We start from the raw sequence: 57,671 nt of genomic DNA, 5'->3' as shown, positions 1-57,671 counted from the left end.
AGTTCCTCGTGCACCCTGGCCAGCCGCACATCACGCAGGTGTGCCATCGGGGTCAGCCCCAGGTGCGTGCGGAAGCCTTCCTGCAGCGAGCGGGTGCTGACCGCGACGGCCCCCGCCACGTCGGCGGTGTTGATCGGCAGGTGGGCATGCTCCTCGATGAACCCCATCGCCCGCCGCACCACCTTCGGCACGGCCGGCCGCCGCGGCGCGGCCAGCTGCGGCCAGTAGTTGGACGGCTGCATGGTGAGCAGGCTGGACAGGAGCGCGTTCTCCAGGTGGGCGAGGGCCAGCGACTGCGCGGCCAGCCCGCCGCCGTCCTCGGCCGCATGGACGATCAGGTCGGCCATCGCCCGCCAGCTCCGCGCCCAGCCGCTGGTCATGTCCACGCCCAGGTCGAAGACGAGCGGCCGGTCGAGCCGCTCACCGAGCATCTGCTCCAGGGTCTGCTCGACGGTCACGCGGTCGAACTTGACGATCAGCTGCGGGCACCGCGCAGCCCAGCGCATGTCGAGATGCTCCGTGGGCGACGGCAGCGAGGCCAGCGACGGGGTGGAGACGATCTCCTGCCCGCCGCAGCGGATCAGGCTCTGCCCGGCCAGGGGCACCTGCACCAGGAAGAACGACTCCAGTTCCCCCGGCTCGATGCGGACGTCGGTGCCGTAGTCGAGGTAGCTCACCCGTACTGAGCCGAGCTGCGCGGAGTTGAACCGCGCCGCCAGCAGGGCGGGATCGCCGGTCAGGTCCAGCCGGTGCGCGCAGAACACCCGCCCCACCTGCTCGCGGACCTCGTCCGGATCCGAGCTGGCGAACAGCGGCGTATTGTCCAGCAAAACCCTGTGCCCCATCGAGCGCCCCGCCTTCGCACGTATCCGGGTGACACATGATCATCGTCGAAGCGGGCGGCGGCGTTCCAGGTAGAAGTGCACACAACCACAGTTCAGTCGGCGCCGCTCTACGGGAACGACCGGTCAAAGGGCGAACGCCGCCCGGGTCCACGTGTACTGGGCGTCCAGCACCTCCCCCAGCAGTTCGAACAGCATCCCCTCCGGCCGGACCCCGATACGCGAGGGCACGTCGTGACGACCTGACGGGTCCCGATCGACGATCAACGCGACCTGGCCGCCTGCCCGATCGACGCCCAGCGCCACCGCGGCCTCCCGGGCATCCACGCATGCCTCCGCATCGCCCTCCCGGTAGTAGCCCTCGGCCAGGTTCGCCAGCAGCGCCCTGGCGGCCTGGCTGTGCTCCGGCGTCATGGCACGGGCCGCGATGACGAGCACCACCGCGTCCACCCGCATGGTGGCCGCCAGCCGCTGACGCGCCTGATCGAACGACCCCTTGGACGGCACCGGGCTCGCCCTGATCGAGTCGGCGAGCATGCGGAGCAGCGTGGCCGGATCGAGGGCCGCCGCTCCCGGGCCACATTCGTACGGCAGGAAGCCCACCATCGGGAACGGTGGATCGGGCAGCGTGTTGTAACCGAGGTAGAGCCCCGATCCTTCACACATGCTGAGAGGAGAGGAGGTCAGCGCACCGTGGGCCACCTGTCCCAGTCCCCCGCACCCGTGGTCGGGAAGGCCATCGGCCGGCTTGAGCATCGACATGCACGCATTGTGACAGAGAAATTACTCATGGCTCATGGATCAATACACCAACCCAACCCTCCACCCTCCCCATTAGCACCAGAGGATCAGTGGGATCCACCTCCGTGCCGTAAGGACTGCCGTCACAAATGCGACGGATGAACCGGTAAGCGTACGTGCCTGCCGGCTTCCCGCATCTGGTGAAGCAGCTTGAATCCCTCGTCACGAGCACAACATCCATCCTGGACGCCTTCAGAAACGATTTCGGCCGTGTCCCGGGTGGTGATGCCGCGAGCACGCGCGTACTCGGCGGCGTCGCGATCGTCAGTGATCCAGTAGGAGCGGGCGAACTGCGGCCAATTGAGCATCACGTAGCAGGTCTGCGCCTCGCCCAGGTGTTTCAGCGGCTCCCGGAGGGTGCCACCGAAAGCGGCTCTGCGGATGGCGTCAATCTCTCGGATAGCTTTCGGATCGTCCACTTCGATCGGCTCGCCAAGCCACTGGTCGCGTGCGATCGAGGACAACTCGGGGTAGACGCGCGAAGACCGCTCCGCTTCGTACGCGATCGCTTCGACCCATCGCCCACGGCCGCGGAGGATCTTCTCCAGGAGAGGCAACTCAGAAACCGCCGCAAAGTTACACAGCACCGTGTTGTCGGGGAACCAGTAGTAGGTCATGGCGTGAGAGGAAAGTCCTCTCTCGGTTCGCTGATGGCCTGGCGAAGAGTGGCGGTGTCAACGCCAAGGAGGTTGGCGAAAGGCCGCAACGTCGCCTTGCCGTCGGCGTACGCCTGGTACGTGGTGCGTACGAGCGAGGTCGGGACGCGCGGCCGGGAGGCGGAGGCGATCCACTCCGCGAACACACTCATCGCCCCGGCCAGCCGAGCAGCGGACGCCGCGGTCATCCGCCCCAGAACGTCGAACTGCCGGCGATCGATCAACTCAAGCCCCAGCAGCCGCCAAGCTAGGTTGACCGGCGTCACCCACAGGCGGCACGCCAGGCGGGCGAACGACTCTTCGGACCAGGTGAGCCGGGCGGCTTCCGCTCGCAACAGGGCTTCGGGCAGGAGAAACTCCGCCGCGAAGGCATTGGCTCGCATCTCCGTGGGTCTCTTCCGGTGGCCGGCGTCGTGCAGGTTGGCATCCAGGTGGAGGCCCTGATCGTCTCCGGCCAGCAGGTGGCCCAACTCGTGAGCGATCGTGAAGCGCTGGCGAGCGGGAACCCTGGAGGTGTTCACCACCATGAGCCGGCAATGCTCATCCGCCCAGCCGAGCCCGTCGAACCCGTCTGGGAGGCGCACAATGCGGACATCCACCCCGAAGGCTTCCTCCAGCGGATCCGCCAGATCCCGTTTCTCCCAGGGATCGAAACCCGATCGCTGAGCATGATCACGCGCCTTCTCCGCGAGCCTGCGCCCTTGCTCAACGCAGAGGCCCGACGTTGGCACCGGCCCGAGCGCTACGACCTGGCGAGAGTAACCGAGGTAGGACAAGTCAGCCCGTAGCTGAGCGAGCGTCTCCGCCTCCCGTACCGCCTCCTCGGTCGGACTCGACGACACAGCCGAGGACCGGGCGGCTACAGACGGCATGCCCGTGGCCGTTCCGAGAAGCCAGTCGACGGACGCTCCACCGACGTCCGCGATGCGCGCCAGGTCCAACGACGTGAAACGACGCTTCCCCGCCAAGGACTTGGACATCTTCGAAGGATCGAGCCCCGTCTTGGCAGCGAACTCAGCTTGAGTGAGCCCACTCCGCGCGATCAGCTCCCGTACACGCTCCGCTATGTCCCCGGCCATAGGCTGACGATACTGCCGACTTGCGAAAATCGCAACACAGCTCACCACCAGGACACCTCAGCCGCCTGACCAATCGATGAGGTCCCCGGTGAAAGCACGAGATCCCAGATTGATCACGAAAGTGCGCCAGGTCGGAGACTCCTTCCCAGCGCGTAGCGGGGTTGATAACACTGGCGGACCGACCAATCGAACCTCAGTTGCGAAGGTGCGCGCCATGTATTCACCACCGACACCGGCGTTACGCCAGGTACGCGGCCTGGCCCACCTGGCACTCGTCGCGCTGGCGCTCGACTGCCTCGTGGGCCTCGCCGCCGCCGTGATCGACATGCAGGAAATAGCGATCATCAACCGGATGATCGACGCCCCCGACTCCGTCAGCGACGCGGAGATCGAGACGAGCGACGCCATCTATGCCGCGTCGGCCATCGTGGTGGCGGCGGTCTTCGTCGTGGCCGCCGTAATGTTCCTGATCTGGCTCTTCCGGGTCAGGGCGAACGCCGAGGTGCTCGCGCCCGGTGAGCACCGGTACGGCAGGCCCTGGGTGGTCTTCGGGTGGATGGTGCCGATCATCTCCTTCTGGTATCCCAAGCAGATCGTCGACGACATCTGGGGCGCCTCCCATCGAGCCGGCACCGGTCCGTCGCCCCGCTCCGGACTGGTCACCGTCTGGTGGGCGAGCTTGATGATCGCGTCCTTGGTGTCCAACGTAGCCGGCCGCATGTTCAGGGCCGACGACCTGGAAGGCATGGCCCTCGCCGCCAAGTACGACATCGTGAGCATCGCGCTGTGGCTCGTCGCGGCGGCACCGGCGGCCCTGGTGATCTCGCGCATCACCGGCGCGCAGGAAGCACGGCGGCTGGCTCCTTCCGTCGCACCCGCCTACTGACCTCGCGAGCGGGCATGAGACCGGATGCTCGTAGACCACCCGGTTGCCCGCGTGCTCTCGACGAGCACGCTGCCGAACCAGGTGACAAACATCGGCTGCCGCAGGCGCACCGCACGCGATCACATAGAGAACCCAGCGTTCTTCTACAGCGCCCGTATGGCGTGATCCTGTTACTGGGTTGCGACGCTTGGGGACCACTCCTGGGCGAAGGTCTCCATCTGGTTCAGGACCAGTTCCGTCGCAGTAGGTTCCATATCCGGCGGATAACCATGCTTGGCAAGGAGGCGCTTGATCGTCGAGCGCAGCTTGGCACGGACGTCGTCACGGGAGACCCAGTCAGTCGTGATGTCACGCTTCATCGCCTTCACCAGATCGCGGGCGATGTCGGCCAGCACGCCGTCACCCAGAACATCGACTGCCGCGTCATTCTGTGCGACCGCGTCGTAGAAAGCCAGTTCGTCGGTGTCGAGTGCCGGAGTGAACCGCTTGCCACGGTCCGCGTCGGCGGAGACCTCGCGCGCCATGGCAACCAGTTCGGCGATGATCTGGGCAGTGGTGAGGTGCTGATTCGTATATTTCGTCATCAGCGCGATGAGCCGGTCGGAGAAACTTCGCTGCCGGACGACGTTGTGCTTGGTGACCTTGCGCATCTCCTGCTCGATCAGCCGGCGCAGCGCCTCGATCGCGAGCTGTGGGTGCTTGGCCTGCTGCATTCTCGATAGGAACGCCTCGTCCAGATGCGCCAGGTTGGGGCGAGGCATTCCGGCCGCCTCGAACAGGTCGGTCACGCCTCCGGCCTCTACGGCCCCTGCGGTGAGCTGCCGCAGGTACAGCTCCACGTCGGCGGGGACCGGCTGCCCGTTGGCCTGCCGCTCGGCTGCGTCGTACTTGGCCATCCAGACCCGCACCTCGGCGAAGAATGCGATGTCGTCGCGGAACTTGTTAAGCTCCCCACTGCTGGAACACAACGCCCAGAAACGGGCGAGACGCGAGGACTCCCGACGGAAGCGTTCCTTGAGCGTTGGCTCCTCAGGATCGTGGACCTGATTGCCGGGAGTGAGCGCGCTGCGGAGGTAGTTGACCGCGCCCAGCACCGTATCCCGGTACGCGCTCGGGGACCGAGAGGCCAGACCTGCCCGCCAAGCGAACCCGGCGAGGATGGTGCCGCCGATGACCTCGACAAGGTCGCGGACCTTGGCGATCGCATCCTCCAGGTCCCGGCCGAGCGGCTTGGTCTCGATGTCGCGCGTGGTGTACTCCTGTAGCGCCGCATACAGATTGTCAGTGATCGGCGCGTACCCGACGAGCAGCCCGTCCTGCTTGGCCTGGAAGGTGCGATTGACTCGGGCGAGGGTCTGCATGAGCAGCGCGCCCTTCATCGGCCGGTCCAGGTAGAGGGTGTGCAAGGGTGGGGCGTCGAACCCGGTGAGCAACATGTCCTTGACGATGATCAGCTCAAGAGCATCGTCCTCGTCCTTCATCCGGCTCTTGATGGCCTTCTGTACCGAGGGTTTGCGGACGTGCCTCTTGATGAACTCGTTCTTCTCACCGGGCTCACCACTGTAAACGACCTTGATCTTGCCCTGGTCAGACTGGTCCGAGTGCCAGTCCGGCTTTAGGGCGATAATTTGCTCGTACAGCTTCGCGCAGATCTCCCGTGTGGCGCACACGATCATCCCCTTGCCGGGGCCGTCGATGAACGGGCGCATCTCCGCCGAGCGCGCCGCCCAATGGTCGACGATGTCGTGGGCAAGCTTCTTCAGCCGATCGGGCGCGCCGTACATCGCGTTCATCGCCGCGACGGCCTGCTGGATCCGCTCCCGCTCGGCCTCGTCCAGACCAGTGGTGATCTTGTCTGCCTCTTCGTCGAGCTCCTCCTGGTCAACACCCTCGGCAAGGGTGAGCGGGATGTGGCGGCTCTGGTAGTAGACCGGGACGGTAGCTCCATCGTCCACGGCCCTCGTCAGGTCGTAGATGTCGATGTAGTCGCCGAACACCTTGCGGGTATCACGGTCGGCCTCGGAGATCGGCGTGCCAGTGAAGGCGATCATCGTCGCGTACGGCAGCGCGTCGCGTAGATGCCGGGCGTACCCATTGAGGCTGTCGTAGTGGCTGCGGTGCGCCTCATCCACGATCACGATGATGTTACGCCGCTCAGAGAGGGTGGGATGGTTGTCCCCTCGAGCCCTCTCCTCCTTCGTCAGGCCGAACTTCTGCAGCGTGGTGAAGTAGATCCCGCCGGTCGTGCGGTTGGACAGTTCGGTCCGGAGTTCTTCTCGGCTGGTGACCTGTCTGGGCCTCTCCGGCAGCAGTTCACTGACCTTGAAACCGTCGAAGAGTTGGTCGTCCAGCTCTGTCCTGTCCGTGAGCACCACGATCGTCGGGTTGCCGAGACTTGCGTGGCGCAGGACCTGTGCGGTGTAGAGCTCCATCTCCAGGGACTTGCCCGAGCCCTGGGTGTGCCAGACCACCCCGGCCAGCCCGTGGCTGCGTACTGCCTCAACCGTCTTCTCCACCGCCTTCGACACCGCGAAGTATTGGTGAGGCTTGGCCACCCGCTTGAGCAACCCCTCGTCGGTCTGCGCGAAGGCCACGAAACCGTCGAGCAATTCAATGAGCCGCCGCTGCTCGAACAGTCCGTGCAGAGTCAGGTTGAACTCGGAGTCGCCCCAGTCGGCGGCCGGCTGCGGCACCGGCACCCCTGACTCATCCACATTCCATGGAGCGAAGTGGTTGAAGGAGGTGAACGCGGTGCCGTACTTGGTTTCAAGACCGTCCGTGATCACACACATCACGTTGCACCGAAACGCCCACGGCAGCTCGTTCACGTAGGTCATGAGCTGGGCATGGGCGATCTCCGGGGTGGCGTGCGGATCACCGGCCTTCTTTAACTCGATGACGGCCACGGGGAGCCCGTTGAGATACGTCACCACGTCAAATCGACGGCTGGCGTCTCCATCGACCACGCGTACCTGTCGCACCGCGAGAAAGTCATTGCTGTACGGCTGACGCCGATCGATCAAGTGGATGGTCGGGTTCTGCTCGGCTCCGAACGCATCGGTGAAGACGACGCTGCGCACACCCTGGGTCAGATACTCGTGAACCCGAAGGTTCTCGCTCTTGGCATCGAGCGACTTCGGAGTCATGACCAGGTCCACGACCTCGTCCAAGGCCGCCGGAGGGAGCTGCGGATTGATCCGCTTGATCGCCTCTCGCAGTCGCCCCGGGATGATCAGCTCGGCCCAGGACTCCCGCGCGCCCGTCTCGAAGACCTCCGATCCCGGAGCGATCTTCGCGCCGTCGGTGGTCTCCCAAGCCAGCTCCCCCAGGGTTTCCAGCGCGAACGTCTCCCACTGCTCCTCGGAAAGCTTGCTGCCCATGAGGTCCTTCAATCGTCCTGTGTACGACGGTGCCGCTGATCGATGTCGTTCTCGGCTCGTTCGAGCTCGTCGAGCACGTCGGCGTCATCCCCGGCCAGGAGTTCGCGTAGCTCCCGCTCGGCCTCCTCGTCAGCGCGGGCCGTCTCCAGAGCCAGCCGCTGGGCGTCAAAGTCGTTGAACCGCTCTTGCGCGGTGGCGGTGGCGTCGTCGCTCGGCACGCGTCCCGCACCGGAAAGCACGCCCATGTCGTTCATGGCAATGAACCGGTCCGTGGCCTCCACCCACTCGGCCATGGTGATCTGCTGCCTGCGCCGGGCTCGCAGTTCGGCGAAGTCCAGGAATTGGGTGGTCAGCATGTTCAAGGTGGTGACCTCGTCGGAGGACAGGTAGTTCTTGGAAACCGTGATGTCGCCCTTGCGGACGTGGCTACCTTTCCAGGACGTGAGGCCCATGTTGGGCTTGGCCGGATCGGCCCGCTTGACGATCAGCTCGGCAGCGGTATGGCCGGTTACGGCGTAGACGAGCTTGTTCTGGATGCTGGCGAAGAACGTTCTGGCCAGGGCGGAAGCCTTGTCGTAGTCGGCACTGGTCTCCGCGAACAGGTCTCTGATTTTCTGGTAGAACCGCTTCTCCGAGGCGCGGATCTCACGGATCCGCTCCAGCAATTCGTCGAAGTAGTCGAACCCGCCGGGCTCCTTGAGCCGCTCGTCATTGAGGACGAACCCCTTGACGAGGTATTCCCGTAGGGTCGTGCTGGCCCACTGCCGGAACTGGATCCCTCGCGGGGACCGGACGCGGTAACCGACCGCGAGAACCATGTCCAGGTTGTAGACGAGCACCTCCCGCCGTACCTGCCGTGAGCCTTCCAATCGAACTATTTCCTCTTGGGAAATAGTTGCCTCTGTCAGCTCTCCGTCCTCCAGGATCTGGGTGATCCGCTTGTTGATGTTCGCCACACCGGTGTCGAACAGCTCGGCCATCTGCGCCTGCGTCAACCAGACCGTTCCACTGGCCGCTCGCATTTGGATCTGTGACCGCCCGTCCTCAGTCCGATAGAGAATCAGCTCTCCACCGTCACTCGTCATGTGGCGTTCTCCACGAGTTTCTCCGCATCCCGGACCTTGATCTCTCCAGACATCAGCTTCGGCAGCAGCGTATCCCGCAATATGCTGAGCGATCTCGACTCACGCTGCCGATGCGCCGACATTTTCTCAAGTGCACCTAGTTTGCTGATAAGTGCCAGCGACTCTCGTGAATCCGGAATCTCAATTGACAGCGACCGAATATCGGCCAGGTTTAGATAATCCGCCATGTCTGTCTGACTTTTGAGAGAGCCGGCCTGAGACCAGAACGATCCACTCCTGAACCAGAAGAACAGATATGCAGAAGTAAGGGGACTAGCTTCGGGGGCTCGGAAGTAACACACCTGCGGACTGTAGACGAACTCAGGATCATGCGCCTGAATGACGGCAACCCTTCCCACTGTCCCTTTGGTCGTCAGAATCACATCTCCTGCCTGAGATATCTTCCCTCCCATTGCACTGCGATATTGACTCCTTACACAATCTTGCAATGAAGGTTCAATTCTTCCATTGAGAACTTCCGCCACTCGCAGAATCGGAATCCCAGGCTTCCCAAGCTCCGGACGCTTGGTCCGATATCCATCCCCAAAAACTAGTTCACTCCGGGCAACCAAGTCGCCGATTCGGCGCATAGATGACATGGAGTTGCGAAGAGCGCGAAAGAGTGTATCCCCGAGGATATAACACGTATCGATGATGCGATCGTTGACAGCGATCTTCTCGTCAATCGCCCCTATCAGCGTCGTTATTGCCTCTCGATCTTTCTTTGGAGGCATGATTATAGGAATGCGGCGTACATCGCGTAGATTGAGCGTGGCCTGCACGGTGGTCGTCTGCCACATCCGTATATAGCCTTGAGCCAAATCCGAAGATAGACAGATATGTACCCAATTATTTGATACGTTATGGGCGACTCGCAAAACAGCGATTGCTCGGGCAACATTCCACCCCGCTAGAGACGGTGGGGCTATCGAGCTTTCACCTACTGTTCCAACCAAGGTGAGCAGGACTTCGCCACCTCTCAGGCGCGTGCGTTGATATTTATCCTCGATCTCGCGCGACACACGAAGAACATCATCCACAGCAACCTTCCTGTTGCGAATATTCTTAACTCGGAGAATTGGAACACCGAGAGGATCTTCGATTCCCGGCTGAACTATGCCATAGGAAATACCATTATTCTCGAGCAAGCTTTCCAGATCACGGTACGCCCAGCCATCAGGAAGGGACGGAAGGTCCAGTATTTCCGACTTAGACATCGATACGCTCCAACTGCCGACGGACGGCCTGTTCTAGCCGAGCGGACTCCTCGAAGTATGCAAGGAGTTCCTTGGTGAGGCGCTCGATCTTCTCAGCGACAGGTTCGTCGTCGGAATTATCGACCTTTGCTGCACCGACGTACCGACCTGGGGTAAGAACGTGGTCGTGCTTGCGGATCTGGTCGAGGTCAGCTGAATAGCAGAAGCCCGGCTCATCCTCGTAGAGGATGCCTGATTCGCGGGCAGAACCCCTACCTCTCCAGGCATGATAGGCACCTGCGATCTTGGCAATGTCCTCATCAGTTAGGACGCGCTCAGTTCGGTCGAGCATCGTCCCCATGGTGCGCGCGTCAATGAAGAGAACCTGGCCGGACCGGTCGGTCTGACCACCTCGGGCGGACTTGTCCTTAGTAAAGAACCACAGGCAGGCCGGGATCTGCGTCGTACGGAAAAGCTGCGGAGGTAGGGCGATCACGCATGCGACCAGGTCGCCCTCGATAAGTGCGGCACGGATCTCGCCCTCTCCGGACTGCTTGGACGACATCGACCCGTTGGCCATGACCACACCCGCGCTGCCCCGAACACCGAGCTTGGAGATGATGTGCTGCATCCAGGCGAAGTTCGCGTTGCTCGCCGGCGGCACGCCGTACCGCCAGCGCGCGTCGTCGACCTTGCGGTGCCAGTCCGACATGTTGAACGGCGGGTTGGCCAGGATGAAATCGGCCTTCAGGTCTGGGTGCTTGTCCTCGTAGAAGGTGTCGGCCCATCTCGTCGACAGATCGCCGGCGATGCCATGGATGGCGAGGTTCATCTTGGCCAGCCGCCAAGTACGCTCATTGGCTTCCTGACCATAGGCGGCAATGTCGTCGCGACGCCCCCGGTGGGCGAGGACGAACTTCTCGGCCTGAACGAACATGCCACCGGAACCACAGCAGGGGTCATAGACCCGGCCCTTATAGGGCTCCAGCACCTCGACCAGGACCTTGACGACGCTGGCGGGCGTGTAGAACTCGCCACCACGCTTACCTTCGGCTCTGGCGAACTTCTCCAGGAAGTACTCGTAGACCTCGCCGAGCACATCACGTGCGCTCTTGCCATCGTGCCCAGTGAAGCGGGCGTCGCTGATCAGGTCGACCAGTTCGCCAAGGCGGCGCTGGTCCACGTTGTCCCGGTTGAAGATCTTGGGTAGAACACCGGTGAGCTCGCTGTTCGCCTTCATGATGACGTCCATCGCCTGGTCGATCAGCTCGCCAATGTTCCCGGACTTGGCCTGGGCCGCGAGGCTTCCCCAGCGAGCGGTGTCGGGCACCCAGAAGATCTCTTCGCGCTTGTACTCGTCCCGGTCTTCGAGGAACGCCTCCAACCGCGATTCCGGCACCCCGTCGGCCAGAGCCTCCTTGCGAATCTGCTCGCGGCGCTCAGCGAAGGCGTCCGAGACATACTTCAAGAACACCAGGCCGAGCACGAAGTCCTTGTACTGCGCGGCGTCCATGGAGCCACGGAGCTTGTCGGCGGACTTCCACAGGATCTCGTGCAGCTCGGCCATGGTCTGCGCGCCGGGCATGCCGGGCAACCCCATCTGGCCGTTGCTGCGCTTACGCGGAGGCATCGATCTCCTTGTCAATCGTCGATGAGGAAATGTCGGAGTTCAGAGTGAGTGTTCCGGATCCGAGGCCGGTGACGGCGAGTCCGGCCAATTCGTCCAGCATGGCGAGCTCCTCGCGCACGGCACGGCGGCGTTCGTCGAGAGTGGCCAGCAGCACATCAAGCCCGGCGACGAGGTCGGGCTGGAGCTGGGGCACTCGGTACTCCTCAAGCCGTCGGGCGGGTCGCGGGCTGCCGGCCACTCGGGGGCTCGCGTTGTCAGCGAGGAGTGCGGCAAGAACGCGCGGGGTGAACTGCTCGCGTCCAGTATCGGAGATGCGCAGGATCCGCGCGGGAATCTCCACCAACGAACGTCCTTCGTAGTCGACCATCACCCCGAATTCGGGCACGGTCATCACGATGACATCGCCTGGCTGGGTGAGCTGTGCCCGAGGGTAGTGCTCGGTCAGCGTCAGGATGTCGATCATCCGCGTGCCAATCTTTCCGCGACCGAGAATCTCGAGTGCGCCGATCACCGGATAGTTGCCGGTCGGGCCAAGGTGCTCCGACCTCAACCGGCTGCCCTGCCGCAGGCGCACGTATCCAGTCCTGACCAACTTGGCGAGCGTGGCGATGTCGACACGACGTCCGGTGCTCTCCGCTAGCCCACTTCTGATCGGCGAGCCGCCAAGATAGGCGCGTACGCCGGACCAGTAGAGCTCACGCTCCAACTCGTTAGTGCGAGCAATCGTGACGGCAGGTGCCGGCGTCGCCCCCTGGGTGGCGTTCGCCGACCCGGCGATCAGCGCTTTGGGAGCGACGGTCAGATCCTCGATGCTTACTTGGACCGCGAAGCGCCGCGCGTGCTCCTGCGGCGTGAAACCGGACCGCCGCCACGTCACGACATCCTCGATCAACGCATCAACGATGTCCGCCGAGAGTGCCTTTTCGGAGACATCAGCCAGCAGCACACGACGCTGCCAACGCGGATCAGGTTCTGGCGTGAGCACCCAGATCGCCGTCTGGTAGCCCGGCCTGTACGGCACCAGCCCGCCGGGCAACCGGATCACGGCTTCCACCATGCCGGTCTTCAGCAAGTCGGCACGTCTACGTTCCCCGCGCGAGAACGGCTTCAACTCGTCGGTCAATACTCCAGCGGGGCCCAGAATCACCGCAGTTCTTCCCTTATCCAGCCGTAGCGAGATGTCGTCCATCCACCCCAAGACTTCAAGGGCGGAACGCTGCTCGGCCGGCATGTAAGGAACTTGGGTGAGGACGACGTCGGGATCACCGGTCTCGTCCGGAAGCTGGTCACCTATGCGGATGTCCACGTCCATCGCCGGGATCTCATGGACGGCCAGCCGTCGGCGCGTTAGCCGTACCAAATAGGGATCGCTCTCGGCAGCGGTGAACATGGGCGAGTCGTCCCGCAACAGCCGTGCCGCAGCAGCAAGGAAATCACCTGGTCCCGCTGCGAGATCGGTCACCAGCACTGAGCCACCGGTGTCCCTGGCCTTCTCACGAACGCCACTCACTCCCGCGATCAACCGGGCGAGCTCCGGGACGACCGCGGAGGCGTACAACTCGGTGGCGTCGAACCTGTGGCGCTTGGCGAGCAACCGTTCAAAGGCGTTCGCACCGCTGTATGCCGCTTCGACGAGGTCGTCAACAGCCCCAGCCAGCCAGCCGCAGCTCGCCGGGATCGCGTTGATCTCCGAGTGGAGGAGCTCGTCCTTGCGATCCGCCCGAGCCGCGCGGTCTCGCAAACCAGCCAGAGGATCATCGGTCCCGTCAGCCAGCGGCTCGTCGTCGAGGAAGCGCAGGCAGATCAGGGCTGTGACGGCGGCGACCAATTCCTTACCGGGTAATGCCCGCCCAAGCCGAGCCAGCGTGTAGAGGCTGAGGTCCTCCTCCGCCTCATGCGGCTCGACTCGCCCGGTCATGGCCAACCACTCGGCGATCTCGCGAGCGTCGAAGAACGGCTGACCGACATCGTCGCTGACCGGGCGGGGGAAATCAGGGTGTCTGCGGCGCCAGTTGGTGACCACCGGGCGCTTCACGTCGGCCATCTCCGCGATCTCCGTCATCGACATCAGCGGGGCCGCGACACCCACTCGGTCACCTCCTGCTCTCTTCTCCTGCGAAACCTACTCCAAGACCGACCAAACCGCATTCAGCTTGCGCTGGTAACCCCTGTTACCAATGACAGAACTTCTATTTTGCCCTTCTCGATCGTTATCACGCCGCACCGTTGTTCACAGCACTCCCTGATGCCCCGCCTCCAACGGCAGGCATCTCCCGCGAGAAGGAGCCCATCAATGACCAGCACCACTGCCAAGCGCACCCTGTACCGGCTCAAGGGCATCGCCCCGACCATCGAGGCGATGTGCGACGCCCTTGACATGGCGCAACTGATCTCAATCAGCGCCGACCTCGAGATCCTCACCGACGAGTTCGGCGTGCCGGCGATCCTGATCGATGGCGTGTTCGCCAAGACCGAGGCAAGCTGGTACGCCGACCTGCGCCGCACCAGCCGCCGCCAGGTCTCCCGGCCCTGCGTCAACCCTGCCTCGCTGCTCATGTTCGCCCTGGACGATGAGGTGTACGCCATCGGTTATGGGCTCGGTCACCACCTCATCGCCGACCGTCTGAAGGACAAACGCTTCGGGCTGCGCTTCGCCATCCGGCAGGTCAACCCCGCCGAGGTCAACGACCTCGTCCGGCAGACGCCGGGCAGTGGGAAGACCGACATCACTCTGGTTCCCGGCGGAGCATCCGTGAGGACCTTCGGCATCGAGGAGCACGCGCAGATCGTCCGTACGATCGGCGGTCGGCTCGATGGCGTGAAGCTCACCGTCTCCAGCCGGACGCGGGCGCGGGTCTCCAGCGCTCACGGCGGGGTCGGCCTCCGGCTGCATCTCGGAGTGGAGGGCTCGGATCTCCTTTCCGACGCTCGGGAGATCTCCCGGATCTGCCGCGAAGAGCGCCCGCATCCGGACCTTGAATTCGTCGAGCACATCACCGAGGTCGTGGATGCGGCCCTCATCGCCCGGCTGGCGGAGGCATTGGACGACCTACTGGGCCAGCCCGACGAGGGCCGGGTGGCGGGAGCCGTGCCTCAGGGCAAATGGGATCATTACCTGGCCACCCGTGCCTTCCGTATCCGGATCAACAGCCGGCAGGGGCAGGTGGGCGACACCTTCAACCTCCCCTACCTGCTCGACCGGCTGCGCGTCCAGCGAGCGGGCACGAGAGTCACGGCCCTGAGCCAGGGCAAGGTCGTTCTCTACGACGACAGCCGCACGCGCAGCGACGACGTGATCTGGTTCTCCAGCGCCCTGCGGTGGGTTGAGGCCGATGTGGCGCTGGACGACCGGCGGTTCTTCCTTCTCGACGAGGACTGGTACGAGATCGGACCCGCGTACCTCGCCACGGTGCGCGACCGGGTGCAGAAGCTGATCGTCTCCTCTGCCACGGATGACCTGCCTGCCTGGGACCTGGCGCATGACGAGCACCGCTTCTGCGAGGACATCGAGAACTTCGGCCGCGGCTACCTCTGCATGGACAAGAAGCTCGTGAAGACCCGCCTGCACCGGGGCAACGGGGTTGAGATCTGCGACGTGCTCTTCCCCGACGGGACCCTGATGATGGCTAAACGCGCCCATCGGGCGGGGGCGCTCAGCCATCTCTTCAAGCAGGTGCTGGTGGCCGTTCAGGCGCTGCAGCACGACCCTGAGGCGGTGGCGGGGTTCCGGGAGAGGGTTGCGCAGGCCCCTGGGGGGTGGAGTCTGCCGGAGGGCTTCCAGCCCAAGAGGGTCGTGCTGGCGATCCTCCTGAAAGATGGCACCGAGCTCACCGCCGATACCCTCTTCCCTTTCGCGCAGGTGGCCCTGCTGCATACCGCCACTGTTCTCCGGGCCTGGGGAGTCACGATCGAAGTCGTCGGAGTCCGTAGCCGTCCGTGCGCCTGCGGCGTGCAGAGCTAAGGAGTCGAACTTCCCGTTGAGGTAGGTGCTATCCCGCGTCGGCACCTACCTCAACAGATTCCTGACCATCCGTAGGTGCCTAGCGCCCTCTTCGCCACAGGCCACGGGCACGCAGGGTCTCGTCCAGCTGCCGTACGTAGGTGTTGCCCGCCCACGGCTCCAGTGCGGCCCGCGCTTTCGTGAGTTGATCGGTCAGACGGGCCGAGCTGTGCTGCGAGGCGATGTCGGTGGCTTCCGTCAGCTTGGCCGCGGCTTCGGGTATCTCTCTGGCCAGGATCAGGGCGTCGGCATACCAGACGAGCGCGAACCCGCGATCCCTTTTGAACCCTGGCCTGAGGCCGACAATGGACCGTTGGGCCGCTGCCAGCGCAGGCCCACGTTGTTTCAGCTGGACCAGAGACGTGGTCGCCTTGCGCTCCACCATCGAAGGCGAGATCCAATACAAGAACGCCGGTTCGGTGTCCTTCGGTGTGTTGGCCAGGGCCACCGCGTTGTCATGCGCCCGAGTGCTCGCCGAGACGTCACCAGCGGCGGCGTGAGCGGTCGACAGCAGCGAGTCGTTCATCGCGCGCAACAGTCTGCTTGGAGACCGGGCAACCCAGCTCCGAGCCGCGAAGGCATGATCCAAAGCCGTGGTCGACCGGTTCTGGTAAGCGGCCACATTGCCCAGCCAGCAGTGCAGGTAGCCGATCAATGTCGGGTCGCCGAGGTCGAGTGCCGCCCGCAACCCGCCGTGCAACGCCTGCTCGGCCGCCGCGTAGTCGAGCAGGTCGTAGGCCAGGTAGCCCGACAACTGCGACAGCTGCGCGTACGCGCCGAGCAGCCGATCATGCAGCCCTGGCGGCATCGACTCGCGGGCGAGGAGCCGCGCGAGCGCCGCGCGGTGCCCGTTCACGACGGGCAACAGCGTCTCGGGTCCGTACATGTCGTCGGCCTGACGCGCGTGCATCGTCAGCTTCTCGAACGTACGCACCGTCGCCTCGTCCACCCGCCAGGTGGCGCGCAGCACCCCGGCCAGGCGTTCCTCTTCGCCAGGGGTGAGGACGCGCAGCAGGTCCAGAGCCCGCGCGCCACCCAGCATGAGTGCCAGTTCGAAGAGCAGCTCGCGTCGCTTCACGTCGGCCTCCTCGACGCCGGTGGCGCGCAGCAACCGCAGGCACGCCGACGCGTCCAAGGTCGTCTTGTCGACGGGTCTGACTTCTGCGACCTCCTCCATGCTGACACGGTGTTCGCGATCCGGGGATGGCGGCCGGTTGACATCCATGGCCCGAAAGTCCGCGCCATCGATCAGATCACGGTCGGCACCGCGGTACGACGCCAGATCGTCACCGCTGACCAGGCTCCGCGCGGTGGTCTGGTAGATCCGGGCCAAGGCGACGAGGAGACGTGCGGGCGGTCGGCGTCCCGCTCCCGGCCAGGCCTCGAAGTCGTACAGCCGCGCCTCGCGCAGGGACGCCGTGCCCGCCGGATCGGCGTCGTTGACCATGGCGACCACGTCCCTGGCGGTGCGGCCGTGCGCCAGCCGGTAGAGCCGCAAGGGGCTGACCTCGTGAACGAGGGCGAGCACGTCGGCGACCTGATCCCAGGTGAAGCCCTTCGCACGGAGGCGCTCGCTCCACGAGCGAGCCTGCAACAGGACTCTGTAGCCCTCGCCGGACATCGAGCACCCCCTCTGGCCTGGGATTGCGCACACAGAGTATAGGGATCGTCACGTTCTGGTCGAGTCGGTGGGATGGCGGCACCAGGTCGCGGGAGATGTCGATCGCGGGCCCAGGCAGATCCGCGCAGGTCAGGGCCTGCAGCGGGTGGATGATCGACTGACGCGAGACCGGGGGTCCATGCGCCGCGCCTCCCGGGCCACCCTACGGACGACGGATCACCGCGCCCCGATCCGCCGGGCGGAACGCCTTATCCATCCACGAGTTCCACGGAGAAGTCCACCATGACCGAGCTCGCAGAGATATCCACGCCTCTGTTCATCCCTGAACAAGGCACCCCCACCCACCCGATCCGGCCCGAGCACGTCAACGCGATGATCGACCTGCACCCCGGCGGCCTGACCTGGCGACGCACCTTCCCCGGCACCCATGACCAGATCCCCCGCGCCCGCCACTTCACCCGCTACCTCCTGGCCGACTCCCCTCGCCAGGACGACGCCGAACTCATCGTCGCCGAACTCGCCACCAACGCCCTCCAGCACACCAGCAGCAACCGTCCCCACGGCACGTTCATCGTCGAGATCACCCGCACCACCACGGCGATCACCCTCGCCGTCTACGACTGCGGATGGGGCGCCACCCCGCGCTTCGCCAACCCCTGCCGCACCACCGCCGAACACGGACGAGGCCTGGCCATCGTCGCCGCCCTCGCGGACCGGACAGGCCACGAGGGCGACGACGAGATCGGCCACAGAGTCTGGGCGAGAATCCACACTCCCTGAGATCAGCCCGTACCGGTCAGGTGTGGACGGCCGGACCCGGTGATCGCCTGGTCACTGCCAGGGGAAGCCGAGGCGGTGGGCGTACTCTGGCGAGCCGCCGACGACCTTGGCATAGGTCTTGGGGTCGGTGCGGTGGAGGCGGTCGGCCAGCTGAGCGACCTGAGCGTCGAGGTCGGTGTCGTCGACCGGGATGACCCACTGGAACTGAAGCCACGGATCGTCGCCATCCCGCGACGAAGGACGGCCCGGATACCAGAAGGTCATCCTGACCGTGTCCTGCTCCGCGGTCCGCGCGAACACGCCACCGACATCACACTGCCAGGTCGCGAGCGCCTCCGGCTCGTCACGCAGCCGCCGGTCGAGCCGGCGCGCCAGGCTGCGGGCCGGCCACTCCCACCCGTGGTCGCGTACGGCCTGGGCGATCGTCTCGGCGTACTGCGCCGCCTGGAAGCGGAACGGCGGCAGCGTGACCGTTCCGTCGGGATCGCGCCAGCTTCGCCAGATCACGGTGTCGCCGTCGCGCACGATGGTGACGTAGAGGGCTCCGCAGCAGCCCTCGGTGCAGTACGCCTCGGCCATTCGTGCCTCGTGCGGCCGGTCGGTGGCCTGCAGAGCGCCGAGCAGCTGCTCTGGCTCGTACGGCGGGCCCTTGCGGAACGCTGCCGCGATCACCGGTCGGCGGTTCACCAGCAGCCGGGTCTCGACCCGGCCGGACCGTACGGGATCAGGGACGGCGACCCGGATGGCCAGCCGGTCATGCGCGTCGTCCGGCGACGCCAGGTCGGGGGACGGCCTGGAGATGGCACGGGCCGCCCAGCCCGCCCGCCAGCGGGTCATCCGATCGGCGGAACGCCGCGCTTCCGCCAGGACCGGCACCCAGCGCGGCGAGGCGATCAGACGGTCCAGCCGGGTGAGTGTGGCGGCGAGTTCTCCGGTCGGCCAGGGAAGGAGGGCGACAGTACCAGAGCGCAGTTCCTCGGCGAGAGTGATGAGTGCGGCCAGCAGGTCCAGCTCCGGCCTTGCCTCGGCGGCGTGTACCGCGAAGGCCGCGATCGCCCGGCAAGCGTCGTGATACTCATCCGGCCGGGCCGGATAGCCGTCGGCGGAGCACAGTCCCTGAAGAAGCCGGGCGGCGGTGAGGACGATCTCGTTGTCGATCGTGGTGCCCTCCGCCAGGACGTCCGCCAAGGACACCGCTTCGGCGATCCGTACGGTGTCGCTCCCCGTCGGATAATGGCCGTCGGCGGCGTGGCGGAGCAGCCAGCCGATGGCGGTCAGGTCCCCGATGCGGCACATCGCCGCTATGGCCCGGGTGCGAGTGAGGGGCGATGCCCGATCGGCCAGCCAGATCAGGTCGGCCGTCACTTCGGGGATCGTCTCCAGGACGTTCACCGCCGTTGGGCCGAGGCAGGACAGCAGGCCGATGGTCCGGATGAGCTCGGCGTCCTGCGAGGTGGCTCTGCCGGCCAGTAGGTGGAGGCCCACACGGGTGGGGAGGTGGTGGGTGCCGTGGCGCACCAGCCAGATGCCCGTCTCGTGCGCGAGATCACCGGAAAGCCAGGACAGCTCGTCCGGTTTCAGCTGGTCGAGCACCCACAGGGGAGCTCGCAGGTCACGGATGTCGTCGTGGAGCGAGGCGAGGGAGCGGTCCGGATCGGTGGCGAACGCTTCCAGCCTGGCGAGGAGCCTCCTGAGCGAGGAGGACGTGGAGGCGGGCCCCCACTCGACAGGCTCGTCGTCCTGGTCCGGACAGCGGCAGCCGCCGTCGGGAAGCGGCAGGTCGGGCGCCGACTCATGGAGCCGGGAGGCGTGATCGAACAGGGCAGGTGGGTGGTCGAGCGCCCAGCGCTCGTCGGCCACGTTCACCGCTGGAAGGAGATCTCGATTCTCTTGGTCATGGGCGGCACCATCCCACTACGGATGACCGGCGCACAAGCGGCCACGCGCGTCCGCTCCGCCGGCCCCCGCCGAAGAGGCCTGGCCGTCGTCGCCGCCCTCGCGGACCGAACAGGCCACGAAGGCGACGACGAGATCGGGCCCGTACCGGTCAGGTGCGGACGAGTTCCTTGGCGGGCGGCGCGGGGGCCGGATCGTCGTCGTGGCCCTCGACTGACAGGTTGGGCAGCAGGCGGTCCAGCCAGGCCGGGCACCACCAGTTGAGCCGGCCGAGCAGCACCATGGTGGCGGGCACCAGGAAACCGCGGATGATCGTGGCGTCCACCGCGACGGCCACCGCCAGGCCCACGCCGAACGTCTTGACCAGCGGGTCCGGGTAGGCGATGAAGGCCACGAAGACGGCCACCATGATGAGCGCGGCAGAGGTGATGACCCGGCCGGTCGTGCCAAGGCCCTCCGCCACGGCGCGGGAGTTGTCGCCGTGCCGCTGGTACGCCTGGCGCACGGCGGTCAGCAGGAACACCTCGTAGTCCATGGACAGCCCGAACAGCACCGCGAACAAGATGAGCGGCGTGTAGCTCTCGATCGGCACCGTGAAGAAGAGCGTCTCCAGGTAGGAGGCGCTGGCCGGCGCGTCCATGCCGACGAGCCCGCTGCCCAGCCCCACCGAGAACACCAGGGCCAGCGCCCCGAAGGCGGCCCCCAGTGAGATGAGGTTCATCAGCGCCGCCTTGACGGCGATGACCGGCGCGCGGAAGGCCAGCAGCAACAGCAGGGCGCTGAGCAGCACGACGACCGCGATGACCAGCGGGGTCCGTTCGGCCATCCGGTCGGAGGCGTCGGCCAGGGCGGCGACCTCCCCGCCGACGTGCAGCGTGACGCCGGGCACGGAGATCGCGCGGACGTCCCGCACCACCTCGGCGGCCCGGGCGTCGCTGGGGGCGTACTCGGGGATGACCTGGACCAGCACGGACCGGCCCGATTCGTTGACCTGCGCGGGCGCCACGTGCGCGACACCGTCGACGGCCTCGATCGCACGGGTGATCCGCTCGACGATCGGGGCGGGCTTGTCGGTGTCCGCGACCCGCGACGGCAGCTCGGCGACGACGACGAGCGGCCCGTTGAAGCCGGGCCCGAAGCCGACCTCCATCAGCTCGTACGAGCGCCGGGCGTCCGACCCCTTCGTGCCGTAGCCGTCGTCGAGCGGCCCGAGCTTCAGCGCCAGCGCGGGCGCGGCCAGCGCGGCGAGCACGAGCACGCTGCCGAGGAGCACCCGCCACGGCCGGCGGGCGACCCAGGCGCCGAGCCCGGCCCAGCCGGACGACTCGCCGCGACGCCCGAGGAAGGGCACCTTGAGCGCGTTGATCCGGTGCCCGAGCAACCCGAGCAGCGCGGGCACCAGCGTGATCGAGGTGAGCACGGCGGTCACCACGGAGATGCCGGTGATCCAGCCGAGCGTCCGCAGCAGCGGGAAGCCACCGAGCATGAGCGCGCTCAGCGCGATGATGACCGTGCCGCCCGCGAACACCACGGCCCCGCCCGAGCCGGCCACGGTCCGGCGCACCGACTCGCCGACGGAGACGCCGGAGGCGAGCAGCCGCCGGTGCCGCGACAGCAGGAACAGCGCGTAGTCGATGCCCACGCCGAGGCCGATCATCGTGGCCATGATGCCGGCCTGCTTGGGCACGTCCACGACGTGTCCGAGCAGCCCGATGACGCCCAGCCCGGTGGCGACGCTGACCAGCGCGGCGAAGATCGGCACCAGCGCCGCCGCGAGCGTCCCGAACGCGAACACCAGCACCACCAGCGCGCACGTCACCCCGATGATCTCGCTGGGACCGGTCTTGATCTCCTTGTCCGCCGGCGTCGAGCTGTCGGCGGGCACGACCTCCAGCCCGGCGGCACGCGCGGGGTCGGCCGCCTTCGACAGGGCCTGCGTGGTCTCGGCGAGCTTGGCGTGGTCGTGTCCCTCCATGCGCACGGTGATGACGCCGATGCGCAGGTTGGACGCGATCCCGCCCATCCGGTACGGCGTCTCCACCTTCACGACGTGCGGCATGGCGCCGAGGCGGTCGATGGTCCGTTCGACGGCCTCCTTGCGGTGCTCGTCGGTCAGCGGTCCCTGCTCGGAGTAGAGCACGAGCTGGACGGTGCCGCCGGGCGCGTAGCCGGGGCCGAACCCGGAGCGCATCAGGTCGTGGGCGCGCTGCGCGCTGGTGCCGGGGATCGTCATGTCGGTGCTGACCGGGCTGCCGAGCACCAGGCTGCCGCCCAGCAGCCCCGCCGCCGCGATCACCCATAACGCCAGAACGATCCGCCCGTGTCGTGCGCACCAGCCGCCCAGCCGTCCCAGAAAACGCGTCATCGCAGAATCCCCCTCGACGGCCGTCCTGTACGGTCGTACAGGACTACGGTAGAACGCCAATTATCCGGTACGCCGGTACATGTGCGGAAATGAGACGATGACCACAGCCGACGACACTCGCAGCCGGATCCTGGCGGCCGCCCAGGAGTTGTTCGCCGAGCGCGGCTACGCCAACACGTCGCTGGCCGACATCGCGGCGGCCGTCGGCCTCACCAAGACGGCCGTCGCCTACCACTTCCACCCCAAGGACCGGCTGGCCGCCGAACTGCTCGCCCCCGCCGCCGATGACATGCTCGCGCTGCTGGGCACCGACTTCGACGGACGGCGGATGTTCGTCGACGCGCTGGTCCACTTCATGGTGCGGCACCGGGCGGTGATCCGGCTGGTCATGGAGGACCTCAGCGGCGCCGACGACGCCCCGCCGGGTTCACCGGGCGAGGCCCTCAGAACGTTCCGTGACGAGATCTTGACCCGCCTGACGGGCCCCGAGCCGAGCGCCGAGAGCAGGCTGCGCGGCTGGGCGGTGCTCGGCGCGCTGCAGTGGGGCGTCGTACAGACCATGGACCTGCCCGCGGAGCAGGTGGAGAAGGTGCTCACCCGAGCGGCCCAGGCGATCTAGGCCGGACACGCCGCCCCGGCCGTCGCCGAGCGGGCGGCACCACGCGCGTGACCGCCGCCGGCAGGGACACGATGCACGGCCCGTCTGCGCCGTCTTCCGGTGTGACACCCGATGTCCGTCTGCCGGGGGTGGACCGCTACCGGCATGTCGGGAACGGTCCATATGCGGGCGCTGCTGAAGCGGCCTAGCATCAGCGGGTCTCAACGCCGCCGCCGCGAAACCATGGCCACGGACGCGACGGCGGCATGTCGCCTCAAGCAAACAGAGGAGCAACGTGACGATTCTAGTGACGGGCGCGACCGGCAACATCGGCCGTCGCGTCGTCGACGGGTTGGTCGGCGCCGGCCAGCGGGTACGCGTCATGGTCCGCGACCCGCGGACGGCCCGCCTCCCGCAGGGAGTGGAGTCAGTCCACGGGGACTTCACGCGACCGGATACCTGGCCGGCCGCGCTGAAGGGAGCCGAGCGGGTCTATGTGTTCCCGTACGCGTATTACGCACCGGAGTCCGCTGGGCTCGGATTCGTGGAGCAGGCGGCCACGGCGGGCGTACGCCGCTTCGTGGTGCATTCGGCCGCGGCCGCCGGGTTCACCCCGTCGAACGACCAGAGCGCGCTGGGCCGCCACCTGGAGGAAGAACGACAGGCCCATCGCGGGCTGGAGCTCATGGTGGAAGCCACCGGCCGGGAGTGGACGCACGTACGCCCGGGACTACTCGCCGTCAACGCGCTCGGGTGGGCGGAGCAGATCCGTGCCGAGCGTAGGGTCCGCGCGCCATATGGCCGGTCCGGCTATCCCTTGGTCCATGAGGCTGACGTGGCCGATGTGGCGGTCGAGGCGCTAATCACCGACAAGCATCTCGGCGCGGCGTACACGATCACCGGCCCCGCCAAGGTCACCCAGATCGAGCAAGCGGCGGCGATCGGTGCCGCCATCGCGACGGAGGTGCGGTTCGAGGAACTGACCCCCGCGCAGGCCCGCGCCCAGTGGCTCTCCGAGGGCTACCCGCCGGAGATCGCCGACTGGATGATCGAGTTGTCGGCCGACGCGGTGGACGGCCCGGGCGTGCTGCCGCCGACCGGCACCTACGAGGAGATCATCGGCCGCCCACCACGCACGTTCGTCCAGTGGGCGGCCGACCACGCGGGAGACTTCCTCGGGGAGGCGGCATGACCATCCTGGTGACCGGAGCGACCGGGACCGTGGGCCGACGGGTCGTCGCCGAACTGCTGCAGGCGGAACGGCACGTACGTGCCCTGACCCGCAACCCCGCCAGTGCCGCCTTGCCCGGTCAGGTCGAGGTGTGCAAGGGCGATCTGGAAAACCCGGAGTCGCTGCGGGCGGCACTGGTAGGTGTGGAGCGGCTGTACCTGTTCCCGGTCGCGCAGACGGCCGCCGAGGTCGTCGCGATGGCGGTGGAGTCGGGGGTACGGCGCATCGTGGACCTGTCAGGGGCCGGGGCCGATGACGAGACGTTCGAGGACGGCTACCACGTCAGCGAGCGGGCCGTGGAGGCGTCGGGCCTGGACTGGACCCACGTCCGGCCCGGCGAGTTCGCGGGGAACTGGCTGGACTGGGCGCCGTCGATCCGGGCCGAGCGGGTGGTGCGGCGTCCGTACGGCGGGGCGCTGACCCAGCCCACGCACGAGGCCGACGTCGCCGCCGTCGCCGCCGCGGTCCTGCTCCAGGACGGGCACGAGGGACACACGTACACCTTCGCCGGGCCGGAGGCGCTGACCATCGCCCAGCAGGCCGAAGCGATCGGGACAGCGCTCGGCGAGCGGGTGCGCCTGGAGGAACAGGATCCGGTGACGGCACGGGACCAGTGGATCGCCGACGGGTATCCCTCGGAGGTGGTTGATTGGTTGTTCGGTATGTGGGCGGAGTCGGCCCGCGACCACGACCCGTTCAACGAGGGGTGGGCTGCCGTGATCCCCCGTCTCACGGGACGCCGGGGACGGACGTTCGCCGAATGGGCGGTGGAGAACGTGGCGGCGTTCAGGTAATCGCGAAGGGGTCGCTCGGCTCCAAGGTGATCGAGCCACGGAACGAGCCCATGGCCCGGCCTGGTCGGCAATCCGGCCAGGCCGGGCTCTCCTTAGGCGGGTGGCTCCGGAGGCGGGCTGGACGGCGGGTCCGAGGGTTCGGTGGGATCGGGGTCGGTCTGCGCCGCGACACCGACGGTGATGGCCACCACGCTGCCTGCGCCGGCGCACCCGCCGGCCGCGACGCTCTGCGCCAGCACGGTGCCCACCTGTGTCTGGTCGGTCACCTGCCGGTTCTGCCGCCGCACCGCGAACCCGGCGGCGCGCAGCTCGGCCCGCGCGGCGGCGGGCGCCTGGCCGGTGACCGTGGGGACGGTCACGCCCTGGCGGGACACGACCAGCGACACCCGGGCGCCCCCCGCGGCACGGCTGCCCGCCGCCGGCTTGCTCGACAGCACCTGACCGTCCGGCTGCGTGGAGCAGGAGGTGGTGACCTGGCCCACCGTGAGCCCGGCGCCGGTCAGAGCGGCCTCGGCGGGCTCACGCTGGAGCCCGGCGACCGTGGGCACCGGCAGGCCGGCCGACACGCGCAGCCCGACCGTGCTCCCCTTGGACACCAGGGCTCCCGCCCCGGGCTGGGTGCTCAGCACCCGCCCGATCGCGCGGGCGGAGTCGGTCCGCGTGACGGCCCCGGCGACCAGCCCGGCCCGCTTGAGCGCCCTGATCGCGGCGGCCCGGTCCAGCCCCGCCAGCGCGGGCACCCGCACCCCCACGGGCACCCTGGCCGGTGCTTCGGACGACGACCCGCGCGGCTCCGGCGTCGGTGTGCCCGTCTTCGCGGTCCTGCCAGGAGAGGACGACGTGACAGCCGGGGCGGTCGTAATGGCCGTGGGCCGCCCGGCGGCCTGCGGCGGGCCGTCCGGCCGGAACGCCGGCACCACCACGGTGACCAGCACGGCCGCGCTGACCAGCAGCGCGGCGGACACCGCCAGGCCCGCCCGGTTGAACGCCTGACCGGTCCGCCGCGTCTCCGCATCGGCGAACCCCGGCCCGGTCCCCTGCGCTGCCCCATGCGCCGGACCCTCGGCGGATCCGGGAGCCGAATGGCGGCCCTCGACGGATCCCGGAGCCGAATGGCCGGCGGCCCTGGCCGGGCCGGCCAGGCGATAGCCGCCGGGCGTGCCGGTCACCTCCGGCTGGGCGACCGGTCCTGAGTCCCGCCCGGAGTCCGGCCCGGAGTCCGGCCCGGAGTCCGGCCCGGAGTCCGGTGGCGCGAAGGCGTTCATCGGAGGCACCCGCAGGATGTGCGGCGGCGGCGAGCGCAGCACCTCCGGCGGGGCGGCTTCCGGGTCGCCCAGCAGGTCGAGCAGCAGCTCGCGGCTGGCGGGCCGGTTACGCGGATCCTTGTCCAGGCACGCCTCGACGATCTCCCGTAATCGGCCGTCCAGCCGGCCGAGCTCGGGCTCGGCGGTCAGAATGCGGTGCAGCACCGGCGCCACGGAGTCCTGCCCGAACGGCGCCGACGCGTTGGCCGCGAAGCACATCGTGGCGCCCCAGGAGAACACGTCGGCGGCCCCGGTGACGACCGACGCGGTGATCTGTTCCGGCGCCATGTAGGCGGGCGTGCCCACTCCCCTGCCGCTCACCGTCGCCGCCGCGTCCAGCGCCCGCGCCAGCCCGAAGTCGATCACCCGAGGGCCGTCCGCGCCGAGCAGCACGTTCTGCGGCTTGAAGTCGCGGTGCACGATGCCCGCCCGGTGGATAGCCGCGAGCGCCGTCGCGGTGCCGACCGCGATCCGCTCCAGCGCGGCGCCGGCCGGCGGCCCGGTGAGCGCGACGTGCCGCTGCAGCGACGGCCCGTCGACGTACTCGCTCACGATGTACGGCCGGCCGTCGTCGAACCCCGCCTCGATCACCTGGGCGGTGCAGAACCGGGCGACGTGCTTGGCCAGCTCCACCTCCCGCAGGAACGCCGCCCGCTCGTCCCCCACGGGTCCGTGCAGGAGTTTGACCGCGTAGCGCTCCTCGCCCCTCGTCCCGAGGTACACCACGCCCTGACCGCCCTCGCCCAGGCGCCCGGACAACTCGTACGCCCCGAGCCGTCGCGGGTCCCCCGTTCTGAGCGGCTGTGCCATAGGCACGGCCTCTCCCCTCGCCGCCTTCTTCCCTTCCCACTGAAGGCAACCGGCGGCCGGGAGTCAACGGTGACCACGACAATCGCCACCCGAACGAGACAAAAACGGTCAAGAAGGGCGAGAGAGATGACCCGAATACGTCACATCCTCGTCACCCTGGCGCGTCACCTTGATGACCAGCCGGTCGAGGTCCTGGCCGGGGAACATCCGCAACGTGCCCGAGACGCACCGGTCGCCCTCGACCCGATCCAGCGTGAACACGAACCCGCTGCCGGTGCGGCCGAGCCGTCCGGAACAGCGCAGCCCGGCCTCCCACCGCATGGTCGCCTCGGCCCCGGCCAGCCGGATCTCCACCGGAAACACCCGCCCGGCGCCCGGCCGACCGGCCGACCCGGTCCAGGTGCCCTCCAGCCCCGGCCCCTGCGCGCCGCGCAGCCAGAACCCGAAGCCGGCGGCCGCCATCGCCACCCCGGCCGCCGCCACCCCGGCCTGCCACGGCCGTACCCGCCGCCGCTCGCGCACGCTCACACCGGCGGCGCTCAGATGAGCCGGGCGTACTCGTCCAGCTTGGCCAGCACCTCACCGGACGACGCGCTGGGCAGAGCCGCCACGACCTCCTCGACGCCCAGCCCCGCGTAGTAGTCGAGCTTCTCCCTGGTCAGCAGCGTGCCGAACGGGATCACCTTGGCCATCGGCCGGCCGGCCTTCTCACACGCCTCGCGCAGGGCGGGCAGCGCGGCCTTGATGCCCTTGCCACCGATCGGCATCCAGCCGTCGGCGTACTCGGCGACGTGCGCGAACAGCTTGGGCCCCGCGGCGCCCCCCACGTAGACGGGCGGCGCGGAGATCGGCTTCGGCCAAGACCAGGATGCCTCGAACCCGTCGAAGGAGGCGACCTCGTCACGCCACAACGCCCGCATCGCCAGCATGTGGTCACGTGTGACCGCGCGCCGCGAACCGTACGGCACGCCGTGATTCTCGATCTCCTCCACGTTCCAGCCGAAGCCGATCCCGACCACCGCGCGCCCGCCCGACAGGCGGTCGAGCGTGGCGATGGCCTTGGCGGTGACGATGGGGTCGCGCTGGGCGACGAGCAGGATGCCGGTGCCGACCAGCAGTCGCTCGGTCACCGCGGCGGCGAACGAGAGCGCGACCAGCGGATCGAGGGTGCGTTTGTACTCCTCGGGAAGCTCGGCCTGCCCGGCCGGAGGCGGGGTGCGCCGCGAGATCGGGATGTGGGTGTGCTCGGGCACGTACAACGAGACGAAGCCGCGATCTTCGGCCGCCCTGGCGAGATCGGAGATCGGCATGGCCAGATCCGTGGTGAACATCGTGACGCCGATCCTCATGCCGCACCGTCCTTGAGCGTCAAACAAGCGATTGTTAGGCACAGTACCTTGCCGCGGAGCGGCGTTCCATGGAAGAGGTCTTCGGTGAAGTCTTCCATCTTCCCCTGTCCGCGGAACCGCGGCCCAGGTGTGACCGTGGCGACCGGAACCAGTGGATGAACGCCCCGGCCGGGCACGGGCCCGCGGCGCGATAGCCTCGGGGCGTGCTGGAAAGGATCGCGGCGACCCGTTACGTGACGCCGTTGCGGGAGGGCGGCTCGCTGCCGGGGGTGGTCGAAGCCGATGACCTCGGCACCTATGTCGTGAAATTTCGCGAAGCCGGGCAGGGCCGTCGCGTCCTCGTCGCTGAGATCATCTGCGCCGAGCTCGCCCGGCGGCTCGACCTGCGCACCCCCGACCTGAGGCTGATCGACCTCGATCCCCAGCTCGGCGTCCGCGAGCCCGACGAGGAGGTCCAGGACCTGCTCAAGGCCAGCACCGGCGTCAACCTGGCGATCGACTTCCTGCCCGGCGCCCTGGGCTTCGAGCCGCTCATCTGGACACCCGACCCCGCGTTCGCCTCCCGGCTGCTCTGGTTCGACGCGCTGATCCACAACATCGACCGCAGCTGGCGCAACCCCAACCTGCTCGTCTGGCACCAGGACGTCTGGCTGATCGACCACGGCGCCGCGCTCTGGTTCCACCACAACTGGCGGACGGCCGACCCTCAGCGCCCGTTCGACGCGGGCGACCACGTGCTGGCCCCGTTCGCGACCGACGTCGACGCCGCCGCCGAGGAGCTCTCCGCGCGGATCACACCGGAGCTGCTGACGAAGGTGACCGCCCTGGTGCCCGACGCCTGGCTCGACGGCGAGCCGGGGTTCGACTCGGCCCAGGAGGTCCGTGACGCCTACGTCGACCACCTGCTGCGGCGCGCCCACGGGCCGCGCGCGTGGCTCACCCGCGGTGAGCCGAAGACCTCCCGGCCGGGGCCGGGGTCCGTCGGCGAGTTCTGGCGCGGAGTCCGCCGATGAGCAGGGACGTGTACGAGTACGCGGTGATCCGCGTGGTGCCCCGGATCGAGCGCGGCGAGCAGATCAACGCCGGCGTGCTCCTCTACTGCCAGCCCCGCGGCTACCTCTGCGCGCGGGTCGAGCTCGACGCCGTGCGGCTGCGCGCCCTCGACCCCGACACAGACGCCGAGGGCGTCCGCCGGGCCCTCTGCGCCTACGAGCTGGCCTGTGGCGAGGAGGCCGGCCCGCTGACCGGCGAGTCGCTGGGCGCCAGGTTCCGCTGGCTGACCGCGCCGCGCAGCACGATCGTCCAGACCAGCCCGGTCCACGCCGGCCTCACCGCCGATCCCGGCGCCGAGCTGACCCGGCTCTTCGACGTTCTCGTGCGCCTGTGACCTCGAAACCTGAGACGTAGAACGCCTGTGACCCGGAAACGCCTGAGACCTAGAACGCCTGAGACCTAGAAGAGGACCGACATGAAGGTGTCGACCTCGTGGAAGCCCACCTTGCGGTAGACGGCCCGCGCCGAGGTGTTGAAGTCGTTGACGTACAACGTGACCACCGGGGCGAAGCAGGCGAGGGCCGCTTCCACGACGGCCGCCATGCCCGCCACCGCGTGTCCCCGGCCGCGCAGCTCGGGATCGACCCAGACGCCCTGGATCTGGCTGGCGGACGGCGTGACCGCGCCGATCTCCGCCTTGAACACCACCCGCCCATCGTCGATGCGGGCGTAGGACCTGCCGATGCGGATCAGCTCGGCGACCCGGGTGCGGTAGAGGGCGCCGCCGTCGCCGAGGTTGGGCGAGACGCCCACCTCCTCGGTGAACATCGCCACGCAGGCGGGCAGCAGGATGTCGAACTCCTCCGGCCGGACCCGCCGCACCAGCGGGTCGGCCGCGACGAGCGGCTTGCGCGAGATCGCCATGACCGGCTGCGCCCACCTGATCGCGCGGGCCCTGCCCCAGTAGGGCTCCAGCCGCTCCCACATCACCGAGACCGCCTCGACCGGCCCCACGATCGACGAGCAGCGACGCCCCTGCCTGCGGGCCCGCTCGGAGAACGCGTGCGCGGCCTCCGGACCGGCGCCGACCGGCACCAGATTGGCTCCGGCGTAGCAGAGCGAGACGAGACCGCCGCGCGGCCCGAACCCCCACATCTGCCCGCCCAGCCGCGCCGGATTGAGTCCGACGGTCCGCACCCGGGAGGCGACGAAGACGTTGGCGACCGGGTCGTTGTCGAGCAAGGCGAGTGCCTCGTCCCGATCGCTGTCGTCGAGCACACGCGACGCCGATGTACGCAGCATCACATGGTCAGACTACGCGAACGACTACGGAATGGCTTATCTGGACAGCACGTCGGTGAGCCGATCGTGACCCAAACCCCCGCCGGCCGCCAGGCGCACCACCGGCCGGGGCTCCGGGAGGGCGGCGCAGGCGGTGGTGCGCGCCGGGATCGTGCCATCCGTCAGGTACGCGGCCAGGTGCCGGTCGACGCACCGGTTGCCGGCCAGCGACACGCCGTGGTTGCCGCCCTCCTCCACGACCATCCGCGCGGTCGGGAAGTGCCGGAGCATGCGCAGCGCTCCCTGGTACGGGGTGGCGGCGTCACCGCGCGACTGAAGCATGAGGATGGGCGGCAGCTTCGGCGACCCGTGGACGTCGACCGGCTTGCCCCCGCCGACCGGCCAGAACGCGCACGGCGCGTTGAACCAGGCGTTTTGCCAGGCCATGAACGGCGCGCGGCGGTGCATGCGGGCCATGTCCTGCCGCCACGTGTCCCACGAACGCGGCCAGGCGGCGTCACGGCACTGCACGCTCAGGTAGACGGCGTAGCCGTTCTCGTCCTCGGCGTCCTGGCTGCCGAACCGGTTGTACGTCTCGAGCAGCCCCTTGACGTCGCCCTCGCGCACGTACGCCGCCCAGACCCGGGCCAGCTCCGGCCAGATGCGGTCGGTGTAGCCGCCGAGGGTGAACAGGTCGTCGAGCTCGCTCGGGCCGACGACGCCGCCGGCCGGCCGGTCGCGCAACCGGGAGCGCATGGCGTACCAGGCGAACCCGGTCTCCTTGGCGGTGCCGCCCAGCTTGTAGACCGAATTGTGCCGCGCGGTCCAGTCGAGGAAGGCGCGGTGCCTGCGGTCGAAGGCGGGATCCTGGTCCAGGTTGGACTGGTACCAGACGTCGTCGGGGCTGACCGAGCTGTCCATGACGAGCCGCTTGACCCGGTCGGGGAAGAGCGTGGCGTAGACCCCGCCGATGTAGGTGCCGTAGGAGTAGCCGAGGTAGCTGATCTGCCGCTCGCCCAGGGCGGCCCGGATCGTGTCGACGTCCCTGGCGACGTTCTCGGTGGTCATGTGGGGCAGCAGCCAGGCCCACAGGTTGCCGCAGCGGGCGGCGTAGTCGCCGGCCCGGTCGAGCAGGGCCCGTTCGTCGCGCCTGGTGCGCGGCACCGCGTCGAGCCGCGGCGGCGCGTAGTAGGACGAGGCGTCGGCGCACCGCATCGCGGGCCGGCTGCTTCCGACCCCGCGCGGGTCGAAGCCGACCACGTCGTAGCGCGCGGCCACCTCGGCGGGCAGCGTGGCGGCCACGAACTCGGCCAGCCGGAGCCCGGACGCGCCCGGACCGCCCGGGTTGACGAGCAGCGTGCCCAGGTGGTTGGCATCGCGCGAGACCTTGCCCCGGATCCGGTTGACGGCCAGCGTGATCGACTGGCCCCACGGCTCCCGGTGGTCGAGTGGCACGCGCACCGTCGCGCACTCCACACCCGGCGTGCCGCCCGGCGGGGTGTCCTTGGTCTGCGGGCACGCCCCCCACACGATCGCGTCGACCGGCCGGCTTCGCGCGGCGGCGCTCCCCTGGACGCCCACCACCCCGCCGACCAGCATCCCCAAGGCCGCGACCACTCGTACGAACCGCTTCACCTGACCGCTCCCCCATCTCATAAGGAGAGATGCTCGCGGGGTGACGGATCGGTCACGCAGGGTATGGAGAAAAGCTTGCCAACGTGTAATCAGACGATTGCACGCCGTAACGGAAGGGTGGGGAGGGTCAGCCCACGGTCACCTGCGGGCCCGGGGAGTCGTCGCCGAGGTCGACCTCCACGCCCATCTCCTCGGCGATGCGCAGGGCCTCCTCGATCAGCGTCTCCACGATCTGCGACTCGGGCACCGTCTTGATGACCTCGCCCTTGACGAAGATCTGCCCCTTGCCGTTGCCGGAGGCGACCCCGAGGTCGGCCTCGCGCGCCTCTCCCGGCCCGTTGACGACGCAGCCCATGACGGCGACCCGCAGCGGCACCGTCAGGCCCTCAAGCCCCGCCTGCACCTGCTCGGCCAGCGTGTAGACGTCGACCTGGGCGCGGCCACACGACGGGCAGGACACGATCTCCAGGCCGCGCTCGCGCAGCCCGAGCGACTCGAGGATCTGGGCGCCGACCTTGACCTCCTCCACGGGAGGCGCCGAGAGCGACACCCTGATCGTGTCGCCGATGCCCTCGGCGAGCAGCGCGCCGAAGGCCACGGCCGACTTGATCGTGCCCTGGAAGGCCGGGCCGGCCTCGGTGACGCCCAGGTGCAGGGGGTAGTCGCACCTGGCGGCCAGCAGCCGGTAGGCGTTGATCATGACGACCGGGTCGTTGTGCTTGACCGAGATCTTGATGTCACGGAAGCCGTGCTCCTCGAACAGGGAGCACTCCCACAGGGCCGACTCGACCAGCGCCTCGGGCGTGGCCTTGCCGTACTTCTGCAGCAGGCGCGGGTCGAGCGAGCCGGCGTTGACGCCGATGCGGATGGGCACGCCGTGGTCGGCCGCCGCCCTGGCGATCTCGCCCACCTTGTCGTCGAACTTCTTGATGTTGCCGGGGTTGACCCGCACAGCCGCGCAGCCCGCCTCGATCGCGGCGAAGACGTACTTGGGCTGGAAGTGGATGTCGGCGATCACCGGGATCTGCGACTTCCTGGCGATCGTCGGCAGCGCCTCGGCGTCGTCCTGGGACGGCACGGCCACGCGGACGATCTGGCAGCCCGAGGCGGTGAGCTCGGCGATCTGCTGCAGGGTGGCGTTGACGTCGGCGGTGACCGTGGTGGTCATCGACTGCACGGAGACCGGCGCGTCGCCCCCCACGGGGACGTCACCGACCATGATCTGACGGGAGTGTCGGCGTTCGGCGAGCGGCTTCGTGCGGACCGTCGGGATGCCGAGTGCTACAGAAGACATTTCTCCCTCTTGGGTGTCGACGACGTTGTCCAGTCTAGGTAGCTATCGGGACTGCCCGGCCGTGAGCTCCGCCGCCCGGGCGCGGGCCCAGGCGTCGGCGGCGAGCACCTCCTCGACCGTGTCGGCCCGGGTGACCTGGTGCTCGGCGACGACCTTGGCCACGGTGTCGACGATCGCCGGGAACGGCAGCTCGCCGCGCATGAACGCGTCGACGCTCGTCTCGTTGGCCGCGTTGTAGACGGCGGGCGCGGTGCCGCCCTCGGCGCCGACGTGCCTGGCCAGCGCGACGGCGGGGAACGCCTCGTCGTCGAGCGGCTCGAAGGTCCAGGTGTGCGCGGTGGTCCAGTCGACGGGCCGGGACGCGCCCGCCAGGCGGGCCGGGTGGCCGAGTGCCAGCGCGATCGGCAGCCGCATGTCGGGCGGGCTGGCCTGCGCGATGGTGGAGCCGTCGATGTACTCGACCATGGAGTGGATGATCGACTGCGGGTGCACCACCACCGCGATCCGGTCGAAGCCGATGTCGAAGAGCAGGTGTGCCTCGATCACCTCCAGCCCCTTGTTGACCAGGGTGGCGGAGTTGACGGTGATCACCGGGCCCATGGACCAGGTGGGGTGGGCCAGCGCCATCTCGGGCGTCACTTCGGCCATCTCGGCCCGCTTCATGCCCCTGAACGGCCCGCCGCTCGCCGTGATCACGAGCCGTCTGACGGCGTCGGGGTCGTGGCCGCCGGGCCCGGAGGCCCACAGGCACTGCTGGACGGCCGAGTGCTCGGAGTCGACGGGAAGGATCTGGCCCGGCTTGGCCAGCCGCTTGACCAGGGGCCCGCCGATGATCAGCGACTCCTTGTTGGCCAGCGCGAGGGTGCGGCCCGCCTCCAGGGCGACCAGTGTGGAGGTCAGGCCGAGCGCGCCGGTGATGCCGTTGAGCACCACGTCGGCCTGCCAGGCGGCGACCTCCGCGACGCCTTCGGGCCCGGCGAGCACTGCCGGATCGGCGCCGAGCGCGGCCAGCGCCTCGCGCAGCGCGGGGACCGCCGCGGAATCGGCGACCGCCACGGCCTCGGCCCGGAACTCGGCCGCCTGCCTGGCCAGCAGCTCGACCTTGCCACCACCGGCCGCGAGCGCCGCGACGCGGAACCCGCCCGGATTGGCGGCGATGACGTCGAGCGCCTGGGTGCCGATAGAGCCGGTGGAGCCGAGGACGACCACGGAGCGGTGGGTGTCTGCATGCACGCGTCCATTGTCCCCGCTCCGCGCGGCGCCCAGACACGGGGTTCGCCGGCGCCCGGAAACCGGCGACTTATGTGACGGCAGATATCTGAGCCGATTAATGCCGGAATATCGCCATATCCGTATGCGCAAATATCGAGAAATACGAATATTTCTCCCGCTACCTTCCAACCTCAGATTCCGGTTCCGGGAGGTACGTAATGCACCGCAGAGTCGCTCTGCTCTCCGTCGTCACCCTCGCCCTCGGGGGTGCCCTGCTTCCGGTGGGAGCGGCCCAGGCACAGGCGGCGTCCCCACAGCGCGCCCCCAAGCCCGCCGCCAAGGCCGCCGCCGACTCCCCCGCAGAGCAGAAGACCGTCCTGCGGTACTGGACTCCGCAGAAGATGGAGGCGGCGCAGCCGCTCGCCGCCCCGACGCCCAGGCAGGGCGCAAGGACGGACGTCGCCGACGAGCCCACCGCGGGGGTCCCGTCGACCACCCAGGGCACCGGGCCCACCTCCGCGCGGGCGCAGGCCGCCAACAGCCCCGGCGCCCCGTGGACCGGCGGCGGCACGGTCACGCGCACCACCGGGCGGGTCTTCTTCACCTACCAGGGACGCAACTCCTCCTGCTCCGGCTCCGCTGTGTCCAGCGCGAACAAGAGCGTGGTGATGACCGCGGGGCACTGCGTGAAGCTCGGCGGCGCGTTCCACACGAACTGGGTGTTCGTGCCGGGCTACGCCAACGGCAACCGGCCCCACGGCACGTGGGTGGCCGGCAGGCTGCTGACCACCCCCCAGTGGAACGCGAGCGAGGACATCGACTTCGACATCGCCGCCGCCGTGGTGGCGCCACTGGAGGGCAGGACGCTGGTCGACGCGGTGGGCGGCCAGGGCGTGGCGTTCAACCAGGCCAGGCGGCAGCAGATGTACGCGTTCGGCTACCCGGCGGCGGCGCCGTACGACGGATCGAAGCTGATCTACTGCGCCGGGCGCGCGTTCGACGACTTCCTGATGTCCCGGGATCACGGCCTGACCTGCAACATGACCGGTGGCTCCAGTGGCGGCCCGTGGTTCAGGAATTTCGACGAGTCCACCGGGATCGGCACGCTGAACTCCGTGAACAGCTTTAAATACAACTTCGCGCCGAACTGGATGTTCGGACCATATTTCGGAAATGAAGCACAAGCCGTCTACCAGGCCGCGCAGAGCGCCGGCACCCTCTGACGCTCTTTACCGAAAGTAGCGACGACGGCACATCGTGTAGTGCACACTCGGGTGCCATGACCTTGAGCACCCCCATGCTTGCAGCCGTTCCGCTCGTCGCGGGACTGATGGGCCCGGCTCTCGTGGGCGCCACTCCCACACACCAGCGGGAGCGGCAGCCAGACCGTCCCGCCGCCGTCACGCACCCGCGCGCGGCGCGATCCGAGGTCGTCGAGCACGTGGCCGCGCGCGGTTCCGCCGATCACCGGCGCGTGCTCGACTACTGGACTCCTCAGCGGATGGCCGCGGCTCTGCCGATCGACATGCTCGACATCGTCACCAAGGGCGGCGGCCTGGTGAGCGGGCTGACCGGCACGGCGGGGCTGGGCGTCGCACCGGACCTCTCGGGCGCGACCACGAAGGTCGCCCCCTCCCGCCGGCACCAGTCGTCCCGGCCCCAGCAGCAGACCGCCGGCTCCCGCTGGGTGACCGGCGGCGCGGTGACCAGGACCACCGGGCGGGTGTTCCTCACCGTCGCCAGGACCGACTTCGTCTGCTCCGCGAGCACGGTCCGCAGCGCCAACCGCGACGTGGTGGTCACCGCCGGCCACTGCGTCAAGGACGGCACCGGCCAGTGGGCCGACAACTGGACGTTCGTGCCCGGCTACCGTGAGGGCGGCGGCCAGCCCTACGGCCAGTTTCCGGCCCGCCGCATGTTCGTCGCCGCACCGTGGTCGCGAGCCGCCGACGACAGCTACGACGTGGGCATGGTGGCGCTGGCCACCTCCGAAGGCAGGCACGTGGCCGAGGTGGTGGGCGCCCAGGAGATCTCCTTCGACGCCCCGCGCGGCGGCCGGGCCTTCGGCTTCGGCTATCCCGCCGACCCGCCCTACAACGGCGAGCACCTGGTCTACTGCGCCGGCCCGCTGCGCGACGACCCCCACGGCGAGACCCACGACCAGGGCCTCGGCTGCGACATGACGGCCGGCTCCAGCGGCGGCCCGTGGCTGTCCGGCTTCGACCTCGGCACCGGCCGGGGCACGGTCACCTCGGTGAGCAGCTTCAAGTACAGCGACGACCGCCGCACGATGTACGGCCCCTACTTCAGCAGCTCGGCCAAGGCCCTGTTCACCGCGGCCGAGCGCGCCTGACCCCTGACGGGGCTGATCAGAGCATCAGCCCCGTCAGCACCATGACCTTCTCGTACGTGTAGTCGCGCATGGCCGACTGCACGCCCTCGCGGCCCACGCCCGAGTCCTTGACCCCGCCGTACGGCATCTGGTCGGCCCGGTAGGAGGGCACGTCGCCGATGATCACGCCGCCCACCTCCAGCTCCCGGTTGGCCCGGAAGGCGGCGTCCAGCGACCGGGTGAACACCCCGGCCTGCAGCCCGTACTTCGAGTCGTTGACCATCGCATACGCCTCGTCGATCGACGCCGCCCGCTGGAGGATCATGACGGGGCCGAAGACCTCCTCGCAGGAGAGCGTGGCGTCGGCCGGCACGTCGGTGAGGACGGTGGGGGCGACCGTGGCGCCCTCGCGGGTGCCTCCGGCGAGCAGGCGGCCGCCGGCGGCGACCGCCTCCTTGATCCACCGCTCGACCCGCTCGGCCGCGTCGACCGACACCAGCGGGCCCACCTGGGTCTTCTCGTCGGCCGGGTCACCGGTGACGAGCGCGTCGACGGCGGGCAGCAGGCGCTCGACGAACGCGTCGTAGACCGGCTGCTCGACGATCACCCGCTGGACGGCGATGCAGCTCTGGCCGGCCTGATAGTTGGAGAACAGCGCGACGCGGGCCGCGGCCCAGTCGAGGTCGGCGTCGGCCAGGACGACGGCCGCGGCGTTGCCGCCGAGTTCCAGGGTCACGTGCTTGCGCGGCACCCGGTCGCTGATGGCGTAGCCGACGGGCGCGGAGCCGGTGAAGGAGACGATGGGCAGCCGGGGGTCCTCGACCAGCCCGGCGGCGCGCTCGTTCTCGACCGGCAGCACCGAGAACATCCCGGCGGGCAGGTCGGTCTCGGCCAGGATCTCGCCGAGGACGAGCGCGGAGAGCGGCGTGGCCGGGGCGGGCTTGACGATGATGGGCGCGCCGACGGCGATGGCGGGGGCGACCTTGTGGGCGACCAGGTTGAGCGGGAAGTTGAACGGCGTGATCGCCAGCACCGGCCCGTGGGGCACGCGCGAGACGTAGGCCAGGCGGCCGGCCGCGGCGGGCTCGGTGTCGAGCCGCTGCACGTCGCCCGACCAGCGACGGGTCTCCTCGGCGGCGAAGCGGAAGGTGGCGACGGCACGGCCGACCTCGCCCCGCGCCCAGAAGATCGGCTTGCCGTTCTCGGCGGAGATCAGCCGGCCGATCTCGTCGGCCCGCTCCGCCAGGCGGCGCGCGACGTGGGCGAGCGCCTCGGCTCGCACGTGCACGGGCAGCGCGGCGGCCTGCCGGACGACCCCGTGGGCGGCCGCGACGGCCTCCTCGACCTGGACCTCGGTCGGCACGGAGTAGCGGCCGACCTCGCGACCGTCGTGGGGGTTGGTCACGGTGAGCTCGGTGTCCCCGGTGGCGGGGTGTCCTGCAAGCCAGAAGGTGCGCACGTCCATGCAATGACGTTATGCGACGGCGCGGAGCGGGGACTTACACCACGTTGCACAAGTGCCTCGACAACGCTCACCAATAAGTACAAGCCCTCTGGTATACCCGCTATGTAACAGAAGTAGACCTAATTCAGGATGTTTACCATGCGGAGCGGTTTGAAGAATCTCCGCCATGGCTAAGTCTCGGGTGCGGGTTCCCCAGTGCGGTGGGCCCACGAGCAGAAAGGCGTGGGCCCATGACCTCCTCGGCGCCGCTAGGTCTCCAAGGCGCCTACCTGTCGGGCGAACGGGCCAGCCATGACGAGCTGCGTTCCCGGCTGCTCGACGTCGCGGTGAATCTCCTGGTCACCGACGGACCCGAAAGCCTGACCATGCGCCGGATCGCCACCGAGGCCGGCTGCACCACGACCGTCATCTACACGATGTTCGGCAACCGCGAGGGCCTCGCCGAGGCTCTTTACCTGGAAGGGTTCGAGCGGTTCCGGCGCTTCCTGGAGGCCGTGCCACACCGCGGCGACCCTTTCGACTACCTCACCGCGCTCGGCCCCGCCTACCGGCACGCCTGCCTGGCCGAGCCCGGCTACTACAGCCTGATGTTCGAACGGGCGATCCCCGGCTTCGAACCGAGCGAGCGGGCCCGGACCCTCGCCCGCGCGGCGCTCAACCTCCTCGACCGGGCCATCGCCGACTGCATCTCGGCCGGCTACCTCGTCGCGACCCAGCCCCGCAAGGTCGCCGACGCGCTGTGGGCCGCGGCACAGGGGGCGATCAGTCTGGAGCGCGGCGGCCACCTGCCCGACGGCCGCACCTACGAGGCGGTCACGACGGCGACGATCTGCTGCTATCTCGTGCAGAAGTAGCGGAAGGCGCAGAAGCGGTCGCCGCCAGCGCGATCCACAGCTCCGCCCGCACACCGGGATCGTCGAGATCGCGCCCCAGCAGCTCGGCCACCCGCCTCATCCGGTAACGCAGGGTGTGGCGGTGGATGCCGAGCCGCTGGGCCGCGGCGTCCCAGTGGCCGTTGCTGTCGAGGTAGGACCGGAGTGAGTCGACCAGGTCGGCGCGCGAGCCGTAACGCACGAGCGGGGCGAGCAGCGCGGAGGCGAACGCCTGCGCCGCGTCCGGGTCGAGCAGCTTCAGCACTCCCTGCCCGGCCAGCTCGGCGAACCGCACGACTCCGCCGCGACCGGCCCGCAGCGCGCGTCGCGCCTGGTCGAGCCCCGCCCGCAGATCGGTGTAGGCGCACGGCGCGCTCATCCCCACGGACCCTCCGGTCTGCACGGCCACCTTCTCGGCCGTCTCCTCGCCCACCAGCGCGACGGCCAGGCCCTCCTCGCCGAGGCGGGCGGCGAACCCGAGCGGCTCCAGCACGTCGAGCGCCTCGCCGCCGGCCGCCAGCACGACCAGCGGCTCGTCGGGCGGCCGTACGCCGAGTGGGCCCAGCACCTCGCGGGCCCGCTCGATCCCGCCGCCGAGCAGCAACTCCAGCACGGCGGAACGGAGCCGGCGTTCGCCTTCGCGCTGGGCGCCGCCCTGCTCCAGCGCCAGCGTGAGGAGCGAGCCCGCGGCGTTGATCACCGTGTGGCTGACGGGCGAGAAGGCGTGCGCCGCCCCGACGGCGAAGAACCCCCTCGGCCGCGCCCCGCCGCCGAGCGGCTGCACGACGATGTGCCCCTCGGGCCCGGAGATCGCCAGACTGGCGGGCAGCCTTCCCGCGGACACCTGGCCGCCCCTGCCGGTATCGGCCGGAGCCCGGCTCCCGCCGCGCACGCCCTCCCGCTCCACGGCGCCGGGTTCGCCTGCGGTGTGGCCGCCGCGCAGGCGGGTCAGCTCGGCGGTGACCGCGGTGACGCGGGCTCCGGAGGTGGAGTGACGCTCCTCCCCCGCCTCGTCGAGCAGCGCCGCCCAGCCGCCGACCTCCTTGGCCAGCCGGTCGATGACCGCGTGCGTGCCCTCGGGCCGCAGCGCCGCCCGGGTCAGCCGGCCCTGCGCCGCGAAGGCCCGCGCGATCTCGTCGTACTGCTCGGCGGCCAGCAGCTCGCTGACCACCTTGCCGATGGAGATGAACGGCGTCTCGCGCGGGACCTCCAGCAGCGGCAGCCCGGCCTGGGACGCGGCCGCCACCAGCTCGGCGGGGACGTGCTCGTGGGACAACCCGACGCCGAAGCCCAGCCCGGCCACGCCCCGCTCCACCAGCCGGGCGACATATCCGGAAAAGTCATGCTCCAGCCGCATCCCCGTGGTCAGCAGCAGCTCGTCCCCTTCGAGGAAGGGAGTAGGGTCCGCAAGCTCGCTCACCGCCACCCAGCGGACGGTCGAGTCGAGTGTCCCGGCAAGGGGCCGCAGCCCCATCCGGCGCACCACGACCCGTAGTGAAGGCGCCATACGCGAAGTTGTCCATTCTGGCGAAGGGCAGCATCACCAGTGTGCCATATCGACATATCGGCGCAGTTCACGACGGGCCGTACCGTCGGAGCATGAGCATTCCCCAGGAGCGTCGTCTCGTCACCGCGATTCCCGGCCCGAAGTCGCAGGAGCTGCTGGCCCGCAAGCAGGCGGCCGTCCCCGCGGGCGTCGGCACCACCCTGCCGGTCTTCGTGACGCGCGCCGGCGGCGGCATCGTCCAGGACGCCGACGGCAACTCGCTGATCGACTTCGGCTCCGGGATCGCCGTCACGAACGTCGGCAACGCGGCGCCCAAGGTCGTTGAGCGGGTCCAGCGCCAGGTCGCCGAATTCACCCACACGTGTTTCATGGTCACCCCCTACGAGTCGTACGTGCGGGTGTGCGAGAAGCTCAACGAGCTGACCCCCGGCGACCATGACAAGCGCACCTTCCTCGTCAACAGCGGCGCCGAGGCCGTGGAGAACGCGGTCAAGGTCGCCAGGCACGCCACCGGACGCCAGGCGGTGGTGGTGTTCGACCACGGCTACCACGGCCGCACGCTGCTGACGATGACGCTGACGGCCAAGAACATGCCGTACAAGCACCGCTTCGGCCCGTTCGCGCCCGAGGTCTACCGGGTGCCGCTGGCCTACCCGTTCCGCTGGCCGACGGGTCCCGAGAACTGCGCCGAGGAGGCCGCGGCCGAGGCCATCGGCATGATCACCAAGCAGATCGGCGCCGAGAACGTGGCCGCCGTGGTGATCGAGCCGATCGCGGGCGAGGGCGGCTTCATCGAGCCCGCCAAGGGCTTCCTGCCGCGCATCGCCGAGTTCTGCCGCGAGAACGGCATCGTGTTCGTCGCCGACGAGGTGCAGACCGGGTTCGCCCGCACCGGCGACCTGTTCGCCTGTGAGGACGAGGGCGTCGTGCCCGACATCATCTGCACCGCCAAGGGCATCGCGGGCGGCCTGCCGCTGGCCGCGGTGACGGGCCGCGCCGAGCTCATGGACAAGGTGCACGCGGGCGGTCTCGGCGGCACCTACGGCGGCAACCCGCTGGCCTGCGAGGCGGCGCTGGGCGTGCTGGAGACCATCGCCGAGGACGACCTGGTCGCCAGGGCCCGCCGGATCGGCGAGATCATGCTGCCCCGGCTCGAATCAATGCGCGAGCGCTTCGACGTGATCGGCGACGTGCGCGGGCGCGGCGCGATGATCGCGATCGAGCTGGTCAAGCCCGGCACCACGGAGCCCGACGCCGCCGCCGTGGCCGAGGTCGCCAGGCGCTGCCACGCGGAGGGGCTGCTCGTGCTCACCGCGGGCACGTACGGCAACGTGCTGCGCTTCCTGCCACCCCTGGTGATCCCCGAGAACCTCCTCGAAGAGGGCCTCGGCATCCTGGAGAAGGCCATCGCCGCCCTGTAGAAAACCATACGAATCGGGCATCCAGCTTGTAACTGGATGCCCGATTTTGTGGTGTAAGGAGGGTTGACGGGGTAGAGAATTCACCCTGGCTTGACGTGCGGCTGGACGATCAGGGGGACGGTCCGGGTTATAACGGATCCGGTAAACGGGTGAGCGATCACCACAGGGAGCGTGATGAACTGGAGCCCCACAGGAACGGCACAGGACATGGTGACGTTCGACCCTGATGATCTGAGCTCGGCGCAGCGCGAGGGCGAGGCCTGCGTCGTCTGCCACAAGCGGTGGCCCCGGCCGCGCGTCCGCGTGGGCCGCCTGCCCGACCACTCTGCCGTCCTGGCCTGCGGCGACTGCGCCGAGGCCCTGACTCCCGCGCCGCTCGCGACCGTGGTGGCCTTTCCCGCGCGTTAGGCGGCCTCACGCATCGCCCACGGCGAGCCGTACTCCTCCAGCAGGTCCAGGAAAGGCACCGCGTCGAACGCCTCCGGACCGAGCACGCCCTCACCCTTCCAGACGCTGTTCGCGACCAGCTCCAGCGCCACGACAGGATGGACGGCGGTCTGCCAGACCACGGCCTGCGAGCCGTACTCCGCCATCGACCAGGCGTTGTCCACCACGTGATAGAGGTAGACCTCGCGCGGTGAGCCGTCCTTCCCGGTGCCCTTGACCCAGGTGCCCGCGCACGTCTTGCCCGACATCCTGTCGCCGAGTGTCGCCGGGTCCGGCAGGCTCGCGGCCACCAGGTCGCGCGGCGCCACCTCCGCGCCGCCCACCCGGATCTTGTCGGTGCTGTCCAGGCCCAGCTTGCGCAGGGTCTTCAGAACGCCGATGAACTCCTCGCCGATCCCGTACTTGAAGGTCACCCGGCGCGCCTGGATCCACCTGGGGACCAGCAGCACCTCCTCGTGCTCGACGTTCACGCACTCCACGGGCCCGATGCCGGCCGGGAAGTCGAACACCTCCGGCTCACTGAACGGCTCGGTGGTGCGCCACTCCCCGTCCTCCCAGACGACCGGCGGGTTGAGGCACTCCTCGATCGTGGTCCAGATGGAGAACGTCGGCGCGAAGTCGTACCCCTCGACGACCAGGTTGGAGCCGTCCCTGACGCCGATCTCGTCGATGTCGGCGAACAGGTGGTCGGCGGCGTAGCGGGCGAACACGTCGGCCAGCCCCGGCTCGACCCCCATCCCGACCAGCGCGAGCCGCCCCGCGCCCCGCCACTCGTCGTCGCGCGCGAACTGCTCGTCGCCGAGCTTCACCCCCGTCTTCTCGTACGGCTCGCGCGGGTGCGGCCGGGACAGCGACATCGCCATGTCGAGATAGTGGGCCCCGGCCGCCAGCGCGGCCTCGAACAGCGGCATGGTGAACCTCGGATCGACGGCGTTGAACAGCACGTCGCACCGGTGCTCACGGAGCGCGGCCTCGACCTGCGCCCGGTCTGAGGCGTCGAGCCGGATGGCGCTGAAGCGCGGGTCGTCCACGGCGGCGACGGCCTGGGCCGCCCGGTCCTGTTGGGAGTCGGCCACCACGATGTGTTCGTAGAAATCTCGGCGTGCGGCGATGGGGACAACGGCGGAGCCGACTCCGCCGGCCCCGACCAGGAGGATTCTCATACCCCGACCTTATTCACTGACTGGTCGTTCAGTCAAATATTGGCCAGAAGAGCTCTGAACAGCGAGACGCCCCGGGGCGGGGGAAGGCCCGGGGCGTCTCAGCAGGTCGCACCCAGCGGGGGGACGGGTGCGCCCGCGGCACCGTGAAGCAGGCGAGCCGGCTGTCCCACGCTCAGCCGACGAGTGAGCGCCACCGAGCGGTCCAGGCGGCGTAATCAGTGCATTCCCCCTCATCCGCGGCGCAACCCCCCGGAGGCCGGACGGCGAAGGCGATGCGGTCGAGCCGGCTCGCCTTGTCGGCGCCGTAGACGTCGCAGATGCGCTTGGCCTTCGAGGTGCACGCCTTGGGGTTGGCCGGAGCCAGCCCGACCCAGGCCGCCGCGTTGCGCTGCACCGTGGGCGAGGCCGTGTAACCCAGCCAGCGGTAGGCGCAGTCGGTGTTGGGCACCCCGGCGCCGAGCATCCAGGAGTCGACCCAGCCGGTGGCCTTGCGGGCGCCGACCGCCTTGACGGGCTTGCCGGCCTTCTGCAGCAGCAGGCGATAGTAGGGCGTGGCCTGCGCGTAGTCGAGGGACCCGGTGGCGAAGCCCTTGACCAGGTCGAGGGGGTTTTTCCAGTAGGTGCGCTCGGCATGCTCGCGCAGCAGTCGGATGACCCGGTCGAGCTGCTCGGTGGTCAGCTCGTAGGGGTCGTCGACCCCGCCGGCGGCGAGCGCGGCGTCGGCGATGGTCAGCGGGCTGTCCTGGAGGGCCACGTCGTCGGAGTCGAACACCCGCCTCAGGTCGTCGCCGCCCTTGACCCTGGCCGAGTCGTAGAGGAACTCGTGGTAGCCCCACAGGTAGGGCACGCCGTAGACCTTGCCCGACCGGGTGGTCATGTCGCGGAACCGCTTGGTGAGGTCGCCGTAGCCGGACACCCTGGCCGGGTCGATCGGCTGCACCTGCTTGCCCTCGATCAGCGACGCGGCCAGGACGGGACCCGCCGAGATCACGTCATAGGGGCGCTCGGTGACCCTGGCGGCCATCTCGTCGGCGGTCTGCACGGTGTCGAAGCGCGCGATGCGGCAGCCGGTGACCCGCTCGAACTCCGTGGTGGTGCTGGAGTAGTCGGCGTAGCCGCGGTAGGTGAGGATCTGCAGCGTGCCGTCGCTCTGCGCCGGGACGGCCGACGGCGACGGCGAGGGGGAGGGCGAGGCCGAAGGCGGCGACGTGGGCGTGGACGACGGGCCCGCCGCGCCCATGCCCGCGATCAGAGTCGTCACGGCGAGCGCCACGACCGGAATTCGGCGATCCAACGATGTCCCCCTTGCCCGATGTCCAGGAGCTTACCGGGGGCGCCATGGCGGAGGGACGCGCGGCCGGACCGCGCGCCCCTCCGGCACAGGGGGCTACTTGTTGGTGGGGAATCCGAGGTTCACGCCGCCGTGCGACGGGTCGAGCCAGCGGGACGTGACGACCTTGCCCCGGGTGTAGAAGTGGACGCCCTCGGTGCCGTGCAGGTGCGTGTCACCGAAGAGCGACGCCTTCCAGCCGCCGAAGCTGTAGAACGCCATGGGCACCGGGATCGGCACGTTGATCCCGACCATGCCGACCTCGACCTCGTTCTGGAAGCGCCGCGCGGCGCCGCCGTCGTTGGTGAAGATCGCCGTGCCGTTGCCGTACTCGCCGCCGTTGATGAGCTCCACCCCCTCCTCGTACGAGCCGACGCGGACGATCGACAGGACGGGGCCGAAGATCTCATCCGTGTGCACCCGCGAGCGCGGCGGCACGTGGTCGAGCACGCTCGGGCCGAGCCAGAAGCCGGGCCGGTCGGCCGCCGTGCCGCCGCCCAGCACGGCGCTCTCGCGGCCGTCGACGACCAGCTTGGCGCCCTCCTCGACGCCGAGGTCGAGATAGGAGGCGACCTTGTCCCGGTGCGGGCCGGTGACGAGCGGCCCCATCTCCGACTTCGGGTCGTCGCCGGGGCCGATCACCAGCTTGCCGACGCGCTCGACGATCTTCTCGACCAGCTCGTCGCCGATCGGGCCCACGGCCAGCACGACCGAGATGGCCATGCAGCGCTCGCCGGCCGAGCCGAAGCCCGCCGACACGGCCGAGTCGGCGACCAGATCGAGGTCGGCGTCGGGCAGTACGAGCATGTGGTTCTTGGCTCCGCCGAGCGCCTGCACCCGCTTGCCGCGGGCGGTGCCGGTCTCGTAGACGTATCTAGCGATGGGGGTGGAGCCGACGAAGGAGACGCCGCTCACGCCAGGGTGCTCCAGCAGCCGGTCGACGGCCACCTTGTCGCCCTGCACGACGTTGAACACGCCGTCGGGCAGCCCGGCCTCCTGCCAGAGCCGCGCCATGAGCAGCGACGCCGACGGGTCCTTCTCCGACGGCTTGAGGATGAACGCGTTGCCGCAGGCGATCGCGATCGGGTACATCCACATCGGCACCATGGCCGGGAAGTTGAACGGCGTGATGCCGGCCACGACGCCGAGCGGCTGGCGGATCGAGTAGGAGTCGACCCGGGTCGAGACGCCCTCGGAGAAACCGCCCTTGAGCAGGTGCGGGATGCCACAGGCGAACTCCACGACCTCCAGGCCGCGGGCCACCTCGCCGAGCGCGTCGGAGTGCACCTTGCCATGCTCGGCGGAGATCAGCGCGGCCAGCTCGTCGCGGTGGGCGTACATGAGCTCGCGGAAGCGGAACAGCACCTGCGCCCGCTTGACCAGCGACGCGTCGCGCCAGGCGGGGAAGGCCGCCGTGGCGGCGGCCACGGCCGCGTCCACGTCGGCCACCGAGGCCAGCGCGACGTGCCCGCTGACCTCGCCGGTGGCCGGGTCGAAGATCTCACCGGCGCGGCCGTCGCCGTCGACGAGAGTCCCGTTGATCCAGTGCTTGACTGACTTCACTGCGCTGCCTCTGTGTCGCGGTTGATGACTTCGAGTGCGTTGACGATGATGCCGAGGCCCTCGGTGGCCTCGTCCACCGTGAGGGTGAGCGGCGGGGCCATCCGGATGGCCGTGCCGTACAGACCGCCCTTGCCGGCGAGCAGGCCGGCCTTCTTGGTCTCCTCCATGAAGCGCGCCGCCTGGGCGGGGCTCTCCAGCTCGACGGCGAACATCAGGCCCTTGCCCCGGACGTCCTTGACGATCGGGAGCCGCTGGGCCGCCTCGCGCAGGCCGTCGATGATGATCTCGCCGGTCCTGGCCGCGTTGGCCTGCAGGTCGTGGTCGAGCACGTAGTCGAGGGTCGCGTTGGCGGCGGCCATGGAGATCGGGTTGCCGCCGAAGGTGGCCAGTCCCGCGGCGGGCAGGGCGTCCATCAGGTCGCCGCGCGCCACGACGCCGCCGACCGCGAACCCGTTGCCGAGCCCCTTGGCGAACGTCATCATGTCGGGCGTCACGCCGTGGTTCTGGATGCCGAAGAACGCGCTGCCCGTGCGCCCCCAGCCGGTCTGCACCTCGTCGGAGACGAACAGGATGCCCTGCTCGTCGAGGACCTCCTTGTAGGCGGCGAACAGCCCGTCGGGGGCCATCGTGAACCCGCCCACCCCCTGGATCGGCTCGGCGATCAGCGCGGCGACGTCGTTCGACACGGCGGTGGCCAGCACGTGGCGCAGGTCGTCGACGCACACCTTGATGTAGTCGGCGTCGGACAGCCCCCTGAACTGGGCCAGCTGCCGGTCGGCGCCATGCAGGAAGTGCACGTTCAGCGGGGAGAGCGAGTTGTTCTTCCAGGACCGGTTGGAGGTGACGCTGATCGCGCCGAAGCTGCGGCCGTGGTAGCTCTGCCGCATGGCCAGCACCTGGTCGCTCTTACGGGCGTAGGTGGCGAGCAGAAGCGCGGTCTCGTTCGCCTCGGTGCCGGAGTTGGTGAAGAAGACCTTGGCGTCGGGGATGCCGGACAGCCTGGCGATCTTCTCGGCCAGCTCGATCTGACCGCGCAGCAGGTAGACCGTGCTGGTGTGCACGACGCCGGTGGCGAGCTGCCGCTCGACCGCCTCGCGCACCTCGGGCACGTCGTAACCGATCATGTTGGTCAGGATGCCGGCGAAGAAGTCCAGATAGCTCTTGCCATCGGCGTCGACGACACGGTTGCCCTTGCCGCTGACGATCTCGATGGGCTCGTTGTAGTTGAGGGCCACCCAGTTGGGGATGACTGCCCGGTGGCGCGCGAGGAGGTCCGACATGTCTTGAGTATCCCGGCTGTCGGCCGGTGCTCCTAACATCAATGTGTTGTGATACGGACAATTCACCTTACAGTCTGTACTTCACCGTTCCCTAATGACCTCATGTCTAGACATTAGGCGATAAACCGCTGTGGCGTGCAGGCCCAAGTGGCGTCCCCTAGGGGATCTCCCGTCCGCCCGCCGGTGTACGCCTCCGGACGTCACTACCTCGCACGAGGCACCACGGAAGCCCCCCACAGGCCGACGACCGGAGGGGTGCCGATCGAGCACGATCAGGTCATCGCAGAAGAGACCGACCTGAGGAGAAACGGCCCATGACCGTCACCGTCACCCGCCGGCCCGAGGCCCCCGCCGGCCCGCCGAAGCTCGACCGCGACCAACTGCTCCTGGCCCAGCAGCAGACGCTGGACACCCCACGCATGAGGTACGGCCTGCTGGCCAGGATGATGTTCAAGCCCGTGGACATCATGTACGGCAAGCAGGGCTCCTACACCAAGTTCGCCATGCTGGAGACCATCGCCCGCGTCCCCTACCAGGCGTGGGAGCGGGTGGGCTACTGGGCCGTACAGCGTCACGCGGGTCGCTCGGCGCTGGCCCGCAGGGTCTTCGAGCGCATCGTGGAGGCCCGCGCCGACCAGGACAACGAGCAGTGGCACCTGCTGATCATGCAGGACCTCGTCCAGCGTCACGGCCACCGGCAGACCTGGCTGCTGCACAAGGCGGCGCCCTGGCTGATCTCGTTCTTCTACTACCACGTCTCCTGGATGCTGTTCCTGGTCCGGCCCGACTGGAGCTACCGGCTCAACGCGGAGTTCGAGGACCACGCCGAGCACGAGTACATGACGTTCGTGGCCGAGAACCCCGGCCTCGACGGCGTCCCCGACCCCGGCACCTACGCCGCCGAGTACGGCCACTACCGCTCGGTGGCCGACCTGCTCAGACAGGTGGGCCACGACGAGCGGACGCACAAGCTGGACAGCCTGCGGACCATGCGTGAGCCGCGCCTGCGCTAGCCGGCCGGACCGCAGGACGGCTAGACCTCCACCGGCTCCCGGGCGACGGGCGCGGCCGGGCGCAGCACGCTCACCGCGAGCAGCGCGGCGGCCACACAGAACGCGGCGCCCACCCAGGAGCCGACGTGCATGGCGACGGTGAAGGCCTCGTTCGCGGGGCCCTGCAGGCCGGCGGCGTGCGCGGCGCCGATCGACTCCCGGGCCGCGCCGGACGCGCCCGGCGGCATCCCCGAGGTGAAGACCCCGGCCAGCACACTGCCCAGGACGGCGATGCTCAAGGCCATGCCGACCTGCTGCACGGTGTCGTTGAGCGCCGAACCGACACCCGCGTGCTCGATCGGGATCGCGCCCATCAGCGAGGCGTAGGCCGAAGGACCGGCGACCCCGGCCCCCATCCCCATGATCACCAGCCCGGCCGCCAGCGGCGCGTAGCCGGTGGTGGTCGCCATGACCACGAAGCCACCCGCCATGACCAGCAGGCCCACCCCGACCAGCACCCGGTTGCTCACCTTCTGGCCGAGCCCGGCGCCGATCCCGTTGAAGACGGCCGCGGCCACGGCGTAGGGCAGCAGCGCCAGGCCCGCCCGCATCTCCCCGTAGCCCAGCACGAACTGCAGGTACTGGGTCAGCATCAGCATCACGGCGCCCGCGCCGAACGACATCAGCAGGATCGAGAACGACGCCCCGCTGAAGTTGCGGTCGGCGAACAGGTGCAGCGGCAGCATCGGGTGCGGCGAGCGGCGCTCCCAGATCACGAACGCGGTGAGGGCCACGACGGCCAGCGCGATGCCGGCCACGTTCCACTCGCGCTCGATGATGACGTAGACGGCCGAGGTCAGGCCGACGATGGAGAGCACCACCCCGACGGGGTCGATCCGCCGTCCGGCGCTGCGGGTCTCCGGCATCAGCACCACGGCCGCCACGATCGCGACCGCCGCGATGGGGATGTTCAGCAGGAAGACCGAGCCCCACCAGTAGTGCTCCAGCAGGAAGCCGCCCAGCGTCGGGCCGGAGATCATGCCGACCACGGCCACAGCGCTCCAGGCGGCCATGGCCTTGCGCCGTTCGGAGTCGTCGAAGACGGTCATCAGGATCGACAGCGTGGAGGGCATCATGATCGCCCCGCCGACGCCCATCAGCGCCCGCGCGCCGATCAACTGCCACGGCTCGGCGGCCAGCACGGCCAGCAGCGACGCGCCGCCGAAGAAGGCCAGGCCGACGATCAGGAACAATTTGCGGCCGTACCTGTCGGACAGGCTGCCCGCGGTGATCAGCAGACCGGCGAAGGCCAGCACGTACGCGTCGATGATCCACTGGATGTCGGCCGGACTCGCGCCCAGGTCCGTGATCAGCGACGGGATGGCCAGGATGAGGACGGTGTTGTCCACCACCAGCACCAGTAACGAAAGACAGAGGACGACGAGGATCCACCAGCGCCGGGGGTCTCGTACAGTGTTCGAGTTCACTCGCACACTGTACGATAAAACTCGTACAGTGTGCGAGTGGTTTTATCCTGGGAGGATGACCGGCAAGCAGTTCCCCTCCGTCTGGCTCCGCGAACCCCGCAAGACCGCCAGTCCTGGCCGCAGTCGCGATGAGATCGTGCGCGCCGCGCTGGAGCTGCTCGACGCCGAGGGCCTCCACGGCCTGAGCATGCGCAAGCTCGGCGCCAAGCTGGTCACGGGCGCGACCAGCCTCTACTGGTACGTCGCCAACAAGGACGAGTTGCTGGAGCTGGTCTACGACGAGGTGTGGGGCGAGGTGCGCCTGCCCGAGTCGGAGACCGCGCACTGGCGTGAGTTCGCCTCAGCCATGGCCCACAGCATGCGGCAGGTGATCCTCCGCCATCCCTGGTCCGCCGACCTGATCGGCCGGCTGCCCGCGCTCGGCCCCAGTGCGCTCTCGCTCACCGACCGGATGCGCCGGATCTTGAAAACCGCCGGGTTCCGCGGCGCGGACGTCGACTACGCCACCGCCACGCTCACCGCTTTCGTCTACGGCTTCACGATCCCGGAGGTCGCCTGGAAGTCCTCGATGGGCGAGGGCTACGACATCCCGGCCATGCACGATATCGCGGCGCGAGCCGCACGAGACTTCCCCGACCTCGCAGCCGACTTCGCCGTCGAACAACCCCAGGATCCGCAGGTGATGCGCGAGGTGGCGTTCGACTTCGGGCTGGTGTCCATTCTCGATGGCCTTGAGGCCAGGCTGGTGACGTAGCAGGATCCGGTTCATGAGCGATTTCCGCGCGGCGCGTGACTTCCTGCTTGAGGCCGACTACGAGACCGCCCGCCGGGAGTTCCGCTGGCCGGAGCCCACGGAGTTCAACTGGGCGCTCGACTGGTTCGACGGCGTGCTGGCCGCCGAGACGCCCGGCGCGGTCGCCCTCAAGATCACCGGCAAGGTCGCCTACACGTTCGCCGAACTGTCCGCCCGCTCCAACCGGGTGGCCAACTGGCTGCACGCACAGGGCGTGCGACGCGGCGACCGGATCCTGCTCATGCTGGGCAACCAGGCCGAGCTGTGGGAGGCGCTGCTCGCCGCGATCAAGCTCGGCGCGATCGTCATCCCGGCCACGACCCTGCTGACCGCCCAGGACATCGCCGAGCGCATCGAGCGCGGCGGGGTCGCGCACGTCATCGCCAACGCCTCCGACGCGGGCAAGTTCGGCGCCGGCGAACACACGAAGATCTCCGTGGGCGACGCCTACGGCTGGCTCCCCTTCCACGAGGCCTACCAGGCCTCCGAGCGGTTCGTCCCCGACGGGCCGACGCGGGCCGGCGACCCGCTGCTGCTCTACTTCACCTCCGGCACGACCTCCCAGCCCAAGCTGGTCGAGCACTCGCACACGTCCTACCCGGTGGGACATCTGTCGACCATGTTCTGGATCGGCCTGCGGCCCGGTGACGTGCACCTCAACGTATCGTCTCCCGGCTGGGCCAAACACGCCTGGAGCAACGTGTTCGCCCCCTGGAACGCGGGCGCGACCGTGCTGATCCACGACTACCAGCGCTTCTCCGCGCGCGCCCTGCTGGAAGTGCTGCGCGACGAGCGCGTGACGACGTTCTGCGCGCCGCCGACCGTGTGGCGGATGCTCATCCAGGAGGACCTGGCGGCCTGGCGGCTCCCCCTCCGTACGGCCGTCGCCGCCGGAGAGCCGCTCAACCCGGAGATCATCGACCAGGTCGGCAAGGCGTGGGGCATCACGATCCGCGACGGCTACGGTCAGACCGAGACGACCGCCCAGATCGGCAACGTCCCGGGCGAGCCGGTCAAACCCGGATCGATGGGCCGTCCGCTGCCCGGCTACGACATCGTGCTGCTCGACCCGGTCACCGGCGAACCCGGTGACGACGGGGAGATCTGCCTGCCGCTGAACAAGCGCCCCATGGGCCTCATGACCGGATATGTCGGTGGATCCGATGAGGCCATGCGAGAGGGTCACTACCACACCGGCGACGTCGCCGCCCGTGACGCCGACGGCTACATCACCTACGTGGGCCGGACCGACGACGTCTTCAAGGCCTCCGACTACCGCATCTCACCGTTCGAGCTGGAAAGCGTGCTGCTGGAGCACGCGGCCGTGGCCGAGGCGGCCGTGGTGCCCGCCCCCGACCCGTTGCGGCTGGCCGTGCCGAAGGCCTTCGTGACGCTGGCGCCCGGCTTCGAGCCGGGTGAGGAGACCGCGCGGTCGATCTTCGAGTACTCCCGGCGCCATCTGGCCCCGTACCAGAGGGTGCGCCGGCTGGAGTTCGGCGAGCTGCCCAAGACGATCTCCGGCAAGATCCGGCGGGTGGAGCTGCGCGATCAGGAGGCGGCACGGGAGTTTCGCGAAGAGGATCTCCACGGCTGATTTGACTTCAATGTGTAAACCAGCTCATAACCAATCTTACAGGCTGATCGGATAGGCTCAGCCCCGTGCTCCCCACCATCGCCGATGTCCTCGCCCTGGAGACCGTCCGCCGGGGCAATCCCCGTGTGGTCGCGGGGGCCGACCGGCTGGACAGCAAGGTGCGGTGGGTGCATGTGGGGGAGATCGTCGACATCGCCCACCTGCTCCGGGGCGGCGAGCTGGTGCTGACCACCGGCGTGGCGCTGCCGGAGGATCCCGAGAAACTGGCCGCCTACATCGGCGAGCTCTCCTCCGTGGGAGCTTCCGGGCTGATCGTCGAGCTGGGGCGCAGGTTCGTCACCGAGCTGCCGCGAGCCGTCGTCAGGAGCGCCGAGGAGCACGGGCTGCCCCTCATCGTGCTCGGCCGCGAGACCCCGTTCGTGCAGATCACCGAGTCGGTGCACGCCAGGATCATCGACATCCAGCTGGAGGAGCTGCGGGCCTCGGAGCAGTTGCACGAGGTGTTCACCGAGTTGTCGGTCGAGGGCGCCTCCCCGGGCGAGGTGCTCACCCAGGTGGCCCGGCTGTCCAACCGCCCGGTCCTGCTGGAGAACCTCGCCCACCAGGTGCTGGCCTGCGAGTCCGCCGGGCGCGACACGGGCGCGCTGCTGGCCGGCTGGGAGACCCGGTCGAGGGCGGTCGCCTCGGCCGAGCGCACCGCGTACGACGCCGCCTCGGGCTGGCTGGTCACCACGGTCGGCGCACGTGGCCAGGACTGGGGCCGGCTGATCCTGCTCTGCGATGTGCCTCCCTCTCCGCGCGACCTCGTGCTGGCCGAGCGCGCGGCCACCACACTCGCCCTCGGCCGCCTGCTCGAACGCCACCAGGAGTCACTCGAACGCCAGGCGCACGGCACGATCATCACCGGCATCCTCACCCACGCCTACGCCGACCCCGACGAGGCCGCCGCCCGCGCCCGCGCGGTCGGCGTGCCACTCACCGGCCGCAAGCTGGTCAGCGTGGTGATCCGCCCCACCGACCCCATCGAGCAGGCCCTCGACGGGCAGGCCCAGCTCGGCGAGCTGGCCGAGGCCACCGCCGCCGCCTGCCGCGACGCCCGGCTTCCCGCCCTCGTCGGCGCGCTCGACCAGGACCGCGTCGGGGTCCTGCTGCCCCTGCCGCCCCGCACCAGCGCCGAGCCCGCGCTGACCACGCTCGCCGAACGCCTCCGCGCCCTGTGGAAGCCCGGCGCCGCGTTCGTGCTGGCCGCGGGCTCGGTGGTCGAATCCATCAAGGACGTACGGCGCAGCTTCCTCGAAGCCGAGCAGGTGGCCGACGTCGCCGTCCGCCAGCCCGACGGCCGGCCCTTCTACCGGCTGCCCGACCTGCGCCTGCGCGGCCTGCTCCACCTGCTGCGCGACGACGCCCGGCTGCAGACGTTCGCCGAACGCGAGCTCGGACCGCTGCTCGCGCACGACGCCCAGCGCGGCGGCGACCTCACCCGCATCCTGCGCGTCTACCTCGACGCGGGCCGCAACAAGGCCGTGGCCGCCCAGAAGGCGCACCTGTCGAGACCCGCCTTCTACGACCGGCTCCGCCGCCTCGAGCGCATCCTCGAAACAGACCTCGACGACGTCGAGTCGTGCATGTCGCTGCACGTGGCCCTGCTGGCTCTGGAGTCCTTCCGCAGAGAAAACCGGTAAGGCACATCCCCTTCGGGGTTACGGCCGCCACCACATACCGGCGCGAGTCATGAACCCATTGTCGATGGTTGATCAAACTTGCCAGTCCTGCTCGATGTCAATCTTGTAACCTCACCAACCGTTTGGCGTGTTTCACTCACTTCCTGACCATGATCTCGCCAGGATGGTGCGGATTGCTGTCCGCCCTCTGGAGTATTCATGTCTCGACGTACCCTCACCGCAGGCCTGTCCCTGGCCGTCGTTCTCACGGTCACCACCGTGCCCGTCGCCGCCGCGGAGCAACTGTCGGTGAAGTTCCCGTCGGCCAAGTTCCCGCTGGGCGTGCCCTCCGCCGCCACCACCTCGGTGACGAGCGTGGCGTACGGGGTCGACCTCTACAACGTGCGGGCCGGCAAGTCCACCGATGGCTACACCGTGACGGTCCTGATGCCGAGCGGTCGCGACTACGGCCAGCAGGCGACGGCGGAGGCGAAGGCCGCCGAGGTGGAGGCCGCCGGCGAGGTCGCCGGCGTGCAGAAGGTCGTCCGCCCGCAGGTCGCCGACGCCCCCGCGCAGACCGTCTACATGGTCCGGGTGGGCCTGTGGAAGTTCGAGGACAAGAAGGAGGCCGAGAAGACGGCCAAGAAGCTCAAGGAGGCCGGCCTGAAGGTCAAGGTCGACTACCTGGGCGACGACGGCGTGGAGACGACCGGCCCCTGGGACGCCAGGGTCGTGATGATCGACGCGAAGGCGTTCCGCGGCTCGTACGCAGCCTCCCTCGGCACCAGCGTCGCCAAACGCGAGACGGTCTCCTCGATGGCCAAGCCCGGCAAGGCGCTGGCCGCGGTCAACGGCGGCTTCTTCAACATCCACACGGCCAAGGCCCTGCAGGGCGAGCCCGTCGGCGCCTCCGTGGTCGCCGGCAAGCTGCTCAGTGAGGCCGTCCCCGGCCGCTCCGCCGTCGTGCTCCGCGGCCGTACGGCCCGCATCACCGAGCTCCAGACCACCGTCACCGCGATCTCCCAGGACGGCGACAAGCTCCAGGTCAACGGGGTCAACCGAGCCGGCGCGACCGACGAGTTGCTCCTCTACACCGAGGAGTTCGGCGCCAAGACGCCTGCCGACGGCGGCACCGACGTGGTGCTCGACCCGGCCGGCAAGGTCGTCACGGTGCGTTCCGGGGGCGCCGACGTGCCTCGCGGGATGCGCGTGCTGCACGGTTCGGGCACCGCCTCCGACTGGCTGAACGAGCACGCCTGGGCGGGCTGGACGGTCAAGGTCGACACCAAGGTCATCGACCTGCGCAAGCGCAGGGCCCTCAAGCTCACCCCCGACCTGCACGTCATCGCCGGCGGCGTGGGCCTCGTCCGCAACGGCCGCACGAAGATCACCGCCAAGCGTGACGGCCACGACTCGATGAACATGATCCTCCGCCGGCACCCGCGCACCCTGCTCGGGACCACCCGCAACGGCAGCCTCATCCTCGCCACCATCGACGGCCGTCAGCCCGGCGTGACGGTGGGGGCCAACTTCGTCGAGGCGGCGCGGTTCATGCGCTGGCTCGGCGCCACCCAGGCGATCAACCTGGACGGCGGCGGCTCCACCGCGATGGTCGTGGGCGGCAAGGTCGTCAACCGCCCGTCGGACGGCGGCGAGCGCACCGTCGGCGACGCGCTGCTCGTGCTGCCCAAGTAGCCCAGCCGGGCACGTCACTTGCCGCTGATGGGCAGGCCCGTGTCAGATTTGACCACCTTCATCGCGAGGTGCGAGGTCAGTTGGGCGACGCCCGGCAGCCCGGACAACACCTCCGAGTAGAACCGCTCGTAGGCCGCCAGATCGGCCACGGCGACACGCAGCAGGAAGTCGGGATCGCCGAACAACCGGTGGGCCTCCACCACCTCCGGCATCCCGGCGACCTGCCGCTCCAGCTCGGCCACGGTGTCGTGATCCTCGTAGCGCATCACCACCGTCACGAACGCCTGGAACCCACTGCCCACCGCGTCGCCGTCGAGCAGTGCCCGGTAGCCCCTGATCACCCCCGCCTCCTCCAACTGCCGCACCCGGCGCAGACACGGCGACGGCGTCAGCCCCACCCGATCGGCCAGCTCGGTGTTGCTGATCCGCCCGTCCCGCTGGAGCTCCTGCAGGATTCTGCGATCGATCCTGTCCATGGCGCAACATCGTGCCACAGCACCGCCCGCGCGAGCAGGAACGCACCATCGCGTGCCGGTCCATCCGGGTTAGCGTCGCATTGCCAAGGAGGTGATTCCATGGACACGCATCTGCTCCTGCTGTTCCTGGGCGTGGACCTGCTCCTCATCTGCACGCCTGGGCCGGACTGGCTCTACGTGGTGGCCCGCTCCCTCGGCCAGGGCCGCCGCGCGGGCCTCACCGCGGTCGCGGGCATCTGCTCGGGCTACGCCATCCACACGGTGCTCGCCGCCGCCGGCCTGGCCGCCGCATTGCGCGCCATCCCCGGCGCCCTGCCCCTGGTGCGCTACCTAGGGGCGGCGTACCTGGCATTCCTCGCCGTACGCACGCTGCTGGCACTTCGCAAATCCCGGGCAGCGGTGACCGCACTCGACCCCCAGCCGCCTGCCGTGGTGCTTCGCCAGAGCATGCTCACCGCCCTCCTCAACCCGAAGGGTGTGCTGCTGTACCTGTCGCTGATGCCACAGTTCATCGACTCCGGCACCAGCGTGCCGATCGGACTCCAGCTCGCCGTGCTCGGTGTGCTGCACGTGCTGACCTGCGGAACCATCTACGCGCTCATCGCCCTCGGCGCGGCCCGCGCCGGCCAGGCCCTCACCAGCACCCCGAAGGCGGCCCGCCGCATGACAGCTGTTTCGGGCGTCCTGCTCCTGGTGGTCGCCGCGGTCACCCTGAACACACACTGAGGACTTTCACCCCGTAAACGCGAGAAGGGCCCCACCAAACGGTGGAGCCCTCCTCAAACAATTGTCCGGCGGTGACCTACTCTCCCACACCCTCCCGAGTGCAGTACCAT

General features: G+C 69.0%; 46 protein-coding genes (1 of these 46 running past the window's edge). 19 read left to right on the top strand and 27 right to left on the bottom strand.

Annotation, left to right across the window (positions count from 1 at the left end; genetic code table 11):
- From AB0I38_RS05580 to AB0I38_RS05565, 4 genes are all read right to left on the bottom strand, one after another.
- Window positions 1-845, bottom strand: the 5' portion of a protein-coding gene (locus AB0I38_RS05580) for an AraC family transcriptional regulator (RefSeq protein WP_358462432.1). 199 nt of this gene lie to the left of the window's left edge; only the first 845 of its 1,044 coding nucleotides appear in the window; its start codon is at window positions 843-845; its stop codon lies beyond the left edge, outside the window.
- A gap of 123 nt (window positions 846-968) precedes the next feature.
- Entirely contained in the window at window positions 969-1,508 is a 540-nt protein-coding gene (locus AB0I38_RS05575) for a hypothetical protein (RefSeq protein WP_358462429.1), read from the bottom strand.
- Window positions 1,509-1,726: 218 nt separating this feature from the next.
- Window positions 1,727-2,260: a hypothetical protein gene (locus AB0I38_RS05570; protein ID WP_358462426.1), complete on the bottom strand. Its 534-nt coding sequence runs from the start codon at window positions 2,258-2,260 to the stop codon at window positions 1,727-1,729.
- A complete protein-coding gene (locus AB0I38_RS05565; RefSeq protein WP_358462423.1) occupies window positions 2,257-3,378 on the bottom strand; it encodes a helix-turn-helix domain-containing protein in 1,122 nt (373 codons plus the stop codon). Before AB0I38_RS05565 ends, AB0I38_RS05570 begins: the two co-directional genes overlap by 4 nt.
- A gap of 214 nt (window positions 3,379-3,592) precedes the next feature.
- Between AB0I38_RS05565 and AB0I38_RS05560 the strand changes: the two genes are divergently transcribed.
- Window positions 3,593-4,264: a DUF4328 domain-containing protein gene (locus AB0I38_RS05560; RefSeq protein ID WP_358462420.1), complete on the top strand. Its 672-nt coding sequence runs from the start codon at window positions 3,593-3,595 to the stop codon at window positions 4,262-4,264.
- A gap of 170 nt (window positions 4,265-4,434) precedes the next feature.
- Here the strand turns inward: AB0I38_RS05560 and AB0I38_RS05555 are convergent, their stop codons facing one another.
- From AB0I38_RS05555 to AB0I38_RS05535, 5 genes are all read right to left on the bottom strand, one after another.
- On the bottom strand, window positions 4,435-7,644 hold the full coding sequence (locus AB0I38_RS05555) for a type I restriction endonuclease subunit R (protein WP_358462417.1): 3,210 nt from the start codon (window positions 7,642-7,644) through the stop codon (window positions 4,435-4,437).
- 8 nt (window positions 7,645-7,652) lie between these two features.
- Window positions 7,653-8,639, bottom strand: coding sequence for a virulence RhuM family protein (locus tag AB0I38_RS05550; protein ID WP_358462415.1), 987 nt, complete (start codon window positions 8,637-8,639; stop codon window positions 7,653-7,655).
- An 86-nt stretch (window positions 8,640-8,725) separates the two neighbouring features.
- The gene (locus AB0I38_RS05545; protein WP_358462412.1) at window positions 8,726-9,985 is read right to left on the bottom strand and encodes a hypothetical protein; all 1,260 of its coding nucleotides are present in this window, start codon (window positions 9,983-9,985) and stop codon (window positions 8,726-8,728) included.
- Window positions 9,978-11,594, bottom strand: coding sequence for a type I restriction-modification system subunit M (locus AB0I38_RS05540; protein WP_358462409.1), 1,617 nt, complete (start codon window positions 11,592-11,594; stop codon window positions 9,978-9,980). The genes AB0I38_RS05545 and AB0I38_RS05540 overlap by 8 nt, the downstream gene beginning before the upstream one ends.
- Window positions 11,581-13,683 (bottom strand): N-6 DNA methylase, encoded by a 2,103-nt coding sequence (locus AB0I38_RS05535; protein WP_358462406.1) that lies wholly within the window; start codon window positions 13,681-13,683, stop codon window positions 11,581-11,583. The genes AB0I38_RS05540 and AB0I38_RS05535 overlap by 14 nt, the downstream gene beginning before the upstream one ends.
- A 204-nt stretch (window positions 13,684-13,887) precedes the next feature.
- Between AB0I38_RS05535 and AB0I38_RS05530 the strand changes: the two genes are divergently transcribed.
- Entirely contained in the window at window positions 13,888-15,555 is a 1,668-nt protein-coding gene (locus AB0I38_RS05530; RefSeq protein ID WP_358462403.1) for a TIGR04141 family sporadically distributed protein, read from the top strand.
- A gap of 79 nt (window positions 15,556-15,634) precedes the next feature.
- Here AB0I38_RS05530 and AB0I38_RS05525 read toward each other — a convergent pair whose 3' ends face one another.
- The gene (locus AB0I38_RS05525) at window positions 15,635-17,092 is read right to left on the bottom strand and encodes a hypothetical protein (protein WP_358462400.1); all 1,458 of its coding nucleotides are present in this window, start codon (window positions 17,090-17,092) and stop codon (window positions 15,635-15,637) included.
- A 405-nt stretch (window positions 17,093-17,497) separates the two neighbouring features.
- On the opposite strand from AB0I38_RS05525, the gene AB0I38_RS05520 reads away from it, so the two are divergent.
- Window positions 17,498-17,995, top strand: a complete 498-nt coding sequence (locus tag AB0I38_RS05520; RefSeq protein ID WP_358462397.1) for an ATP-binding protein — start codon at window positions 17,498-17,500, stop codon at window positions 17,993-17,995.
- A 51-nt stretch (window positions 17,996-18,046) separates the two neighbouring features.
- Here AB0I38_RS05520 and AB0I38_RS05515 read toward each other — a convergent pair whose 3' ends face one another.
- Window positions 18,047-19,861 carry a hypothetical protein gene (locus tag AB0I38_RS05515; protein ID WP_358462394.1) on the bottom strand — a complete coding sequence of 605 codons (1,815 nt, stop codon included), beginning with the start codon at window positions 19,859-19,861 and terminating at the stop codon, window positions 18,047-18,049.
- A gap of 181 nt (window positions 19,862-20,042) precedes the next feature.
- Window positions 20,043-22,256, bottom strand: a complete 2,214-nt coding sequence (locus tag AB0I38_RS05510) for an MMPL family transporter (protein WP_358462391.1) — start codon at window positions 22,254-22,256, stop codon at window positions 20,043-20,045.
- Between the two features lie 97 nt (window positions 22,257-22,353).
- On the opposite strand from AB0I38_RS05510, the gene AB0I38_RS05505 reads away from it, so the two are divergent.
- From AB0I38_RS05505 to AB0I38_RS05495, 3 genes are all read left to right on the top strand, one after another.
- Complete coding sequence (locus AB0I38_RS05505; RefSeq protein ID WP_358462388.1) at window positions 22,354-22,875, top strand: TetR/AcrR family transcriptional regulator; 522 nt, start codon at window positions 22,354-22,356, stop codon at window positions 22,873-22,875.
- A gap of 274 nt (window positions 22,876-23,149) precedes the next feature.
- Window positions 23,150-24,046, top strand: a complete 897-nt coding sequence (locus AB0I38_RS05500; protein ID WP_358462385.1) for an NAD(P)H-binding protein — start codon at window positions 23,150-23,152, stop codon at window positions 24,044-24,046.
- Window positions 24,043-24,879 (top strand): SDR family oxidoreductase, encoded by an 837-nt coding sequence (locus tag AB0I38_RS05495; protein ID WP_358462382.1) that lies wholly within the window; start codon window positions 24,043-24,045, stop codon window positions 24,877-24,879. Before AB0I38_RS05500 ends, AB0I38_RS05495 begins: the two co-directional genes overlap by 4 nt.
- A 92-nt stretch (window positions 24,880-24,971) precedes the next feature.
- Here AB0I38_RS05495 and AB0I38_RS05490 read toward each other — a convergent pair whose 3' ends face one another.
- The 3 genes from AB0I38_RS05490 to AB0I38_RS05480 form a co-directional block, all read right to left on the bottom strand.
- Window positions 24,972-26,993, bottom strand: coding sequence for a serine/threonine-protein kinase (locus tag AB0I38_RS05490; protein WP_358463223.1), 2,022 nt, complete (start codon window positions 26,991-26,993; stop codon window positions 24,972-24,974).
- A 108-nt stretch (window positions 26,994-27,101) separates the two neighbouring features.
- Window positions 27,102-27,515, bottom strand: a complete 414-nt coding sequence (locus AB0I38_RS05485; RefSeq protein ID WP_358462379.1) for a hypothetical protein — start codon at window positions 27,513-27,515, stop codon at window positions 27,102-27,104.
- Window positions 27,516-27,532: 17 nt separating this feature from the next.
- Window positions 27,533-28,342: an LLM class F420-dependent oxidoreductase gene (locus AB0I38_RS05480; RefSeq protein WP_358462376.1), complete on the bottom strand. Its 810-nt coding sequence runs from the start codon at window positions 28,340-28,342 to the stop codon at window positions 27,533-27,535.
- Window positions 28,343-28,545: 203 nt separating this feature from the next.
- Between AB0I38_RS05480 and AB0I38_RS05475 the strand changes: the two genes are divergently transcribed.
- Both AB0I38_RS05475 and AB0I38_RS05470 read left to right on the top strand, forming a co-directional pair.
- Window positions 28,546-29,355 (top strand): HipA family kinase, encoded by an 810-nt coding sequence (locus AB0I38_RS05475; RefSeq protein WP_358462373.1) that lies wholly within the window; start codon window positions 28,546-28,548, stop codon window positions 29,353-29,355.
- Entirely contained in the window at window positions 29,352-29,729 is a 378-nt protein-coding gene (locus tag AB0I38_RS05470; protein WP_358462370.1) for a DUF3037 domain-containing protein, read from the top strand. The genes AB0I38_RS05475 and AB0I38_RS05470 overlap by 4 nt, the downstream gene beginning before the upstream one ends.
- Before the next feature lie 65 nt (window positions 29,730-29,794).
- On the opposite strand, the gene AB0I38_RS05465 is transcribed toward AB0I38_RS05470, so the two are convergent.
- The 4 genes from AB0I38_RS05465 to dxr all read right to left on the bottom strand — a co-directional run bounded on the left by AB0I38_RS05465 (window position 29,795) and on the right by dxr (window position 34,778).
- Window positions 29,795-30,637: a GNAT family N-acetyltransferase gene (locus AB0I38_RS05465; RefSeq protein ID WP_358463220.1), complete on the bottom strand. Its 843-nt coding sequence runs from the start codon at window positions 30,635-30,637 to the stop codon at window positions 29,795-29,797.
- A gap of 36 nt (window positions 30,638-30,673) precedes the next feature.
- Window positions 30,674-32,251, bottom strand: coding sequence for an alpha/beta hydrolase (locus AB0I38_RS05460; protein WP_358462367.1), 1,578 nt, complete (start codon window positions 32,249-32,251; stop codon window positions 30,674-30,676).
- A 127-nt stretch (window positions 32,252-32,378) separates the two neighbouring features.
- Window positions 32,379-33,545: a flavodoxin-dependent (E)-4-hydroxy-3-methylbut-2-enyl-diphosphate synthase gene (gene ispG / locus AB0I38_RS05455; protein WP_358462364.1), complete on the bottom strand. Its 1,167-nt coding sequence runs from the start codon at window positions 33,543-33,545 to the stop codon at window positions 32,379-32,381.
- Window positions 33,546-33,587: 42 nt separating this feature from the next.
- A complete protein-coding gene (gene dxr / locus AB0I38_RS05450; protein ID WP_358462361.1) occupies window positions 33,588-34,778 on the bottom strand; it encodes a 1-deoxy-D-xylulose-5-phosphate reductoisomerase in 1,191 nt (396 codons plus the stop codon).
- Between the two features lie 197 nt (window positions 34,779-34,975).
- Between dxr and AB0I38_RS05445 the strand changes: the two genes are divergently transcribed.
- Together AB0I38_RS05445 and AB0I38_RS05440 are read left to right on the top strand one after the other, a co-directional pair.
- Window positions 34,976-35,980 carry a trypsin-like serine peptidase gene (locus AB0I38_RS05445; protein WP_358462358.1) on the top strand — a complete coding sequence of 335 codons (1,005 nt, stop codon included), beginning with the start codon at window positions 34,976-34,978 and terminating at the stop codon, window positions 35,978-35,980.
- A gap of 56 nt (window positions 35,981-36,036) precedes the next feature.
- The gene (locus AB0I38_RS05440; RefSeq protein WP_358462355.1) at window positions 36,037-37,110 is read left to right on the top strand and encodes a trypsin-like serine peptidase; all 1,074 of its coding nucleotides are present in this window, start codon (window positions 36,037-36,039) and stop codon (window positions 37,108-37,110) included.
- A gap of 16 nt (window positions 37,111-37,126) precedes the next feature.
- On the opposite strand, the gene AB0I38_RS05435 is transcribed toward AB0I38_RS05440, so the two are convergent.
- Window positions 37,127-38,554, bottom strand: coding sequence for an aldehyde dehydrogenase family protein (locus tag AB0I38_RS05435; protein WP_358462352.1), 1,428 nt, complete (start codon window positions 38,552-38,554; stop codon window positions 37,127-37,129).
- A gap of 230 nt (window positions 38,555-38,784) precedes the next feature.
- Here AB0I38_RS05435 and AB0I38_RS05430 point away from each other — a divergent pair, with 230 nt between their 5' ends.
- The gene (locus tag AB0I38_RS05430) at window positions 38,785-39,408 is read left to right on the top strand and encodes a TetR/AcrR family transcriptional regulator (RefSeq protein ID WP_358462349.1); all 624 of its coding nucleotides are present in this window, start codon (window positions 38,785-38,787) and stop codon (window positions 39,406-39,408) included.
- Here the strand turns inward: AB0I38_RS05430 and AB0I38_RS05425 are convergent.
- The gene (locus AB0I38_RS05425) at window positions 39,368-40,933 is read right to left on the bottom strand and encodes a PucR family transcriptional regulator ligand-binding domain-containing protein (protein WP_358462346.1); all 1,566 of its coding nucleotides are present in this window, start codon (window positions 40,931-40,933) and stop codon (window positions 39,368-39,370) included. The two genes, AB0I38_RS05430 and AB0I38_RS05425, sit on opposite strands and share 41 nt — an antisense overlap.
- 92 nt (window positions 40,934-41,025) lie before the next feature.
- Between AB0I38_RS05425 and gabT the strand changes: the two genes are divergently transcribed.
- Entirely contained in the window at window positions 41,026-42,354 is a 1,329-nt protein-coding gene (gene gabT / locus AB0I38_RS05420) for a 4-aminobutyrate--2-oxoglutarate transaminase (RefSeq protein WP_358462343.1), read from the top strand.
- A gap of 174 nt (window positions 42,355-42,528) precedes the next feature.
- Entirely contained in the window at window positions 42,529-42,762 is a 234-nt protein-coding gene (locus tag AB0I38_RS05415) for a hypothetical protein (RefSeq protein ID WP_358462340.1), read from the top strand.
- Here AB0I38_RS05415 and AB0I38_RS05410 read toward each other — a convergent pair.
- The 4 genes from AB0I38_RS05410 to AB0I38_RS05395 form a co-directional block, all read right to left on the bottom strand.
- A complete protein-coding gene (locus AB0I38_RS05410) occupies window positions 42,759-43,964 on the bottom strand; it encodes a saccharopine dehydrogenase family protein (protein WP_358462337.1) in 1,206 nt (401 codons plus the stop codon). The two genes, AB0I38_RS05415 and AB0I38_RS05410, sit on opposite strands and share 4 nt — an antisense overlap.
- A 172-nt stretch (window positions 43,965-44,136) precedes the next feature.
- Entirely contained in the window at window positions 44,137-45,258 is a 1,122-nt protein-coding gene (locus AB0I38_RS05405) for an extracellular solute-binding protein (RefSeq protein ID WP_358462334.1), read from the bottom strand.
- A 93-nt stretch (window positions 45,259-45,351) separates the two neighbouring features.
- Window positions 45,352-46,857: a CoA-acylating methylmalonate-semialdehyde dehydrogenase gene (locus tag AB0I38_RS05400; RefSeq protein ID WP_358462331.1), complete on the bottom strand. Its 1,506-nt coding sequence runs from the start codon at window positions 46,855-46,857 to the stop codon at window positions 45,352-45,354.
- Window positions 46,854-48,137: an aspartate aminotransferase family protein gene (locus AB0I38_RS05395; RefSeq protein WP_358462328.1), complete on the bottom strand. Its 1,284-nt coding sequence runs from the start codon at window positions 48,135-48,137 to the stop codon at window positions 46,854-46,856. Before AB0I38_RS05395 ends, AB0I38_RS05400 begins: the two co-directional genes overlap by 4 nt.
- 314 nt (window positions 48,138-48,451) lie before the next feature.
- Between AB0I38_RS05395 and AB0I38_RS05390 the strand changes: the two genes are divergently transcribed.
- Window positions 48,452-49,150, top strand: coding sequence for an alternative oxidase (locus tag AB0I38_RS05390; protein ID WP_358462325.1), 699 nt, complete (start codon window positions 48,452-48,454; stop codon window positions 49,148-49,150).
- 20 nt (window positions 49,151-49,170) lie between these two features.
- Here AB0I38_RS05390 and AB0I38_RS05385 read toward each other — a convergent pair whose 3' ends face one another.
- Complete coding sequence (locus AB0I38_RS05385; protein ID WP_358462322.1) at window positions 49,171-50,616, bottom strand: MFS transporter; 1,446 nt, start codon at window positions 50,614-50,616, stop codon at window positions 49,171-49,173.
- 55 nt (window positions 50,617-50,671) lie between these two features.
- On the opposite strand from AB0I38_RS05385, the gene AB0I38_RS05380 reads away from it, so the two are divergent.
- The 4 genes from AB0I38_RS05380 to AB0I38_RS05365 all read left to right on the top strand — a co-directional run bounded on the left by AB0I38_RS05380 (window position 50,672) and on the right by AB0I38_RS05365 (window position 56,359).
- The gene (locus tag AB0I38_RS05380; protein ID WP_358462319.1) at window positions 50,672-51,370 is read left to right on the top strand and encodes a TetR/AcrR family transcriptional regulator; all 699 of its coding nucleotides are present in this window, start codon (window positions 50,672-50,674) and stop codon (window positions 51,368-51,370) included.
- A 13-nt stretch (window positions 51,371-51,383) separates the two neighbouring features.
- The gene (locus tag AB0I38_RS05375; protein ID WP_358462316.1) at window positions 51,384-53,003 is read left to right on the top strand and encodes an AMP-binding protein; all 1,620 of its coding nucleotides are present in this window, start codon (window positions 51,384-51,386) and stop codon (window positions 53,001-53,003) included.
- 65 nt (window positions 53,004-53,068) lie between these two features.
- Window positions 53,069-54,685, top strand: a complete 1,617-nt coding sequence (locus AB0I38_RS05370; RefSeq protein ID WP_358462313.1) for a PucR family transcriptional regulator — start codon at window positions 53,069-53,071, stop codon at window positions 54,683-54,685.
- 198 nt (window positions 54,686-54,883) lie between these two features.
- Entirely contained in the window at window positions 54,884-56,359 is a 1,476-nt protein-coding gene (locus tag AB0I38_RS05365; RefSeq protein WP_358462310.1) for a phosphodiester glycosidase family protein, read from the top strand.
- 14 nt (window positions 56,360-56,373) lie between these two features.
- Here AB0I38_RS05365 and AB0I38_RS05360 read toward each other — a convergent pair whose 3' ends face one another.
- Complete coding sequence (locus AB0I38_RS05360) at window positions 56,374-56,835, bottom strand: Lrp/AsnC family transcriptional regulator (protein ID WP_358462307.1); 462 nt, start codon at window positions 56,833-56,835, stop codon at window positions 56,374-56,376.
- A 99-nt stretch (window positions 56,836-56,934) separates the two neighbouring features.
- Between AB0I38_RS05360 and AB0I38_RS05355 the strand changes: the two genes are divergently transcribed.
- Window positions 56,935-57,561, top strand: a complete 627-nt coding sequence (locus tag AB0I38_RS05355) for a LysE family translocator (protein ID WP_358462304.1) — start codon at window positions 56,935-56,937, stop codon at window positions 57,559-57,561.
- Window positions 57,562-57,671: the final 110 nt, after the last annotated feature.

Origin of the sequence: Nonomuraea cavernae (genome assembly GCF_040655715.1) — a bacterium.
Taxonomy (GTDB): domain Bacteria; phylum Actinomycetota; class Actinomycetes; order Streptosporangiales; family Streptosporangiaceae; genus Nonomuraea; species Nonomuraea cavernae_A.
This window is presented reverse-complemented; position numbering and strand designations above follow the sequence as displayed.

Coding starts and splice junctions, on each gene's coding strand:
- AB0I38_RS05465 (WP_358463220.1), bottom strand. CDS start 30,637: ATGCTGCGTACATCGGCGTCGCGTGTGCTCGACGACAGCGATCGGGAC.
- AB0I38_RS05495 (WP_358462382.1), top strand. CDS start 24,043: ATGACCATCCTGGTGACCGGAGCGACCGGGACCGTGGGCCGACGGGTC.
- AB0I38_RS05555 (WP_358462417.1), bottom strand. CDS start 7,644: ATGGGCAGCAAGCTTTCCGAGGAGCAGTGGGAGACGTTCGCGCTGGAA.
- AB0I38_RS05560 (WP_358462420.1), top strand. CDS start 3,593: ATGTATTCACCACCGACACCGGCGTTACGCCAGGTACGCGGCCTGGCC.
- AB0I38_RS05380 (WP_358462319.1), top strand. CDS start 50,672: ATGACCGGCAAGCAGTTCCCCTCCGTCTGGCTCCGCGAACCCCGCAAG.
- AB0I38_RS05425 (WP_358462346.1), bottom strand. CDS start 40,933: ATGGCGCCTTCACTACGGGTCGTGGTGCGCCGGATGGGGCTGCGGCCC.
- AB0I38_RS05510 (WP_358462391.1), bottom strand. CDS start 22,256: ATGACGCGTTTTCTGGGACGGCTGGGCGGCTGGTGCGCACGACACGGG.
- AB0I38_RS05435 (WP_358462352.1), bottom strand. CDS start 38,554: ATGGACGTGCGCACCTTCTGGCTTGCAGGACACCCCGCCACCGGGGAC.
- AB0I38_RS05440 (WP_358462355.1), top strand. CDS start 36,037: ATGACCTTGAGCACCCCCATGCTTGCAGCCGTTCCGCTCGTCGCGGGA.
- AB0I38_RS05545 (WP_358462412.1), bottom strand. CDS start 9,985: ATGTCTAAGTCGGAAATACTGGACCTTCCGTCCCTTCCTGATGGCTGG.
- AB0I38_RS05395 (WP_358462328.1), bottom strand. CDS start 48,137: ATGTCGGACCTCCTCGCGCGCCACCGGGCAGTCATCCCCAACTGGGTG.
- gabT (WP_358462343.1), top strand. CDS start 41,026: ATGAGCATTCCCCAGGAGCGTCGTCTCGTCACCGCGATTCCCGGCCCG.
- AB0I38_RS05530 (WP_358462403.1), top strand. CDS start 13,888: ATGACCAGCACCACTGCCAAGCGCACCCTGTACCGGCTCAAGGGCATC.
- AB0I38_RS05490 (WP_358463223.1), bottom strand. CDS start 26,993: ATGGCACAGCCGCTCAGAACGGGGGACCCGCGACGGCTCGGGGCGTAC.
- AB0I38_RS05540 (WP_358462409.1), bottom strand. CDS start 11,594: ATGCCTCCGCGTAAGCGCAGCAACGGCCAGATGGGGTTGCCCGGCATG.
- AB0I38_RS05355 (WP_358462304.1), top strand. CDS start 56,935: ATGGACACGCATCTGCTCCTGCTGTTCCTGGGCGTGGACCTGCTCCTC.
- AB0I38_RS05415 (WP_358462340.1), top strand. CDS start 42,529: ATGAACTGGAGCCCCACAGGAACGGCACAGGACATGGTGACGTTCGAC.
- ispG (WP_358462364.1), bottom strand. CDS start 33,545: ATGTCTTCTGTAGCACTCGGCATCCCGACGGTCCGCACGAAGCCGCTC.
- AB0I38_RS05470 (WP_358462370.1), top strand. CDS start 29,352: ATGAGCAGGGACGTGTACGAGTACGCGGTGATCCGCGTGGTGCCCCGG.
- AB0I38_RS05445 (WP_358462358.1), top strand. CDS start 34,976: ATGCACCGCAGAGTCGCTCTGCTCTCCGTCGTCACCCTCGCCCTCGGG.
- AB0I38_RS05570 (WP_358462426.1), bottom strand. CDS start 2,260: ATGACCTACTACTGGTTCCCCGACAACACGGTGCTGTGTAACTTTGCG.
- AB0I38_RS05505 (WP_358462388.1), top strand. CDS start 22,354: ATGACCACAGCCGACGACACTCGCAGCCGGATCCTGGCGGCCGCCCAG.
- AB0I38_RS05375 (WP_358462316.1), top strand. CDS start 51,384: ATGAGCGATTTCCGCGCGGCGCGTGACTTCCTGCTTGAGGCCGACTAC.
- AB0I38_RS05365 (WP_358462310.1), top strand. CDS start 54,884: ATGTCTCGACGTACCCTCACCGCAGGCCTGTCCCTGGCCGTCGTTCTC.
- AB0I38_RS05520 (WP_358462397.1), top strand. CDS start 17,498: ATGACCGAGCTCGCAGAGATATCCACGCCTCTGTTCATCCCTGAACAA.
- AB0I38_RS05410 (WP_358462337.1), bottom strand. CDS start 43,964: ATGAGAATCCTCCTGGTCGGGGCCGGCGGAGTCGGCTCCGCCGTTGTC.
- AB0I38_RS05565 (WP_358462423.1), bottom strand. CDS start 3,378: ATGGCCGGGGACATAGCGGAGCGTGTACGGGAGCTGATCGCGCGGAGT.
- AB0I38_RS05360 (WP_358462307.1), bottom strand. CDS start 56,835: ATGGACAGGATCGATCGCAGAATCCTGCAGGAGCTCCAGCGGGACGGG.
- AB0I38_RS05390 (WP_358462325.1), top strand. CDS start 48,452: ATGACCGTCACCGTCACCCGCCGGCCCGAGGCCCCCGCCGGCCCGCCG.
- AB0I38_RS05480 (WP_358462376.1), bottom strand. CDS start 28,342: ATGAGGATCGGCGTCACGATGTTCACCACGGATCTGGCCATGCCGATC.
- AB0I38_RS05575 (WP_358462429.1), bottom strand. CDS start 1,508: ATGTGTGAAGGATCGGGGCTCTACCTCGGTTACAACACGCTGCCCGAT.
- AB0I38_RS05430 (WP_358462349.1), top strand. CDS start 38,785: ATGACCTCCTCGGCGCCGCTAGGTCTCCAAGGCGCCTACCTGTCGGGC.